At 30.5% G+C, this 54,652-nt stretch carries 50 protein-coding genes (1 of these 50 running past the window's edge); 25 read left to right on the top strand and 25 right to left on the bottom strand.

Annotation, left to right across the window (positions count from 1 at the left end; translation table 11 throughout):
- Positions 1-3,307: hypothetical protein (locus ACKTSW_RS01025; RefSeq protein ID WP_408023415.1), on the bottom strand; the 3,307-nt coding region annotated here is incomplete at its 3' end.
- 182 nt (positions 3,308-3,489) lie between these two features.
- Entirely contained in the window at positions 3,490-4,206 is a 717-nt protein-coding gene (locus tag ACKTSW_RS01020) for an RDD family protein (RefSeq protein ID WP_408023414.1), read from the bottom strand.
- Positions 4,207-4,324: 118 nt separating this feature from the next.
- Between ACKTSW_RS01020 and ACKTSW_RS01015 the strand changes: the two genes are divergently transcribed.
- The 6 genes from ACKTSW_RS01015 to ACKTSW_RS00990 are packed head-to-tail and all read left to right on the top strand — an operon-like array spanning position 4,325 to position 10,447.
- Positions 4,325-5,290, top strand: a complete 966-nt coding sequence (locus ACKTSW_RS01015) for a stage II sporulation protein M (protein ID WP_408023413.1) — start codon at positions 4,325-4,327, stop codon at positions 5,288-5,290.
- The gene (locus tag ACKTSW_RS01010; RefSeq protein WP_408023412.1) at positions 5,283-6,134 is read left to right on the top strand and encodes a hypothetical protein; all 852 of its coding nucleotides are present in this window, start codon (positions 5,283-5,285) and stop codon (positions 6,132-6,134) included. Before ACKTSW_RS01015 ends, ACKTSW_RS01010 begins: the two co-directional genes overlap by 8 nt.
- Before the next feature lie 4 nt (positions 6,135-6,138).
- A complete protein-coding gene (locus tag ACKTSW_RS01005) occupies positions 6,139-6,873 on the top strand; it encodes a DUF4129 domain-containing protein (protein WP_408023411.1) in 735 nt (244 codons plus the stop codon).
- 1 nt (position 6,874) lies between these two features.
- The gene (locus tag ACKTSW_RS01000) at positions 6,875-8,107 is read left to right on the top strand and encodes a DUF4350 domain-containing protein (protein ID WP_408023410.1); all 1,233 of its coding nucleotides are present in this window, start codon (positions 6,875-6,877) and stop codon (positions 8,105-8,107) included.
- 1 nt (position 8,108) lies between these two features.
- Entirely contained in the window at positions 8,109-9,113 is a 1,005-nt protein-coding gene (locus tag ACKTSW_RS00995; protein ID WP_408023409.1) for an AAA family ATPase, read from the top strand.
- Between the two features lie 2 nt (positions 9,114-9,115).
- A complete protein-coding gene (locus tag ACKTSW_RS00990) occupies positions 9,116-10,447 on the top strand; it encodes a DUF58 domain-containing protein (RefSeq protein ID WP_408023417.1) in 1,332 nt (443 codons plus the stop codon).
- A 49-nt stretch (positions 10,448-10,496) separates the two neighbouring features.
- On the opposite strand, the gene ACKTSW_RS00985 is transcribed toward ACKTSW_RS00990, so the two are convergent.
- The 3 genes from ACKTSW_RS00985 to ACKTSW_RS00975 are packed head-to-tail and all read right to left on the bottom strand — an operon-like array spanning position 10,497 to position 11,462.
- Positions 10,497-10,823: a CCC motif membrane protein gene (locus ACKTSW_RS00985; RefSeq protein ID WP_408023408.1), complete on the bottom strand. Its 327-nt coding sequence runs from the start codon at positions 10,821-10,823 to the stop codon at positions 10,497-10,499.
- Between the two features lie 15 nt (positions 10,824-10,838).
- Entirely contained in the window at positions 10,839-11,132 is a 294-nt protein-coding gene (locus ACKTSW_RS00980; RefSeq protein WP_408023407.1) for a DUF2752 domain-containing protein, read from the bottom strand.
- Positions 11,133-11,138: 6 nt separating this feature from the next.
- Positions 11,139-11,462, bottom strand: coding sequence for a YbaB/EbfC family nucleoid-associated protein (locus tag ACKTSW_RS00975; RefSeq protein WP_408023406.1), 324 nt, complete (start codon positions 11,460-11,462; stop codon positions 11,139-11,141).
- Between the two features lie 138 nt (positions 11,463-11,600).
- Between ACKTSW_RS00975 and ACKTSW_RS00970 the strand changes: the two genes are divergently transcribed.
- Together ACKTSW_RS00970 and ACKTSW_RS00965 are read left to right on the top strand one after the other, a co-directional pair.
- Complete coding sequence (locus tag ACKTSW_RS00970) at positions 11,601-13,697, top strand: S9 family peptidase (RefSeq protein WP_408023405.1); 2,097 nt, start codon at positions 11,601-11,603, stop codon at positions 13,695-13,697.
- A 114-nt stretch (positions 13,698-13,811) separates the two neighbouring features.
- The gene (locus tag ACKTSW_RS00965; protein WP_408023404.1) at positions 13,812-14,807 is read left to right on the top strand and encodes a PLP-dependent cysteine synthase family protein; all 996 of its coding nucleotides are present in this window, start codon (positions 13,812-13,814) and stop codon (positions 14,805-14,807) included.
- A 30-nt stretch (positions 14,808-14,837) separates the two neighbouring features.
- Here the strand turns inward: ACKTSW_RS00965 and ACKTSW_RS00960 are convergent, their stop codons facing one another.
- From ACKTSW_RS00960 to ACKTSW_RS00940, 5 genes are all read right to left on the bottom strand, one after another.
- Positions 14,838-15,935, bottom strand: coding sequence for a radical SAM protein (locus ACKTSW_RS00960; RefSeq protein ID WP_408023403.1), 1,098 nt, complete (start codon positions 15,933-15,935; stop codon positions 14,838-14,840).
- A 9-nt stretch (positions 15,936-15,944) separates the two neighbouring features.
- Entirely contained in the window at positions 15,945-16,373 is a 429-nt protein-coding gene (locus ACKTSW_RS00955) for a hypothetical protein (protein ID WP_408023402.1), read from the bottom strand.
- Positions 16,374-16,531: 158 nt separating this feature from the next.
- Positions 16,532-17,770: an exo-beta-N-acetylmuramidase NamZ family protein gene (locus ACKTSW_RS00950; RefSeq protein WP_408023401.1), complete on the bottom strand. Its 1,239-nt coding sequence runs from the start codon at positions 17,768-17,770 to the stop codon at positions 16,532-16,534.
- Between the two features lie 249 nt (positions 17,771-18,019).
- Positions 18,020-19,126 (bottom strand): helix-turn-helix domain-containing protein, encoded by a 1,107-nt coding sequence (locus tag ACKTSW_RS00945; RefSeq protein ID WP_408023400.1) that lies wholly within the window; start codon positions 19,124-19,126, stop codon positions 18,020-18,022.
- A complete protein-coding gene (locus ACKTSW_RS00940; RefSeq protein WP_408023399.1) occupies positions 19,127-19,711 on the bottom strand; it encodes a GNAT family N-acetyltransferase in 585 nt (194 codons plus the stop codon). It abuts the gene before it with no gap.
- 139 nt (positions 19,712-19,850) lie between these two features.
- Between ACKTSW_RS00940 and ACKTSW_RS00935 the strand changes: the two genes are divergently transcribed.
- Both ACKTSW_RS00935 and ACKTSW_RS00930 read left to right on the top strand, forming a co-directional pair.
- Positions 19,851-21,086, top strand: coding sequence for an ABC transporter permease (locus ACKTSW_RS00935; RefSeq protein WP_408023398.1), 1,236 nt, complete (start codon positions 19,851-19,853; stop codon positions 21,084-21,086).
- A gap of 22 nt (positions 21,087-21,108) precedes the next feature.
- On the top strand, positions 21,109-22,467 hold the full coding sequence (locus tag ACKTSW_RS00930; protein ID WP_408023397.1) for a pyridoxal-phosphate dependent enzyme: 1,359 nt from the start codon (positions 21,109-21,111) through the stop codon (positions 22,465-22,467).
- Positions 22,468-22,742: 275 nt separating this feature from the next.
- On the opposite strand, the gene lipA is transcribed toward ACKTSW_RS00930, so the two are convergent.
- From lipA to ACKTSW_RS00905, 5 genes are all read right to left on the bottom strand, one after another.
- The gene (lipA, locus tag ACKTSW_RS00925; RefSeq protein WP_408023396.1) at positions 22,743-23,612 is read right to left on the bottom strand and encodes a lipoyl synthase; all 870 of its coding nucleotides are present in this window, start codon (positions 23,610-23,612) and stop codon (positions 22,743-22,745) included.
- Positions 23,613-23,650: 38 nt separating this feature from the next.
- Positions 23,651-24,871, bottom strand: a complete 1,221-nt coding sequence (locus tag ACKTSW_RS00920; RefSeq protein WP_408023395.1) for an Nramp family divalent metal transporter — start codon at positions 24,869-24,871, stop codon at positions 23,651-23,653.
- Positions 24,872-24,977: 106 nt separating this feature from the next.
- The gene (locus ACKTSW_RS00915) at positions 24,978-25,541 is read right to left on the bottom strand and encodes an RNA polymerase sigma factor (RefSeq protein ID WP_408023394.1); all 564 of its coding nucleotides are present in this window, start codon (positions 25,539-25,541) and stop codon (positions 24,978-24,980) included.
- Complete coding sequence (locus tag ACKTSW_RS00910) at positions 25,532-26,638, bottom strand: glycosyltransferase (protein ID WP_408023393.1); 1,107 nt, start codon at positions 26,636-26,638, stop codon at positions 25,532-25,534. The genes ACKTSW_RS00915 and ACKTSW_RS00910 overlap by 10 nt, the downstream gene beginning before the upstream one ends.
- Positions 26,639-26,673: 35 nt before the next feature.
- Positions 26,674-26,877, bottom strand: coding sequence for a hypothetical protein (locus ACKTSW_RS00905; protein ID WP_028892532.1), 204 nt, complete (start codon positions 26,875-26,877; stop codon positions 26,674-26,676).
- Positions 26,878-27,013: 136 nt separating this feature from the next.
- Between ACKTSW_RS00905 and aqpZ the strand changes: the two genes are divergently transcribed.
- Positions 27,014-27,700 (top strand): aquaporin Z, encoded by a 687-nt coding sequence (aqpZ, locus tag ACKTSW_RS00900; RefSeq protein ID WP_408023392.1) that lies wholly within the window; start codon positions 27,014-27,016, stop codon positions 27,698-27,700.
- A 58-nt stretch (positions 27,701-27,758) separates the two neighbouring features.
- Here aqpZ and murB read toward each other — a convergent pair whose 3' ends face one another.
- Both murB and ACKTSW_RS00890 read right to left on the bottom strand, forming a co-directional pair.
- Positions 27,759-28,769, bottom strand: a complete 1,011-nt coding sequence (murB, locus tag ACKTSW_RS00895) for a UDP-N-acetylmuramate dehydrogenase (RefSeq protein ID WP_408023391.1) — start codon at positions 28,767-28,769, stop codon at positions 27,759-27,761.
- Positions 28,770-29,960, bottom strand: a complete 1,191-nt coding sequence (locus ACKTSW_RS00890) for a pyridoxal phosphate-dependent aminotransferase (RefSeq protein ID WP_408023390.1) — start codon at positions 29,958-29,960, stop codon at positions 28,770-28,772.
- A gap of 157 nt (positions 29,961-30,117) precedes the next feature.
- On the opposite strand from ACKTSW_RS00890, the gene ACKTSW_RS00885 reads away from it, so the two are divergent.
- Positions 30,118-31,458: an aspartyl protease family protein gene (locus tag ACKTSW_RS00885; RefSeq protein WP_408023389.1), complete on the top strand. Its 1,341-nt coding sequence runs from the start codon at positions 30,118-30,120 to the stop codon at positions 31,456-31,458.
- 69 nt (positions 31,459-31,527) lie between these two features.
- Here ACKTSW_RS00885 and ACKTSW_RS00880 read toward each other — a convergent pair whose 3' ends face one another.
- The gene (locus ACKTSW_RS00880) at positions 31,528-31,893 is read right to left on the bottom strand and encodes a DUF1573 domain-containing protein (protein ID WP_408023388.1); all 366 of its coding nucleotides are present in this window, start codon (positions 31,891-31,893) and stop codon (positions 31,528-31,530) included.
- A gap of 190 nt (positions 31,894-32,083) precedes the next feature.
- On the opposite strand from ACKTSW_RS00880, the gene ACKTSW_RS00875 reads away from it, so the two are divergent.
- Complete coding sequence (locus ACKTSW_RS00875) at positions 32,084-34,723, top strand: valine--tRNA ligase (RefSeq protein WP_408023387.1); 2,640 nt, start codon at positions 32,084-32,086, stop codon at positions 34,721-34,723.
- 224 nt (positions 34,724-34,947) lie between these two features.
- Positions 34,948-38,628 carry a transglutaminase domain-containing protein gene (locus tag ACKTSW_RS00870; protein ID WP_408023386.1) on the top strand — a complete coding sequence of 1,227 codons (3,681 nt, stop codon included), beginning with the start codon at positions 34,948-34,950 and terminating at the stop codon, positions 38,626-38,628.
- A 78-nt stretch (positions 38,629-38,706) separates the two neighbouring features.
- Here ACKTSW_RS00870 and ACKTSW_RS00865 read toward each other — a convergent pair whose 3' ends face one another.
- Genes ACKTSW_RS00865 through ACKTSW_RS00850 form a run of 4 tightly spaced genes read right to left on the bottom strand, consistent with a single transcriptional unit; the run spans position 38,707 to position 41,613 of the window.
- Entirely contained in the window at positions 38,707-39,435 is a 729-nt protein-coding gene (locus tag ACKTSW_RS00865) for a head GIN domain-containing protein (protein WP_408023385.1), read from the bottom strand.
- Positions 39,436-39,460: 25 nt separating this feature from the next.
- Positions 39,461-40,531, bottom strand: coding sequence for a hypothetical protein (locus ACKTSW_RS00860; protein WP_408023384.1), 1,071 nt, complete (start codon positions 40,529-40,531; stop codon positions 39,461-39,463).
- Positions 40,518-41,048, bottom strand: coding sequence for a hypothetical protein (locus ACKTSW_RS00855; protein WP_408023383.1), 531 nt, complete (start codon positions 41,046-41,048; stop codon positions 40,518-40,520). Before ACKTSW_RS00855 ends, ACKTSW_RS00860 begins: the two co-directional genes overlap by 14 nt.
- Positions 41,038-41,613 carry an RNA polymerase sigma factor gene (locus ACKTSW_RS00850; protein ID WP_408023382.1) on the bottom strand — a complete coding sequence of 192 codons (576 nt, stop codon included), beginning with the start codon at positions 41,611-41,613 and terminating at the stop codon, positions 41,038-41,040. The genes ACKTSW_RS00855 and ACKTSW_RS00850 overlap by 11 nt, the downstream gene beginning before the upstream one ends.
- A 192-nt stretch (positions 41,614-41,805) precedes the next feature.
- On the opposite strand from ACKTSW_RS00850, the gene ACKTSW_RS00845 reads away from it, so the two are divergent.
- The 9 genes from ACKTSW_RS00845 to ACKTSW_RS00805 all read left to right on the top strand — a co-directional run bounded on the left by ACKTSW_RS00845 (position 41,806) and on the right by ACKTSW_RS00805 (position 50,676).
- Positions 41,806-42,663, top strand: coding sequence for a hydroxymethylglutaryl-CoA lyase (locus tag ACKTSW_RS00845; RefSeq protein WP_408023381.1), 858 nt, complete (start codon positions 41,806-41,808; stop codon positions 42,661-42,663).
- Positions 42,664-42,669: 6 nt separating this feature from the next.
- Positions 42,670-43,500, top strand: coding sequence for a hypothetical protein (locus tag ACKTSW_RS00840; protein WP_408023380.1), 831 nt, complete (start codon positions 42,670-42,672; stop codon positions 43,498-43,500).
- Between the two features lie 36 nt (positions 43,501-43,536).
- Positions 43,537-45,087: a bifunctional metallophosphatase/5'-nucleotidase gene (locus ACKTSW_RS00835; RefSeq protein WP_408023379.1), complete on the top strand. Its 1,551-nt coding sequence runs from the start codon at positions 43,537-43,539 to the stop codon at positions 45,085-45,087.
- 143 nt (positions 45,088-45,230) lie between these two features.
- Positions 45,231-46,433, top strand: coding sequence for a hypothetical protein (locus ACKTSW_RS00830; protein ID WP_408023378.1), 1,203 nt, complete (start codon positions 45,231-45,233; stop codon positions 46,431-46,433).
- Positions 46,434-46,533: 100 nt separating this feature from the next.
- The gene (locus ACKTSW_RS00825; RefSeq protein ID WP_408023377.1) at positions 46,534-47,070 is read left to right on the top strand and encodes an FMN-binding protein; all 537 of its coding nucleotides are present in this window, start codon (positions 46,534-46,536) and stop codon (positions 47,068-47,070) included.
- On the top strand, positions 47,071-47,562 hold the full coding sequence (locus ACKTSW_RS00820; protein WP_408023376.1) for a hypothetical protein: 492 nt from the start codon (positions 47,071-47,073) through the stop codon (positions 47,560-47,562).
- A gap of 165 nt (positions 47,563-47,727) precedes the next feature.
- Complete coding sequence (locus ACKTSW_RS00815) at positions 47,728-48,225, top strand: hypothetical protein (protein ID WP_408023375.1); 498 nt, start codon at positions 47,728-47,730, stop codon at positions 48,223-48,225.
- A 2-nt stretch (positions 48,226-48,227) separates the two neighbouring features.
- On the top strand, positions 48,228-49,928 hold the full coding sequence (locus ACKTSW_RS00810; RefSeq protein WP_408023374.1) for a tetratricopeptide repeat-containing sensor histidine kinase: 1,701 nt from the start codon (positions 48,228-48,230) through the stop codon (positions 49,926-49,928).
- 4 nt (positions 49,929-49,932) lie between these two features.
- Entirely contained in the window at positions 49,933-50,676 is a 744-nt protein-coding gene (locus ACKTSW_RS00805) for a LytR/AlgR family response regulator transcription factor (protein ID WP_408023373.1), read from the top strand.
- A 3-nt stretch (positions 50,677-50,679) separates the two neighbouring features.
- Here the strand turns inward: ACKTSW_RS00805 and ACKTSW_RS00800 are convergent, their stop codons facing one another.
- From ACKTSW_RS00800 to ACKTSW_RS00790, 3 genes are all read right to left on the bottom strand, one after another.
- On the bottom strand, positions 50,680-50,949 hold the full coding sequence (locus ACKTSW_RS00800; RefSeq protein ID WP_408023372.1) for a hypothetical protein: 270 nt from the start codon (positions 50,947-50,949) through the stop codon (positions 50,680-50,682).
- Positions 50,950-50,954: 5 nt separating this feature from the next.
- A complete protein-coding gene (locus ACKTSW_RS00795; protein WP_408023371.1) occupies positions 50,955-51,542 on the bottom strand; it encodes a hypothetical protein in 588 nt (195 codons plus the stop codon).
- A 118-nt stretch (positions 51,543-51,660) separates the two neighbouring features.
- Positions 51,661-52,419 (bottom strand): hypothetical protein, encoded by a 759-nt coding sequence (locus ACKTSW_RS00790; RefSeq protein ID WP_408023370.1) that lies wholly within the window; start codon positions 52,417-52,419, stop codon positions 51,661-51,663.
- 246 nt (positions 52,420-52,665) lie between these two features.
- Between ACKTSW_RS00790 and guaB the strand changes: the two genes are divergently transcribed.
- Both guaB and ACKTSW_RS00780 read left to right on the top strand, forming a co-directional pair.
- Positions 52,666-54,141, top strand: coding sequence for an IMP dehydrogenase (gene guaB / locus ACKTSW_RS00785; RefSeq protein WP_408023369.1), 1,476 nt, complete (start codon positions 52,666-52,668; stop codon positions 54,139-54,141).
- Between the two features lie 249 nt (positions 54,142-54,390).
- Positions 54,391-54,652: the beginning of a TonB-dependent receptor gene (locus ACKTSW_RS00780; RefSeq protein ID WP_408023368.1), read on the top strand. Its footprint extends 2,114 nt past the window's final position; 262 of the gene's 2,376 nt are visible here — the first part of the coding sequence; it begins with the start codon at positions 54,391-54,393; the stop codon falls past the right edge of the window.

The raw sequence follows: 54,652 nt of genomic DNA, 5'->3' as shown, positions 1-54,652 counted from the left end.
TGTTTTCTGAAGCTGCGTCTGTATCGCTATTTGAAGCAGATATGGCAGCATTAATCAATCCTTGAATGTTTGTTAATTCAGTATCGGTATAACCTTCAATTTTAGCTATAGGTTGAGTTTGTTGATAGCCCCATACGTAATAGATTTTCGTTCCGTCTTTTTTACTTACTTCTGTAGGGTTTCCTTTATCATTATAACTATGGTATATAATGCGGTCTTCTAAATTTTGTGAGCCTTTTGCTGTTTGAATTATCTCGGGTAAGTACAAGTTATTGAAATTGTTGTAATTTATACGTTGAGTTGAATGCAAAACATTATCCTTAAAAGTTTCTACTTGAACAGGAGTAGCAATTCTATTTTGTAGTTTTAATTGGTCTATAGCTGCTTTTTCAGTAGTCGTTAAATTGTCATGGCCTAAAGAGCTCGCAGTAGTTACATCAGGAGCATAATAGTTTTTAGTTTTTAAAACTTGTCCTTTACTGTTAGTAACCTCTGTAGAGGCTAGCTGATAATGTTTAGCGTAGTTATAAAAGTAATTGGTAGTAGTTGCCAAATTTCCTGAGTCAAAATAATTAGTTTCAGTTTTACTAACTAAATCTACTACACCACCTGTTAAATGAAAAGTTTTATATTCTGTGTGTTCATTATCCCAACCTTGCGGTGTCTCATCTTGGGATATATAAAGGTGTATAAGGGGTAATCGATACAAATAATTATCTGTATAATACATTTTGTCAGTATCTTGCATGTCTTCATTTATATCAAGACGTTTTGTTCGAGGAGCAAATATTGTAGGATAACCTTGTGAGAGATTTTGACTTCCGTATTTATATATATTAGAAATAGATCTAACTTTGGTATAAACTCCTTCAATGTTTTTATAATATATTGTCCCTGTGGAAAGCCCTCTTAACCATTCAAAATCAACAGGTAAATGGTATGGAAATGACATGTAAGATTCTGAAGTTTCGTAATCTTCATAGGTGAGATCAATACCACTATCTTTAAAGTTAGTAAAAAAATATTCTATCTTACCCGAGTTATTATTTTTACCACCAAAATATTCAATAACAGAACCATAACCAATACTATTACCTTGATATGTACTTAAAGGGCTGCCAGGAATTGAGCCATGAGGTTCTAATATAGTTATTGCTTGTATTTGATGATCATTAGATGTATAAGTATTTAACTGTCTAATTGAATTAAAAGCAGATAATGATAAAATCGAACCAGAATCTGTTCCATTTGAAAACTTATACTCATACTCTTTAAAGAATGTTAAATTTTGATTATTATCATAATATTCAATTTTTTTTATCCTTTTTCCAGCTGCATATAGTAAATTATTATCGTCTAATAACTCAACCCAAGACATACTTACAACAAATATATTTGTAGGTATTTCTCCTTCTGGAGGAGGTAATGGAGACCAAGACGAATCTAATGGGTCAAAAATAATCCTATATTCTCCTGGCTCTACTTGAAACTCTGTTGTACCTGCATAAATATAATTATAGCTAGGAGCTCCGTTCAAACCCTCTAATGTTATATTGAATCTACAATCATTTTGAATAGGATTCCCACATGCCCAATTTTGATCAGTTTCATCTCCTGTTCCGTAATAACTAGTTGGTAGACTAACATTAAACTTAACTTTTCCATCGACTTCTTTGACTAAAAAAGGTTCACTAACATACTTATCTCCGTTATATAAATTCTGTTCAAGAAAGGAAATTCCTTTTGATAGAGTAGGAGTTTTAGGATTAATATCAGGTAAATCTACAATATCCATTTCAGTCCCTTTTATTCCTTTATTATGTTCATAGGTAAACTTAGCACTACCTCCTGTAGGATATTTAATTTTGGTTAATATTCCAGCCATAGAAGCTATAGTATCTACCGTTCTATCTACTGTAGTATTTGTATATGGATATTTTTCCAAGACACCCTGTGGGTTTATGTAATAATAATAGTTTAATAATGATAAATATTCCCCGTTTTGAGCTCTATTATAATACCCCCAATAGTCTTGTGCATTTGAAAATCTGTTTGGAAGTGTTTTACTATAATATTTGAAAGATGTAGCAGGCTTTAAATTATTATTTTTCCCAATTTCTATTATTGAGTCTAAAAACATTCTTTTTGAAGCACTTGCGTCCAAATTTTTTAATGTGTAGTTAGTATATTGTCTAGTATTCGCTTCTGTATTCTCAAAACTTTGGTAAAAATTAAAACCTTTTATAAAACTTTCTTTTTCATCTTCTACGATTATTTGTTTTAAAGCATAACCTAAATTTAAATCTTCTCTTCTAATATCAGATTTTATAAACTTAATTTTACCTTTCTTATGAGTGATTGAGTCTAACTGAAATTGATAACTCCATACTTTTGATGCATAACTTATTCTAGTACTCTGTAAATTATTATCATAAGACCTTCTTATGTAATTAGTGCTCTCTTTTGTATAATGAAAACTAACAACATCACCATTTGGACCTTCTACATCCATTAAATGCCAGGTGTTAAAGTTTGGAGAGGAGGGAGAAGATTGTCTACTATAGCCTTCAATTTCATTAATGATGTATGTATTGCTTGTATCATCATAATTTCTCGCATTTCTTTGTCCATCTTTAGAAACTCCGAAATAATAGGTAAAGCCTTCTTTATCTTTAGCTACGAAACCTAATATCTTGTTACTAACATATGGTGGAGTATTAGTATCTCCATATATTACCTCAGTATCTATATCATCAAACTTTTGATTTAAAACCTTTTTAGTTTTATAATCTATAATAAAGTTATTAGAGAAACCTCCTGCTTGCAACATAAATTTATCAGGCTCTCTGTCATGTTGAATCACTTTATCTAAAGTAACCTCGTAGTTTCTTCTGGTTTCTTCATTATTAAAAAAGGTACCATTAGACAATGAAGAAGATAGCATATTACCAGATGAAAGCATTCCTATCTGATTAAGACCACCATCATCTGGTAAGTGTCTAACCTGTCTACTTACTTGGCCACCAGCACTTAATGCCCAGCCAATACCTGCCCTCGAAGCTAATTCTTCTACTCTAACACCTCTAGCATGGTAATTTATTGTTACAGGAAATACCTTACTATCTACTTCAAAAGAGGCTATAGGAAAGTTTATATTAGGAAGCCCTGTATAATGACTAATAGGAACTTCTGTGAATTTAGCTAACGATGAAGCTTCAGGCGAAGGCGGTATAACTGTAGGTAATTCTTGCGCATAGCCCCATACACAAAATAGCACCATAACGATGCTTAACATATTTTTTTTCATAAAGTGAGTGATAATTGAGTTAGCAATTTGTTTTTAATTTTCGATAACAAAAGTATACTTTTTTAGTAACCTGAAAAATAAATAGTTTAAAAAACTAAAAAAACCTAAATTAGACATATTAGATATAACTGTTTAAAGGGGGTAATTTAAACAACGAAAAGAGTTCAAAAAATGTTTTTTGTTTACTGCCTAGCGTAGTAATGATAATCTTTAATTACAGTATCTATAAATAGAGCAGGTTTTTGCTCGGTGGTAATTTTTGTTAACTCAATAACTTTTGTATGTAGTTTTAAAATTACTTTATGATTTCTTTTCTTTATAGCATCTCTATATACACTTGTGATGGTATGAATGTCGTTATCAGTTAACAAAGTAACTTGTGAATAGGTAGGAGTATAGTTGTCAACTACATCACTAACAATGGTATCTTTTAAAGTAATTCTTTTCTTTTCAGATATAACAGTAGTTCCTGCAGCAATATCTCCTAAACGTTGCCCTTTTCCGTTCAATAAAATGGTAAGAACTGCTACAGAGCCACTAGCCAAGGTAAAATCTACAAAACGTAACAGCCACCTAATTAAATAGCTGCCAAAAGTAGGTTTAGAACCATCTAATTTAACCACCCTTATTTGGTTGAAGTATTTGCCAGGAGTTTGCCCATTCATTAAAATCTCAAAAAGTAAGCTGTAGAAGAATACAGGAAGCCCTAATAAAACAAAGAGGCTCATATATTCCATACTCATGGGAATATCTAACATACCTATTATAATAGCAATGATAATGTAGTACCCAATAATAAATAAAGCATCAATTAAATAGGAACCGATACGAGTGGTAACATGAGCTACATTTTGACTAATAGCAATGTTTTGGGCTGTTTCTATTTGAAAATTATCCATTAACTAGTTTTTCAATTTTTTTATGGTTATTTCTTTAACTTTTTTTAGTTTAGCGAAGATAAAAATATTCTATGATTAAAGAAACTTCTCAACAAACATGCTTTAATTTTTTAAATACATGAGGGAAGCTGCTTTTGTAAATAAAAATAAAGAAAAGTGGCAGCTTTTTGAAGATGCACTGTATAATAAAAAAGTTATTTCACCAGATAAACTATCTGATTTATATGTGGAGTTAACTGATGATTTGAGTTACGCCAAAACGTTTTATCCTAACGGAAATACGGTGATATACTTAAACTCGATAGCATCGGCAGCACATCAAAAAATTTATAAAACTAAAAAAGAAAGTAAAAATAGGTTTGTTAGTTTTTTTAAAACGGAATTTCCTTTGATGTTTTATAGCTACCAAAAACAGCTACTTATAGCGTTTTTAGTATTTGCTTTTTTTTCTATTTGTGGTGCTTTTTCAGCCGCAACAGATATTGATTTTGTCCGCCTTATTTTAGGAGACGGTTATGTAAACATGACTTTAGAGAACATTGAAAATGATGACCCAATGGCTGTTTATAAAAAAGCAAATGAAGTAGATATGTTTATCGGAATTACTGTAAATAATATAAAAGTAGCCATGTATGCCTTCGTTTTAGGTATACTATTTTCGGTAGGTACTTTATACATTATGATGCAAAACGGAATAATGTTAGGTTCGTTTCTGTATTTCTTTTATGATAAAGGGTTGTTTTGGGAATCGTCAAGAACTATTTGGATTCATGGAACCATAGAAATATCAGTAATTGTTATTGCAGGCTGTGCAGGTTTGGTATTAGGTAACGGATTATTATTTCCTAAAACCTACTCACGATTAGAATCGTTTAAAAGAAGCATGAAAGATGGATTAAAAATAATGGTAAGCACCATTCCTTTTTTTATAGTTGCAGGATTTTTAGAAGGCTTTGTAACCCGCCATACAGAAATGCCTGATTGGTTAGCAATTTTAATTATTGCTATTTCATTAACACTAATTATATTTTATTACGTCATATATCCAATTAAAGTTTATAAAAATCAACAAATCCATGAATAAAGAATATATAGAATTTAAAAGAGAAAGAGATTTAGGAAGTATTATTTCAGATGCTTTTAAATTTATAAGATTAGAAGGAAAACAGTTCTTTTTAACCATTTTAAAAGTAGCAGCAATACCTATTGTTGTAGCTGTAGCCTCTATGATTTATTATATGATGTCAATGTCTTCATTAATTAGCCAAGAAACAAGTGCAGTTGTTAGAATGATGGGGTCAATGTTTATTATGATGATAGCTTATTTAGTAGCCTTTGTCTTTATTAATTTGGCAGGAATGTATTACATTAAGTCTTATATTGATAATAAAGGAATAGTCAATCAAGAAGAGATCAAAGAGAATACCAAGAATAAGTTTTGGTCTTTTGTAGGCTTTGGAATATTAGCTTACTTAATTTTAATAGCAAGTGTGTTACTATGTTTTTTTCCTGTGTTTTATACTATGACAGCTGTTTCACTAGGGGCTTCTATTTTAGTCTTTGAAAACGAAGGAGGAGCTTCAGCTATAGGAAGATGTTTTAACTTTATTTCAGGGCATTTTTGGGAAACTTTCGGAGTAATTATAGTGGTTGGTTTGTTAGTAGGAGTTTTAGGCTCTGTATTTCAAATTCCAGCAGTAATTTACCAATTTGCCAAAATGGGAATTAGTATGGGGAACGATGACCCTACAATGATGATGAATATTTATAGCGACCCTATTTATTTGTTGTTATATGTGCTTTCTTTGGTAGGAAACTTTTTGTTCTACTCCATTACACTTATTACTAATGTGTTTTTATATTTCGATATTAACGAGCAAAAAAACCAAACAGGAACCATTGAAAAAATAGATAGTTTAGGACAGTAATCTTTTGAAACAGTTTCTTTTTTACATAGCGTTTTTTATTTATTCAGTTACTCTTTTTTCTCAGGAAGAAAAAAAAGAGGTGCAGTATGATGATACTGTTATTAAACAAAAAAAGTTTGATGCTCAAAAAATAACAACGTACAAACAAAAAGATGAATTTATATACATCGTAGAAAAAAGAGAACCTACTATTTTAGAAAAAATATGGGACTGGTTAAAACGAATCGTCATAAAAATACTCTCTTATATTTTTGATGATATTACCCCAGCAGTAGGGTTTTTACGTGTTGTTTTAAAAGTGTTACCATATGTAATTGCAGGGCTAGTATTGTATTTTATTATTAAATTCTTTTTAAAAGTGAATGCACGTAATATTATTGATGGTAAGAAGGCTAAACCTATTGTACACTTATCGGAAGAAGAAGAGTTGATAAAAGATAAAGACTTACCAAAGTTAATTCAAGAAGCAATTTCAGTAAGAAATTATCAATTAGCAGTACGTTATTATTACTTGTTGTTGTTGAAAAATCTGTCAGATAAAGAGTTTATTTCTTGGCAACAAGAAAAAACAAATGAAGATTATATAAAAGAGTTATCGTCTAAAAAGCAATTATACAACGATTTTAAAAAGCTGACTTATCTCTACGATTATGTATGGTATGGTGAGTTTTCAATCGACAAAGAAAAGTTTTTACAAGCAGAAAATAACTTTAAAAACACCTTGGCTAAAATATATTAATTTGGATAAGAAACTTAAAATATATATTGGTTTATTGGTACTTATAGTACTTGGTGTTTTTTATGTTGAGTCTGTAACGCCTAAAGAAATCAATTGGTATCCAAGTTATGCTGCGAAACATAAAATTCCTTACGGAACTTATGTGCTGCATGAAGAAATGCCGAGTTTATTTCCAAAAAGTGAAGTAAAAGATGTGTATCAAAATCCGTATGTATACTTAAAAGACGATAAAACTAACGGAACCTATTTTTTTCTTGATAATAAAGTGAATTTTGACAAAGATGAATTGAATGAGCTTTTAGAATTTGCAGATAGAGGAAACGATGTTTTCATCGCTACGAATGGTGTACATATAGATACGTTAAAAATTGAAACGAGAAGTTTGTCGACATCAGCTTTTGAAGAAAAAGCCTATCAAAAAATGAGTAATCCTATTTTTGGGGGTAAAGAATATCATTTTGACAGAGATTTTTCAAAACTGTATTTTTCTGAAGTTGATACGCTTAATACAACAATTTTAGGTGAGTTGGTAATACGAAATGAAAACGATTCCATCATCAGTAAAAAGCCGAACTTTATCAAAGTAAAACATGGAGAAGGTAATTTTTATTTGCATACTTTCCCGCAGGCATTTACGAATTATAACATGCTATTAGATAATAATTATGAGTACGTAGCTAATGTACTATCATATCTAAATAACCAGCATGAAAATGAAGTAGGGACTGGTTCTAACAGTAGTAGTATTTTATGGGATACTTATTATAAGACAGGAAAAAGCAAAATTACTTCTCCTATGCATTATATTTTATCAACCCAATCGTTAAAGTGGGCATATTATATAGGGTTGATAGGTGTATTGTTCTTTATTATTTTTAAAGGAAAACGTAATCAACGGTTAATTCCTGTTATTACACCGTTAAAAAATCAAACACTGGCTTTTACACGTACCATAGCCAATATGTATTATGAGAAATCAGAACATAAAAATATAGCTGAACATAAAATCAACTATTTTTTAGAGTATATCAGAATCAAATACCGATTATCAACTTTAAAAATAGATGAACGTTTTTATAAAAACCTTGCTAATAGAAGTGGTAATTCAGAAGAAAAAGTAGTTGCTTTATTTAAAAAGATACAGCAAATACAATCAAAATCAAGTATAACCGAAGAAGATTTAGTAGCCTTAAATAAGGTTATTGAAGATTTTAAAGCATATAAAAAAGAATAGGATGCATACAGAAAACAATCCAATAGAAAATACGAATGAGTTATTTTCAAGCAGAGTAGACTTGTCAAAATTAAAGAAAGCTGTTATTAAAATAAAAGAGCAGTTAGGAAAAGTAATAGTTGGTCAAGAAGAGTTTATGGAATTACTATTAGTTTCTCTGTTAGCAGATGGTCATGTGTTGATTGAAGGGGTACCAGGAGTTGCTAAAACGGTAACAGCAAAATTATTGGCAAAAACTATTGCAACCGATTTTAGTCGAATTCAATTTACGCCAGATTTAATGCCATCGGATGTATTAGGAACTTCGGTATTAAATATGAAAACATCAGACTTTGAATTTAAAAAAGGCCCCATTTTTTCAAATATTGTGTTGATTGATGAAATTAACAGAGCACCTGCTAAAACACAAGCAGCCTTGTTTGAAGTGATGGAAGAAAAACAAATTACAATGGATGGAACTCAATACACGATGAATCCGCCATTTATGGTATTAGCAACGCAAAACCCAATAGAGCAGGAGGGAACTTACGCCTTACCAGAAGCACAGTTAGACCGTTTTTTATTCAAAATAAATGTTGGGTATCCAAATTTAGACGAAGAAATACAAATCATCACTGCTCATAACGAGCGTAAAGGAGCCTCACCGCAATCACAGGTAGAAGCAGTATTAACCGAATCAGAATTGTTAGAGTATAGAAACAAAGTTTTTGAAGTATTGGTAGAAGAAAAGATTATCAAATACATAGCACAACTTATTTCTAATACACGTAACAACGCACATTTGTATTTAGGAGGATCACCAAGAGCAAGTATTGCAGTATTAATGGCTTCTAAAGCTTTTGCAGCGATTAACGGACGTGATTTTGTAATTCCTGAAGATGTAAAGAAGAGTATTTACCCAGTATTACGCCATAGAATTATGTTAACTCCTGAACGTGAAATGGAAGGAATGACAGCCGATAAGGTAATTGAAATGATTGTACAATCTGTTGAAGTTCCAAGATAGTGATTCAATTCTTTAAATCATTATACGTACACAATCGCTTTTTTATTTACATAAGCGCAATTTCGGCATTATTTTTACTGTCGTTTTGGATTCCTGCACTTTATGCAGTAACATGGATGTTAGTATGGCTATTTGTGATAGCGATGTGTATTGATGTACTTATCTTATACCGATTTAAAAATGGATTTTTAGCTAGAAGAATTGTATCAGAAAAATTATCAAATTCAGATGATAATGAAGTAGCAATTACGCTTGAAAATAAGTATCCGTTTCAAATCTTTATTTCCTTGATAGATGAGTTGCCTAAACAGTTTCAAAAAAGAGATTTTCAATACACCTCTTCATTGCAATCAGGAGAAAAAACAACACATACCTATACTGTTAGACCTGTTGAAAGGGGGGAGTATACTTTTGGAAAAGTAAACGTATTTGTGTCTTCTTTTTTACAACTATTTTCTAAACGATATACATTTTCAGCAGAGCAAAGTGTAAAAGTATATCCGTCGTACATACAGATGAAAAAGTATGAATTTATGGCAATGCACAATAACTTAACAGAATTTGGCATGAAGAAAATTCGACGTATTGGACACACAATGGAGTTTGAGCAGATTAAAAATTACATTCCTGGTGATGATGTACGCACCATAAACTGGAAAGCTACAGCTAAAAGAGCAGAGTTGATGGTGAATCAATACCAAGATGAAAAATCACAACCTATCTATTCAATTATTGATTTAGGGCGTGTGATGAAAATGCCTTTTGAGGGATTAAAGTTATTAGACTATGCAATTAACTCAACCTTAGCTTTTTCAAACATAGCCTTATTAAAAAATGACAAAGCAGGTATGCTTACATTTTCTAAAAAAGTAGAAAAAATAGTCGCAGCAAGTAATAAGAAAACGAATTTATCGGTTATTAATGAAGAATTATACAACATTACTACCAATTTTTCAGATGCTAATTTTGCATTACTATATGCAAACATTAAGAGAAAAATAAATCAACGAAGCTTATTGATTTTATACACAAATTTTGAACATATTTCGGCTTTAAAACGACAATTGCCATATTTAAAAGCAATTACTAAAAAGCATTTATTGGTAACTGTTTTCTTTGAAAATACGGAATTAGATACCTTAATAATTGAAAATTCAGAAGACTTGCAAAGTGTATATCATAAAACTATTGCAGAAAAATATGCGTACGAAAAACGTTTGATGATAAAAGAGCTAGAAAAAAACGCAGTACATGCTATTTTAACTAAGCCACAACATTTATCAGTAAATGTTATAAATAAATACTTAGAGTTTAAAGCAAAAGGAATGATATAAAAAAAGCGACCATTTGGTCACTTTTTTATGTTATATACTAGTTATGCAATTATTGCATGTTTTCTAACTGTTCTCTTAATAACTCAGGGTTTTGTATTGCTTCCCAACCAAAGAATAAAATCATTCCTATCATAGTAATTATATATAATGAACTTAAAATAATACCTATAATAGCCAAAATTTTACCAGTTTTAACATTGTTAATTCCTTCATATTCATCTGGATTTTCATTGTGTAAAGCTGTAGCTTTTTTTGCTAAAACTAAAGCAACAATACCAAGAATTAATCCAATAAAACCATAACAACAACATCCTAAAATTGAAATGATTCCTAATACTAAAACGCCTGTAGAATTTGGTAGTTTTTGTTTTTCCATAGTTTTTACTAAAATTTAAATTAATTGATTCATTTTTATAACATAACTAGTTACAATAATAATTATGTTAATAACAGCTAATATACTGATTATTTTTTGTGCGTATTTTACTTTATAGAAGAAGTTAATACCAACAACAAAAGCTAAAAGTAGTAACGTATATATCGCAGGATACATTTTAAAAGCAGCTATAAACTCTCCTTGAAAAATTAAACTTAAAGCACGTTGAATACCGCAACCTAAACAATCAATTCCAAAGAGTTGTTTGTTTAAGCAGGGTAGCATATAATCTTCTAATTGTAAAAGCATAACTTGTTATTTGAACATATCCATTCCAGGAATGTTTGGCATTCCGCTTTTAGCGGCAACAGCCAACTCTTGCTCATTTATTTCACCAGCACGTTTTAATGCTTTGTTTAAAGCTAAAATTAAATAGTCTTCTAACTCTTCTTTGTCTTCTAACAAAGATTCATCTACTGTAATTGCTTTTACTTCACGATTAGCAGTCACCGTAACTTTCACATTATCACCAGCAACAGCTTCATCAATTAAAACAGTATCTAACCTTTTTTTAGTTTCTTCTACTTTTTGTTGGGCTTCTTGTAGTTTACCCATCATTCCAGAAATATCTCCGAACATTATTGTACAGTTTTTATGATTTACTTGATAACAAAAATAGTACTTTCACAGGAAATATAAGCCAACTTCAAAAATGAAAAAATAATGCTACCAGCTTTGGTTTTTAGTCTTATTTTTGCTTCTTGCAAAAAACAAGAAATGAATAAAGATAGCAAAGCTCCAGTTGCTGAAAAGCAACCGATTAAGTTAGAGAAACATGGAGATGTTCGTATTGATGATTACTTTTGGATGCGTTTAAGTGATGCTCAAAAAAATGCAAAAGTAAAAGATGAACAAACTCAAAAAGTGTACGATTACCTAAATGCTGAAAATACCTATTACGATGAAATGACCAAAGAAACAAAACAGTTTCAAGAGGAGTTGTTTCAAGAAATGAAGGGGCGTATAAAAGAGGATGATGAATCTGTACCGTACAAAAAGAATGGATATTTTTACATTACTCGTTATGAAAAAGGACAACAATATCCAATTTATAGCCGCAAAAAAGAAACTTTAGAGGCTAAAGAACAAATCATGTTCAATGTAAATAAAGAAGCTAAAGGATATGATTATTTTCAGTTAGGAGGATTAGCGGTATCAACAGATAATAAATTAGTTGCTTTTGCAACAGATACAGTAAGTCGTCGCCAGTATTTCATTAGAATTAAAAATTTAGAAACTGGTAAGATTTATAAAGATATTATCGAAAATACTACAGGAGGATCGGTTTGGGCAAATGATAATAAAACATTGTTTTATGCTAAAAAAGACCCTGTAACCTTACGTTCTTCAAAAATTTACAAACATACTTTAGGTTCTGACGCATCTTTAGATGAATTAGTATATGAAGAAAAAGATGATACGTTTGGAGCATTTGTTACTAAATCAAAATCTAAAAAATATATTATAATTGGTTCGTATAGCACCGTTTCTACAGAATATCATGTGTTAGAAGCAGATAATCCTGATGGAGAGTTACGTATTATTCAACCACGTGAGCGCGATTTAGAATATGAAGTAGCACACTACGGAGATCATTTTTACATTAAAACAAATAAGGACGGAGCAACCAACTTTAAGTTGATGAAAACTCCAGAAAGTAAACCAGGAAAAGAAAACTGGGTAGATGTTATTCCACATAGAGAAGATACCTTATTTGAAGATTTTTCAATTTTTAAAGACTATTTAGTTTTAGAAGAAAGAAATGAAGGATTAAATAAAATCCGTATTAAACGATGGGATGGAACTGAAGATTACTATTTGCCTTTTGAAGAAGAAACCTATTCAGCAGGAGTATATGGAAATCCAGAATTTGATACAGAGGTAATCCGTTATTCATATAATTCAATGACAACTCCAAGTTCAGTTATTGATTTCAATATGAAAGATAGATCAAAAGAAATCAAAAAAGAACAAGAAGTTCTAGGAGGAAAGTTTGATAAAAATAATTACGTAAGTAAGCGTATTTGGGTACCTGCACGAGATGGTAAAAAAGTAGCGTTATCAATTGTATACCATAAAGATACGAAGCTTGATAAAAACACACCAATATTACAATATGCATATGGTTCTTACGGGTATACAATAAACGACGGGTTTTCAACAACACGTTTAAGCTTGTTAGATCGCGGATTTGTATATGCGCTAGCACATATTAGAGGAAGTCAATACTTAGGACGTGAGTGGTACGAAGAGGGTAAAATGTTGTATAAGAAAAATACGTTTACCGATTTTATTGATTGTTCTAAATATTTAATTGATAACGGGTATACATCACCTGAGCATTTATATGCAATGGGAGGTTCTGCTGGAGGGTTATTAATGGGAGCTATTGTAAACATAAACCCTGAATTATATAACGGAATAATTGCAGCAGTACCATTTGTAGATGTAATTTCTACGATGTTAGATGATAGTATTCCATTAACCACAGGTGAATATGACGAATGGGGTAACCCTAACGATAAGGAATACTATGATTATATTAAATCGTATTCTCCATACGATCAAGTAGCAGCAAAAGCATACCCCAATATGTTAGTTATTACTGGTTTACACGATAGTCAAGTTCAGTATTGGGAACCAGCAAAATGGATTGCGAAACTTCGTGAATTAAAGACTGATAACAATATGTTGTTCTTACATACAAATATGGAAGCAGGCCATGGAGGAGCCTCTGGAAGGTTTGATGCTTTAAAAGAAACTGCTGAAGAATATACGTTCTTTTTAATGTTAGAGGATAAGTTAAAAAAATAATTATATTTTTGTGCTCGATTGAGTGTAAGTGTCATTGCGAAAGCAACGAACAATCTCAACAGATTTTTCGTGTTCGTATTTCGTAATGACACTTTTTCTTATTTACAAACTATAATGAAAAGACATCAAGGTATCACCAATTCAATAATAGATTTAGTAGGTCAAACCCCCATGATTCAACTCCATCGAATTACCCAAAACTTACCGGGTACCTACTATGCAAAAGTTGAAGCTTTTAATCCGGGGCATTCTGCTAAAGATCGAATTGCATTACATATCATAGAAACAGCAGAAGAAAAAGGAATTGTAAAAGAAGGAGATATTATTGTTGAAACTACTTCTGGTAATACAGGTTTTTCATTAGCAATGATAAGTATTGTAAAAGGATACCGTTGTATTTTAGCAGTGAGTGATAAGTCTTCGCAAGACAAAATAGACATGCTAAAATCGATGGGAGCAGAGGTACACGTATGTCCTGCAAATGTTACACCAGATGACCCTCGTTCGTATTACGAAGTAGCTAAAAGATTACATAGAGAAAATCCAGGTTCTATTTATATCAATCAGTATTTTAATGAGCTAAATATTGAAGCGCATTACAAGAGTACGGGACCAGAAATTTGGGAACAAACTGATGGAAAAGTAACACATGTAGTTGCAGCAAGCGGAACAGGAGGAACGATTTCTGGAACTGCAAGATACTTAAAAGAACAAAATCCTGATATTAAAATTTTAGGAGTCGATGCGATGGGATCTGTAATTAAGAAGTATCACGAAACTGGTGAGTTTGATGCCAATGAAATAAGTCCATATAAAATAGAAGGTTTAGGTAAAAATTTAATTCCAACCTCTACCGATTTCGACGTGGTAGATGTGTACGAGAAAGTATCCGACAAAGAAGCTGCCTTAAAAGCAAGAGAATTGGTGAAAACAGAAGGTATTTTCGCAGGCTACACTTCAGGAGCAGCATTACAGGCTACACAACAATATGCAGATAACGGATTTTTTGATGAAAATAGTGTAGTAGTCGTAATTCTACCAGATCATGGTTCTCGTTATATGAATAAGATTTATTCTAATAATTGGATGAAAGAGCAAGGCTTTTTGTAGGATGGATATGGTAGATACAATACAATCCTGCTACTGAGGCATTGCTGAGGTAATTTCTGAAATTACTTTTTCCTCCATATGAGCAATCAAAGACAGTTGTCCGCAACATTTTTGACTTTTGTTAACTATTTTTTTCGCTATGTATCTATCGTGAGGGCAACCTCCGTTACAAATAGCTATCTTCGGACATTCATCTAATAGTTTTAAGTTCGTTTCTTCTTCAGAGATTAAAGATTTTAATTTACTCGACTGTTGAATTTCATAGAAACTATTGGTTGTAATGTTACCTAACTGGTAGTCAGAATCTCCTAAATACTTGTCACAATGAAAAACAGTTCCATCGGGTTCTATATGAAAGTAACTTCCTAAGCAGTGACCAGCAAGTGTACATGCTGTAGCAGTTCCACCTAAGATTACTTTTAATAAACTATCAATTTCTCTGATTTGAATTGAAGAGTCATCCCTTTCGAGCCATAAATCAAAAATCTTTTTCATAAATTCTGTTGAATCATTAGATTTACAGTACTCTTCAGAATACACTTCTCCCGAATTTTTATTGTTGGCAGGTTTTACGGGAATAAAAGAGAATGCTTTTACTCCTAATTCGTCTACTAAAAAATTAAAAATTTTAAGAGCTCCCGATTTTAAGATATGCTCGTTTAATACAATTAAAACACCAAAAGGGATATCATTTTTTTGAAGTAATCTAATCGAATTTACAACGTCAGTATAACTTCCTTTGTTATTACTGTATTTTCTATTTAAATTATGACTTTCTTCTACGCCATCTAAACTTATTCCTATAGTAAACTGATACTTCTTAAAAAAATCACACCAATCTTGATTAATTAACGTTCCATTGGTTTGTATAGAGTTCGAATACGATTGCCCTTCTTTTTTTGATTTTTCCTGAAGTAATAGTGCTTTTTGATAATATTCTACGGGCATTAAAAGTGGTTCTCCACCATGCCACATAAAAGAAATATTTTTATGTCTGGATTCAAACGCCTTAGAAATTAAAGTGGCAAGAGTTCGAAACGACATTTTATCGCTTCTCGATCTCCAATCATGGCAATAAGAACAACGTAAATTACATTTCCTAGTTGATTTAATAATCAATCCTAACATTAAAAATAATTAAAGATTAATACCTAATTCTCTTGCGAAATTTAATTCATCTTGGTCTAAAATTGTTTCTAATCTGTGTCTAACTTCTGGATCGTTAAAAACATCTTCATCAAACGGATTGACAAGATGATTAGAATCCCTTTCCCATGATTTTTTCCAAACAAGTAAGTTAACCCAACTTTTATCCCAACCATGAGCCACAGTTCCATTGCTGTTTAGCAAAATAGAAGGGGTTCCAATTAGTTCAGGAGGTAGGGTGTCACCCTCTTCCAGTCTTATGGTATTCGTAGCTTCCCCGTTGGCAGGTTCCATTCCTAATTTTTGGGCAAGAACCTCATTCATTGCTTTTTTTAATACATTTTTTTCTGTTTCAGAAATAACTTGAAGAGGATCTTTCTTTCCTGAAGCAAGAATTAGTTTTTGAATTTCTTCGTTCATGTTAGATGATTTTAGTACACTAATTTAGTGTATAAATATTTTTTGTAAGCAGAAAACTTGCTATTACAGAGATAACTTGTTTTTTACGACTTATACTCTACGATAGCCAAGTTATTGAAAATTAGGGTTAAAATCAATAAAAATTTAGTTAAATAATACTATGGGTAAATCAAGTATTGTTCACGTACTTTTTTAAAATTTTCTAAACCTAGTTGCCAACTCGCTTTGATTTCTTTTTCAGAAAGACCTTCTTCAATTTGTTGTCGCAGCTTTTTTGTACCTGCCAATTTGGTAAAAAAAGTATTGAAAAAGTCTTTTTTAGGAGATTGTTGATATGCTTTTACTAGCCAACTAAGGTTTAGGCTAACTAAGCTTTCAGAAGCGCTTAAGTCTTCTCCAAAGCATATTTTTTCTTTGTGTTTAGGGTGTTTTGCTCCTTCGTTGGGTTGTGGTGTAAAACTAAAGTCAGATTTTTCTAAAAAAGGTGAACCATAAATTTGAAATTGTTTATTGGTGCCTCTTCCAGCAGATACATTGGTTCCTTCAAAAAAACATAAACTCGGGTATAAGTTTATTGAAATGTCGTTCGGTAAATTAGGCGATGGTTTTATTGGTAAACTATATGTTGATTGATGTGTATAATTTTCTAAAAGAATTACGGTTAAATCACACTGAATACCATTGGCTAACCATTTTTCTCCGTTAATCATTTGTCCGTATTCTCCAATCGTCATTCCGTAAACTACAGGAACAGGGTGCATACCTACAAAACTTTTGTGTTCAGGTTCTAAAACAGGTCCGTCAATATAGTGACCATTAGGATTAGGTCTGTCAAGTAAAATCACTTGGATTCCAAGTTCAGCACAAGCCTCCATTACATAATGTAGCGTAGAAATATAAGTATAAAAGCGAGCCCCCACATCTTGAATGTCAAAAACTACCACATCAATTCCTTTGAGTTGTTCTGGTGAAGGTTTTTTGTTTTTTCCGTACAAGGAGATGATTGGAATCCCTGTTTTTACATCTTTTCCATCAGCTATCGCTTCACCAGCATCAGCTTTTCCACGAAAACCATGCTCAGGAGCAAATACTTTTTGCACGTTAATTCTATCGTAATTATGTAAATAATCTACTAAGTGATGTTGTACTATTTCAGCCCCCATAATGTTAGGTGCAACTTCAGCTCGTTGTAATACTTTTAAAACAGAAGTTTGATTTGCAACTATGGCAATATTTTTATTCTTTAAAAGAGGAAGGTATTGGTCAATTCTATCAGCGCCCGTTTTAATGGTTTGTGCTTGTTCTTTCTCTACTGTTTTTTTTGTCGATTTCTGTTGCTGTGCACAAGAACCTATAAAAAAAGAGAATACTAAAAAAGCACTTAATAAATATCTCATAAATTATAAATTATAAGGTATAAATTTAGCGCTTTTATTTTCATAACAATTAGCTTTAAAAACTTTCTATTTTCCAAGCTGAAAATTTGTAGTTCTAAAGTAAAGATTCAACTTAACCTTTCCCTTTCTTGAATTACAATGCAATTATATTCTAAAGAGTTATAAAACTGAAAAAATAAACACGTAAAAGTACACGTTATAATACGTATTTTTATACGTATATGTGTTATTTTGGTGTTTTTAATATGGTTATGTTTGTGTGTGAGACATTTTAAATAGTTCTATAAACTCAGTTTTATTTTTCACTTCAGTTTTTTTGAAAATATTAGATGCATGTTTGGAAATTGTTTTTTCAGTAACAGACATCTTATTTGCGATGTCTTTATATTTCGTATAATTTAAAATAAGAGTTGCTACTTCAATTTCTCTATTTGAAAATTGATAGTTTTTAAATTGTTGAAGAATTTTATATTCTATTTTATGTAAAACTTCATCATCATCAAGATGATTTAAAACTTTATAGAGTTTACTTTTTAATAATTGAAGATTGTTTTCTGAGAAATATTTTTCAACTAATTCATCATAAGTTTTATTAGGGTTCGTTAGAATTAAGTATATAATTTCTTTCTCTTTATCATTTATATGTATTTTGTCTTTAGCAGAAGAATTCATTTGTTTTTTTATACGAGCATTAATGTCTGTTAGGTAACGAATTTTTAAGATATAAGATATCGATACAGAAATGAAACCTAAATTAAAAACAGTGTGTTCTATAGGTTGATTATCTCCAAAAATAATGATTGTTAAGGGGAAAGATATTAAACTTAACATAGCAAAAGCTCCGCAAAATATTCGTGCTTTATAATACCAGTTTTGTTCTTTACTAAAATCGTTGTATAAATAATAATTAATATTTGATAGTGCAGCAAAGCATATAAGTATCGGGATAATTAAAAATAGATTGCGAGAGATGTTTAAATTGTAGGTTATAATGTATGGAATTATAAAAAGAAATAAAAAATCTAAACCTAAAATTGCTAAAACAGTATTTGCACTTAAAAATTTGACAGGTTTAATTTTAAAATCTTTATAAAGATAATATAGAAAGTAAACAGCACAACTAATGCCTACTGTATAAGCAATAATATCTTGAGCTATTCTATTGAAGTGTAGGTTTTCGTCTGGAATTATACCAGAGGTTATGTTATATGCTAAAAATGAGATTACAACAAAAATGTATCTAACTCTATCTTTTTCTTTCGGGTTTCTTAACCAATTAAAAAATGAAAGGAAGGATATTGTGATTTGTAATAAAATGAAAAAGAATGTTATAGGGTGTATTTGCGTTCCGAACATTTAAAAATCTTTTCTTAAAAAATATAAAGGGTAGTTGAATTCGTGAGTTTTTTTGAAAATTGTAAAACCGAATCGTTTATATAGCTTCAAATTCGATTCTGAAGTGGTTTCAATAATACAAGGTAATGTGTTGTGTTTATGATATTCAAATACTTCTTTAATTAGTCTTGGTCCTATGCCTTTTCCTTGCATTTCTTGTGAAACTCCTAATACTAATGGATGAATATGTGGTTCGTTAATATGATACTTTTTTAGCTGTTGTTCACGTCTTAAAACTTTTAGGATTTTATTGAAACCGATTGTTTTTATAGCTAGTTGTATGTCCCAACAAATGGTTTTATAGGTGTTTTTTTTGTTATGAGGGTATACAATAAGTAAACATGCATTTTCATTATCAGAAATATATACTTCTCCAAAAGAATAGGCTATGTTGAACATATATTCAGCCAAAAATAAAAGACGCTTACTTCTGTTTTTATCTTGCTTTACTACAAAGTTAATAGAGTTAGCAGTTGTGATATTTACGAATGAACTATGTAGGACTTTAGTAACTAGGTTTTTATCTTTTTGAGTAGCTATTCTCATTAATAACAATTTTAATGAACTCAAAGGTACAGATTTCTATTTTTTAAGAATAATAAAAGTTAAAGAATTAAAACCTAGGTATTCTTCTCTTTCTTTACATAAGAATTAGTTACTTTTGGTTTTGTAAAAAAGAAAACATTTGAACTTCGAACTATTCATAGCAAAACGAATCATTGCTGGAAAACAGTATAAAAGCAGTATTTCATCACCTATCATAACCATTGCTACCATTGCTATTGCTCTTGGGGTGGCTATTATGTTGATTGCGGTATCAATTACCTCTGGATTTCAGAATAAGGTGCGCGATAAAATGACAGGTTTTAAAGGGCATATTCAAATTGTAAATTACGATAATAACAATTCAGATGTTTCTACAGTTCCGATTGATATTAATCAAGAGTTTTATCCAGAATTTAAAAACATTGACGGAATAAAAAAAGTACAACCGTTTGCTAATGTTGGAGGAATAATTAGAACTCCTACTGATTTTGAAGGAATCATTTTCAAAGGAGTTACTGCCGATTATGATGTTACTTTTTTTAATGAGTGTTTGGTAGAAGGTCGTCTACCAGATTTTACACAAGATAGAAATCGAGAAATTCTCATTTCTGAATCCATCGCAAATCGATTACATTTTAAACTAAACGATACAATTCAAACATGGTTTGGAGCTCAAAATAGCAAGTTAAAGTTCAAATCTAGAAAGCCAATTATTGTGGGAATATACAATACAGGTTTTGAACAGTTTGATAAGATTATGTTGTTGGGAGATTTAAGAGAAGTGCAGAAAATTAATCGTTGGAAAGATAATGAGATAGGAGGTTTTGAAGTATTGATTGATGATTATGACAAGCTTAAAGAAAAGGGAGATGAAGTGTATACAAGTATTGGAGCAACCTTAAATAGTATTACAATTGTAAGTAATTACCCAGCTATTTTTGAGTGGTTAAAACTATTAGATAATAATGTGTGGTTTATTATCGGGATCATGGTATTAGTTGCAGGAATAAATATGGTAACAGCATTGTTAGTGCTTATTTTAGAGCGTGTACAAATGGTTGGAATTTTAAAAGCATTGGGAAGTGTAAATTGGAGTATTCGAAAAATATTTTTATACAATGCTTCTTACTTAATTTTTAAAGGATTGTTCTGGGGAAATCTTATCGGACTTAGTATTCTTTTAACCCAAAAATATACGAAGTTAATAAGTCTAGATCCTGAAACTTATTATGTGTCAACAATGCCTGTAGATATTAATTTCTTGGCAATTTTATTGTTAAACATGGGTACGTTAGCATTATGTTTTTTAATGTTGATTGTTCCTTCATATATTATCACAAAAATCCGCCCTTCAAAATCCATTCGATTTGCTTAGTTTTGCATAACATTAATAAGATATGAAGTACGCAAAAAATATATTAGAAACTATTGGTAACACACCTTTAGTTAAATTAAACTCAGTAACAAAAGAAGTAAATGCTTTAGTATTAGCTAAAGTAGAAACGTTTAATCCAGGAAACTCTGTGAAAGACCGTATGGCGTTGAAAATGATTGAAGATGCCGAAGCAGATGGTCGTTTAAAGCCAGGAGGTACCATTATTGAAGGTACTTCAGGAAATACAGGAATGGGATTAGCATTAGCAGCTATTGTAAAAGGGTACAAGTGTATTTTTGTAATTTCAGACAAACAATCTAAAGAGAAAATGGATATCCTACGTGCAGTAGGAGCAGAGGTAGTTGTTTGTCCTACGAATGTAGAACCAGATGATCCTCGTTCGTATTATTCTGTTTCTAAACGTTTAGGTAAAGAAACGCCTAACTCTTGGTATGTAAATCAATACGACAATCCGTCAAACGCACAAGCACATTACGAGCAAACAGGACCTGAAATTTGGGAGCAAACCGATGGTAAAATTACACATTTTGTTGTTGGAGTAGGAACAGGAGGAACGGTTTCAGGTACCGCTAAGTTTTTAAAAGAAAAAAATCCAAATATTAAAATTTGGGGAGTAGATACGTATGGGTCTGTATTTAAAAAATATCATGAAACTGGTATTTTTGATGAAAATGAAATTTACCCATATATAACAGAAGGAATTGGAGAAGATATTTTACCGAAAAATGTAGACTTTTCTTTAATTGATGGATTTACGAAAGTAACCGACAAAGATGCTGCAGTTTATACGCGTAAAATAGCGAAGGAAGAAGGTATTTTTGTTGGAAACTCAGCAGGATCAGCAATCAAAGGGTTGTTACAGTTAAAAGATAAGTTTAAACCAGATGATGTAGTAGTAGTGTTATTTCACGATCATGGAAGTCGTTATGTAGGAAAAATGTTTAATGACGATTGGATGCGTGATAGAGGTTTCTTAGAAGAAGAAATTACTACAGCAGAAGATTTAATTAAAGATCATATAAATAAACCATTAGTAACTGTTCAAACAGAAGAATTAGTATCGCATGCTATTGAAAGAATGCGTGCGTTTAAGATATCACAAATACCTGTAAGAGATGTAAAAGGGTTTATTGGATCGGTAGATGAATCGGTACTATTACATAGTTATTTAGAAGATAAGAATATTGCAGAAAAACCTATTAAAGAGGTAATGGGTAAAGCATACCCTACAGTTAAAAAATCAGCTTCTATTGATGAGGTGTCGAAGTTAATTAACAAAGAAAATCAAGCAGTGTTAGTTGATTTAGAAAACGGAAAACATCATATCATTACTAAATATGATATTATTAGAGCTATTTAAGTAGTTTCATCATAAACATAAAACAGAAAGCCCGCTCAATTGAGCGGGCTTCTTTGTTAATCAACTAATTCAAATAATTTACACAATGAAAACAATATTACTTGCTTACGGTATTGTTGTTTCCAATATCTGTGCCAAAATTACGAATTAACCTAATATCTTGTATATTGGTATTTGATAATTCACAATTTTTTAACTTTAAAAAGCGGTTAAGTTAAAAAATACACAATAAATATGTGTTTCGTTAATAAAATTTTAGTAAAAAAGTTAAAATTTTAACTAGCATGCTTATGTGCTTTATATGAAGATCGTACTAATGCACCACTTTCTACATACATAAAGCCCATTTCTAATCCTAATGTTTCGTATTTTTTGAATTGTTCTGGTGTAATAAACTCTTTAACAGGTAAATGTTTTTTACTAGGCTGTAAGTATTGACCAATAGTTATCACATCTAATCCAACACCACGTAAATCTTTCATGGTTTTTATAACTTCGTCTTCAGTTTCTCCTAAACCAAGCATAATTCCCGATTTGGTTCTCATTCCATTGTCTTTTAAATATTTTAAAACACCTAAACTACGATCGTATTTCGCTTGAATACGAACTTCACGAGTTAAACGACGTACAGTTTCCATATTGTGAGAAACTACTTCTGGAGCTACTTCAATAATACGGTCTATTAATTTTTCGTTTCCTTGAAAGTCAGGAATTAGAGTTTCTAAAGTAGTATTTGGATTAGCCCTACGGATAGCTTGTACCGTTTCAGACCAAATAATAGAGCCTCCATCTTTTAGGTCATCACGATCAACCGAAGTAATTACCGCGTGTTTAATATTCATTAATTTGATAGAGCGAGCTACTTTTTCAGGTTCATCCCATTCAACAGTATTTGGACGCCCTGTTTTAACACCACAAAATCCGCAAGAGCGTGTACAGGTATTACCTAAAATCATAAAGGTAGCTGTACCTTCTCCCCAACATTCTCCCATATTAGGACAGCTTCCGCTGGTACAAATGGTGTTCAATTTATATTTATCAACAAGCCCTCTTAGTTCTGTGTATTTTTTCCCTACAGGTAATTTTACACGTAACCATTTTGGTTTTTTTGTTCTTTCTGGTGTTGCTACTGTTTCGTTTGCCATTCCATAAAAATTGAATTGCAAATTTACGAAGAAAAGATTTATAAACTAAGTAAAAACCAAATACTAAACCCGAATAAAAAAATGATTCCTATTAGGCTTAAAATACGTAAACCTAGTCCTGGTCGGTATTTTTTTGGTGTATGTTTTCCTGTAATTAAAATGTAATTTAAAATAGCATAAAAAGGGGCTGTTAAAAAAGACAAAACGGTTGCAATTCGTACAAGAAAAATCATATCACTTAAAAAATAGTTTAGAATAACAGTAGTTCCTAGCGTTAATAAAAGTAACCAAAACCAATATCCAAGTTTTATTTTTTTAGGGAATAACAATTGATAAGATTTTTTCATTGCTCTTGGAGAAGCATCTAAAGTAGTGATAGTAGTACTAAACATAGTTGTAAAGGCTGCAACTCCAATAAATACAGAAGAAAATTCTCCTAAATTTTTAGTATACAAATTAATTAATTGAGAAGCAAAAATAGTTCCTTTGCTAGAAAATGATTCTCCAGATTGATACATGACCAATCCACCCAACATAATAAAACAAACTCCTAAAAATAAAGCTCCGATATAACCAATATTAAAATCGAAAATAGCCTGCTTAGGTTTAATTTTTTCAAAAGTAGCCTTATCTTTTTCTACAGACCATAAAGAGTGCCAAATAGAAATGTCTAAAGGAGCAGGCATCCATCCTAAAAAGGCTATTAAAAAGGTTACTTGCGCAGTTCCGCTCGGTACTATTTGTTGAAAGTTAAAACCTTTATCCGTTTTAAACAAGGCAATACTAACAGCAATGATGGTACTTATGGTTAATATAACAATAATATATTTCATTAAGTTATCTAAAAGTTTATACTTTCCTATCCCTAAAAAGATAATACTTACAAGCATAATAATTATAGACCAACTAACCGAGTTAAGAGGAAGTCCAAAAAGGTTAGATGCCAAACTAGCCGTAACGATAGTTACTGCTGCTTGTATGGTAAACATGGTAGCAAAATTTAAGATAAAGTAGCTAGCCAAAACTCCTTTACCTAGTTTTTTATAACCATCGAGTAGAGTTTCACCTGTGGCAGTAGCATACCTTGGCCCAAATTGAAAAAAAGGATATTTAATAATATGTACTAGTAAAAGTGCCCAAAGTAAACCAAAACCAAAATCGGCACCTGCTCTAGTAGATTGTACCAAATGAGAAACACCAATAGCAGCGCCAGCAAATAATATTCCGGGACCTAATAGGCCTAAGATAGATTTTTTCATTGAGGAGGGTGGGGTTTAGTAAGCTAAAAAATATGTTTAAACTTTTTTGAGTTGTAAAAAAATAGTTTTAAAATCATAAAAACCTGAACTTTAAAGGTTTTGCAATTTATGATTTCTTTATTATTTCAGCTAATAATTTTTTAGCACGTAGTAACTTAACCTTAACATTGTTCATAGGCTCTTCTATTTGTTCAGAAATTTCCTTATAACTTAGCTCTTGGAAATAACGAAGATTGATGACTTCTTGGTACTTAGGTTTTAACTTTTTAATGTCTTTTAAAAGTTTTGCTAAGTTTTGTTCGGTAATAATTTTATCTTCAGGTGAAGGAGCATTATCAACGACGGAATACACCTCTTTTTCTTGTTCTTCAGTAGTTTGTGTGTAAATAGTAGATTTTTTCTTTCGAAGAGAGTCGATGTAAACATTTTTCGAAATGGCAATTAACCAAGTTTTAAACTGATATTCTTCATCAAAAGTTTTAATTCGATCAAAAGCTTTTGAAAAAGTTTGAATGGTAATATCTTCAGCATCATTATCGTTTTGAGTTTGTTTTAACTGAAACGCATATACACTACTCCAAAAAGTATCTAATAAATAATTGAAGGATATTTGATTTCCTTTTTTTGCTTGTTGAATGTGATGTAGTATTTTCTCTTGATTTATTTCCAATGCGTAGGTTTCGAAATTTGATTTGATATAAAGATACTAATTTGCAGTAATACTAAACAAATATCAAGAAATGGTAATAATAGAATAATATTTTTTTCATGTAACTTGGAGGCTGATTTGCCAAGAACAACGTACTGAATAAGAAAATAACTAATTATAAAAGGTAGGGATAACTTCCAGTTAAGAATAGTTGTATAAATTGCTAAAAGATAAAAAAGAAGCTTTGTAAGAGTAAAAAGTCTGAGAAAAAACCGAGGTTTTAATTTGTATAAAGAAAAAAGAATTGACGTTTGTTTTTGTGAATAAAACCATTCTTTAAAAGAAAGGTGTTTGTTTGAAACTACAAAGCTGTCTAGTTTAATTGAGTAAGTAGTATTATTAGTTGTTGCGGCATCTTTTAAAAATAAATCTGCTTCTCCAATAAATGTATTTAGATGATTAATGTAACCATTTACTTTAAAAAACACACTCTTAGTGTAGGCAAAGTTGTGGTTGGTAGCATTATACGGATTCCTGAATTTCACAAAAGATAATGATTGAATAGTTCTAAGTAGATGATTAAAACGGATGAGCAAGTTACTAAACGAGTTTTTCTTACGCTTTAGTTTTTGATAGCCAATTACGATAGTGTTTTCTTGTGAAAAATTACTAGCTATTTCATGAATCCAATTTTTTGATAAAGCTTTACTATTTATTTCTGTAAATAAGAGATGCTCATGAGTAGCAGCTTTTACGCCTAAAGTTAAGGCGTACTTTTTATTCCCCCAAAAAGCTTCAGTATTTTCTACATTAACTACTTTGATGTTGGAATGTTTTTTCTGCAACGTTTCTATTATATCAAGAGAGTTGTCTGAAGAGGCATTATTAACTAAAACAATTTCAAAAGAAGAATATTTTTGTTTTGTTAAGTTTTGAATAGAATCAATTAAGACATCAGCATTATTCTTTACATAAACTATAACTGATACAGGGATATTTACATCGGTATTTATTTTTATTTTATTTTGACCATAAGCAAAAGTTAAAAAGAATAAATAATACAGTACCTGAATAGCTGTAACTACTACAAAAGTGTAGAACAGAATTGTAAAAATCATAAAGAAAGTAAATGGTTAGTTGAGTATTGCTTAGCTTAATTATGTTGTGGTTCGCTACATGTATCGAACTGATCTGGGGTTTTACCACAAAACCCACAAGCTTCACCACTCTCATTTAACATTGGGTTTTGACTAGCACAAGTACCAGCAAACTCTCCGTCTTTTTTTGCCCAAATTTTAATGGCAATTCCAGCAAATGCTAACGCTAATAATCCTATGGTAACAAAAATTAATTTCATGATATATTGTTTTGTACTTGCAAAGGTACAAACTTCCTATTTTTTCTATATGAAATTAAGTGAGATTTATAAGATTGTGACTTTTGTGTGTTTGAGGGTCTTAATTATATATCAATATAATTTTAAAAACATGAATATGAAAAAATATTTTGCTGAGTTCTTCGGAACATTTTGGTTAGTTTTTGGAGGTTGTGGTAGTGCTGTTTTTGCAGCAGGATTTCCTGAGTTAGGTATTGGTTTTACAGGTGTTGCATTGGCATTTGGTTTAACAGTATTAACTATGGCGTATGCTGTTGGGCATATTTCTGGAGGCCATTTTAACCCTGCTGTTACTATAGGTTTATGGGCAGGAGGAAATCATACAGCAAAGGAGGTGTTTCCATATATCATTTCTCAATTAGTTGGTGCTTTGTTGGCAGCTTCTTTTTTATATTTAATAGTAACAGATAAAGACAGCTTCGAATCACTTGGAGGTTTTGCAGCAAACGGTTATGGAGAGTTATCTCCAGGAGGTTATAACTTAACAGCAGCTTTTATAACAGAGTTCTTATTAACTATGTTTTTCCTTCTAATTATTTTAGGAAGTATTCATAGAAATGTGCCAAAAGGTTTTGCACCTATTGCTATTGGTTTGGGTTTAACTCTTATTCATTTAATAAGTATTCCCATTACAAATACTTCTGTAAATCCAGCTCGTTCTTTGAGTCAAGCATTGTTTGCTGGCGAAGGTTATTTATCACAAGTGTGGTTGTTTTTGATTGCACCGATTGCAGGAGCAGTGGCAGGAGGTTTCATTTATAAAACTTTGTTTGATAAAGAATAATAATTAATTACATAAAATAAAATAAAAGGAGCGCTAATTTATACTAGCGCTCCTTTTTTTATTGAATGATATTAACTTCTATTTCAAGGTTAATATTAAATATGTCTTTAATAGTCTGTTGAATTTTTTGCGCTAATTTGTAAATTTCTTTCCCTTTAGCATTACCATAATTCACTAAAACTAAGGCTTGTTTTTCGTGTACTCCATAGTCACCAAAACGCTTTCCTTTAAATCCGCTTTGTTCAATTAACCAACCAGCAGGAACTTTAATTTCAGTGTCTGAAATCACATATGAGGGAATGTTAGGGTATTTTTTTTGAAGTATTTCAAATTTTTTTTTAGAAATCACTGGATTTTTAAAGAAACTTCCGCTATTACCAATTTCTTTTGGATCGGGTAATTTTGACTTGCGAATAGTAATAACGGCATCAGAAATATCTTTAATGGTAGGAGTTGTAATTCCTTTTGAAGATAATTCAGATTCTATTGTTCCGTAAGAAATATTAAGTTTATGACTATTTTTTGTCAATTGAAAACTAACAGAAGTTAATATGTATTTTCCTTTAGCATTATTTTTAAAAATAGAACTTCTATATCCAAATTTGCATTCTTCCGCAGTAAAAGAAATTAACTTTCCTGTTTCAATTTCAACAGCTTCTACTTTTGTTATAGTGTCTTTTACTTCAACTCCATATGCTCCAATATTTTGGATAGGGCATGTGCCTACGTTTCCAGGGATAAGCGATAAGTTTTCTAATCCTCCATAGTTTAGAGAAACACACCATAATACAAACTCATGCCAATTTTCACCAGCATTCACAGTTATGTGAACATCATTAAGGTTTTCTTGATTTATCGAAATTCCTTTAATATCAATATGAACGACTAAAGATTCAATATCTTTAGTAAGTAACATATTACTACCACCAGAAATTAAAAAGATGTCTTTTTCTTCTTTTACAAGTTGTTGTAATTCATATACTGAAGTAATAGAAACAAAACGTTTGGCATTTACATTAATACCAAACGTATTGTATTCTTTTAAAGATATGTTTTTTTGAATATTCAATTAGCTATTGTATTGTTCTAAAGCAGTTTTTAGTATTTTAACCGAACGTTTTAAATCAACTTTATTTAAAACATAGGCAATACGAACTTGATTTTTTCCTTCACCTTCGGTAGAATAAAATCCACTTGCAGGAGCCACCATAACAGTTTCGTTGTTATCGTTAAATTTTTCTAAAATCCACTGTGCAAAATCATCGGTATCATTTACTGGTAATTCAGCTACACAGTAAAAAGCTCCTTTAGGGTTTGCAACTTTTACTCCATTAATTTTCTGCAATTCAGTAATTAATGTATTTCTACGATCTTCATATTCTTCAATAACTTCATCAAAATAACTTTGAGGTGTATCTAAAGCCGCTTCACTGGCTAACAAAGCATAGGTTGGCGGACTTAAACGTGCTTGCGCAAATTTAATAGCAGTATTGATAAATTCTTCATTTTTAGAAACAATACAACCAATTCTTGCACCACACATACTATAGCGTTTAGAAACAGAATCAATCATAATAGCATTTTGTTCTAAACCTTCTAAAGTCATTATTGAATTATGTTTTTCACCATCATATGTAAATTCACGATATACTTCATCAGCAATTAAAAATAAATCATGTTTTAATACAATTTGTTTCAATTTTTCAATTTCTTCCTTGCTATACAAATATCCAGTTGGATTTCCAGGGTTACAGATTAAAATTGCTTTGGTTTTAGGAGTAATTAATTTCTCAAAATCTTCAATTGCAGGTAAGGCAAAATTGTTTTCAATTTTAGAAATAACAGGCACTACTTTTACTCCCGAAGCAGTAGAAAACCCATTATAATTAGCATAAAAAGGTTCAGGGATAATAATTTCATCTCCTGGGTCTGTGATACTTCCAATACTAAATAACAAAGCTTCTGAACCTCCGGTAGTTGCAATAATATTATTTGCGGTTACATGAATGTCGTTTTTAGCATAGTAGTTAGCTAATTTTATTCTGTACTTTTCAGAACCTTCAGACCTAGCGTATGATAAAACTTCAAAAGTATTGTTTTTTACAGCATCTAAAGCAACTTTTGGTGTTTTAATATCTGGCTGACCAATATTTAAGTGATAAACTTTTGTTCCGTTTTTTTTTGCTGCCTCTGCATAAGGAACCAATTTACGAATTGGTGATTGAGGCATAGCATTCCCTTTACTAGAAATAGATGGCATGTTGTATTTAATTAGTTGTTTGATTGGCAAATTTGCGAAATATTTTTGATAAAATCAGGTTGTTTCTAAGGAAAAAAACGGTTAAAAAAATCATAAAAAAGAGAAATTATGAAATGAAGATTGTATATTTAAGACTAAACCATAAAACTATTTTACTTTGAATAAATTATTACTATACTTTTTCATGCTATTTTTTAGTGTGTCTGTTTTTTCGCAACGAAAATTTCAATTTTTTGGAAAAAACACAGATAAACAGTCAATAAGATTTCGTTTAATAAATAATTTAATTGTTATTCCGTTAGAAATTAATGGGCATCAATTATCATTTATTTTAGATACCGGGGTAAACAAAACAATTTTATTTAACCTGACGTCAAATGATAGTATTGGATTAAATAATGTGAAAAAAGTATTTATTAGGGGGTTAGGAAGCGGAGAGCCTGTTGAAGCATTGTTTTCGAGAGGAAATAATTTCAGAATAAAAAATATAGTAAGTTATAACCAAGGATTGTACGTTATTTTAAAAGATGCTTTTGATATTTCAGCAAAAATGGGAACGACAATTCATGGTATTATAGGGTATGATTTATTAAAAGATGTTATTGTTAGAATTAATTATGTTAATAAGAGAATAGATTTTTATAATCCAAAAACATATAAGAAACCTGTATGTAAAAAGTGTGAAAGCTTTCCTTTACAGTTTTATAGGAATAAGCCTTATATAAATACAAAAGTGCAAGTAGATACAGTAGGAAACAATATGTTGCCAGTAAAATTATTAATAGATACTGGAGGAAGTGATGCTGTGTGGCTTTTTGAAGGAACAAAAGATGAGTTAAAAACGCCCAAAAAATTTTTTAAAGATATAATTGGGGAAGGGTTTAGTGGAACTATTTATGGAAACCGTAGTAGGATTCCAAAAGTAGTAATAGGAAAGTTTAAAATAGAAGAACCAACCGCATCATTTTTAGATTCATCATCTACATTTAATGCAAGACAGTTTAAAGAGAGAAATGGTAGTATTGGAGGAGCTATTTTGAAACGTTTTAAAGTTTGGATAGATTACCCTAATAGTAGGGTGATACTCAAAAAAAATGCTTCTTTAAAACAAGGTTTTTATTATAATATGAGTGGGTTGCATGTAGTGTATGATGGGCAAGAATTAATAAAAGAAAAAGCTTTAACAAAATATGTAGATACTTATAACTCAAGTGATCAAACACCTAAAAAAAATGTCATTTCATTTGTAAATAGTTACTTTTATCGTTTTAAGCCCAAATATAAAATAGATAAAATTGTAGTGAATTCACCTGCATTTAAAGTAGGGCTTTTAGAGGGAGATGTTATAAAAAAAATAAATGGCAAGGCAGCACATGAGTTTCATTTAAATGAGATTATAGATATGTTTCATACCAAACCAGGAAAGAAAATAAAGATAGAAGTAGAAAGGGCAAGTGTTAAGTTGAAGTTTGTATTTAAATTAGAAAAAAGGTTATAAAAAAAACTCAACCAATCTGGTTGAGTTTTTTTATAAAGTAGTTTTTTAACTATCGGCTTACTGTGTTTTTTAACTTTTTACGATAAAACCTTTAATTTTAACCATTTTTCTTTTTTTCTTTGCGTTAGAAATAATGGTAATAGCCTTAGAAAAACCTCCTGGTCTCTTAGTATCGTAAGAAACTTCAATTTGTCCTTTCTCACCTGGCATAATTGGCTTTTCTGGTTTTGTAGGAACTGTACAACCACAAGTTGATTTTATATCTTCTATGATTAATGGAGCATCTCCTACGTTAGTGAATTCAAATACACGCTTCCCTTCAGACCCAAGAACTACTTTTCCATAGTCAATAGTCTCAGTTTCAAATTTAAATTCTTGAGCGCTTACTGTTAAAGTAATAAAACAAACAGCTACAAATGATAAAATTGTTTTCATAATGTTAAAATTAATTTTTTTAAGGGTATTAACCGTTACAAATTTAGTATTATTTATTTAAGTTATAAAAAAAACAACTTCTAATTTTCTGTACCTCACAGATAGTTGTATTTTTGCTAATTGAATTTCAAAAACAATGCCAAAGGTTAAAAAATGTTAAATTATTTAACCATAAAGATACATATAATATATGAATATTCCATCAAAATATAATTCTAGAGAAGTAGAGGGAAAGTGGTATGACTACTGGATGCAACATAATTATTTTCATTCAGAAGTAGATGAGCGTGAACCATATACTATTGTTATTCCACCACCAAATGTAACAGGAGTATTACATATGGGGCATATGTTAAACAATACTATTCAAGATGTATTAATACGTAGAGCTCGTTTACAAGGAAAAAATGCATGTTGGGTTCCAGGTACTGATCATGCTTCAATTGCTACTGAAGCAAAAGTAGTAGCGAAGTTAAAAGAACAAGGAATTAATAAAAATGATTTAACTCGTGAAGAGTTTCTCGCTCATGCTTGGGAATGGAAGAATGAATACGGAGGAATTATTCTAGATCAGTTGAAAAAACTAGGAGCTTCCTGTGATTGGGATCGTACTGCGTTTACGATGGATCCTATGTTGTCAGAATCGGTAATTAAAGTATTTGTAGACTTATATAATAAAGGACTAATTTATCGTGGATACCGTATGGTAAATTGGGATCCAGAAGCAAAAACGACACTTTCTGATGAAGAAGTAATTTATGAAGAGCGTCAAGGGAATTTATACTATTTACAGTACGATATTGTAGGTTCTGATGAAAAAGTAACCATTGCAACTACACGTCCTGAAACTATTTTAGGAGATACAGCTATTTGTATCAATCCGAATGATGAACGTTTCACTCATTTAAAAGGAAAGAAAGCAATTGTACCTTTATGTAATAGAGAAATTCCAATTATTGAAGATGAGTATGTAGATGTTGAATTTGGTACAGGTTGTTTAAAAGTAACACCTGCTCATGATGAAAATGATAAAGTTTTAGGAGATAAGCATAAGTTGGAAATAATTGATATTTTTAATGAAGATGCAAGCTTAAACTCCTTCGGATTACATTATGAAGGGAAAGATCGTTTTGTGGTTCGTAAAGAAATCACCAAAGAATTAGAAGAGAAAGGATTTTTAGTGAAAACAGAAGTTCATACGAATAAAGTAGGAACTTCAGAGAGAACCAAGGCAGTAATAGAACCAAGATTATCAGACCAATGGTTTTTGAAAATGGAAGAACTAGTAAAACCAGCTATTGATGCTGTTTTAGGAGAAAATAGAGAGGTGAAGTTATTTCCAAGAAAGTTTGAAAATACGTATCGTCACTGGATGGAAAACATTCGTGATTGGAATATTTCTCGTCAGTTGTGGTGGGGACAACAAATCCCTGCATTCTATTTTGGAGATGGTAAAGAAGACTTTGTAGTAGCTGAAAATATAGATGATGCAGTAAAATTAGCAAAAGAAAAAACAGGGAATATCTCATTAACTGCTTCAGACTTAAAACAAGACCCAGATGCATTAGATACATGGTTTTCTTCTTGGTTATGGCCGATGTCTGTTTTTGATGGAATCCGTAATCCAGAAAATGAAGAAATTAAGTACTATTATCCAACAAACGATTTAGTTACAGGGCCAGATATTTTATTCTTTTGGGTGGCACGTATGATTATTGCTGGATATGAATACAAAGATCAACGTCCGTTTGAAAACGTATACCTAACAGGATTAGTACGTGACAAGCAACGTAGAAAAATGAGCAAATCGTTAGGAAACTCACCAGATGCTTTAAAATTAATTGAAGATTTTGGTGCAGATGGAGTTCGAGTAGGACTATTATTAAGTGCTGCAGCAGGAAACGATTTATTATTTGACGAAGATTTATGTCAACAAGGAAAAGGATTTGCTAATAAAATTTGGAATACCTTCCGTTTAATTAAAGGATGGGAAGTAGATGAAAATTTAGCACAACCTGAAACAGCTAAAATAGGTTTAGCTTGGTACGAAGCGAAGTTTAATAAAGTATTACTTGAAATAGAAGACCACTTTAGTAAATACCGATTATCGGATGCGTTGATGGCTATTTACAAATTAATTACTGATGACTTTTCGTCTTGGTTATTAGAAATTGTAAAACCAGGATACCAACAGCCGATAGATGCTAAAACATATAAAGCTGTAATAGAAGTGTTAGAAAATAACTTGAAAGTATTACACCCTTTCATGCCTTTCTTAACAGAAGAAATATGGCAGCACATCACCGAAAGAACTCCAGAAGAAGCATTGATTATTGCAAAATACCCAACTGTAGGGAAAACAAACAAAGAATTGATAGCTAATTTTGAGTTTGCAACAGAGGTGGTTTCAGGAATTAGAACGATTAGAAAAGACAAAAATATTTCGTTTAAAGATGCTGTTGAATTAGCTGTGGTAAATAACGAAAACTATACTAAAGATTTTGATGCGGTAATTCAAAAGTTAACTAATGCTTCCGAAGTTACTTATGTATCAGACAAAGTAGAAGGAGCTGCTTCATTCCGCGTGAAGTCAAACGAATATTTTGTCCCAATTTCATTAGATACGATTGATGTTGAGGCAGAACTAACAAAACTAAATGTAGAACTAAAACGTGCAGAAGGTTTTTTAACGGGGGTTCAAAAGAAGTTGTCTAACGAGCGATTTGTGAGCAACGCACCAGAGCAGGTAATTGCTTTAGAGCGTAAAAAAGAATCGGATACCTTAGCTAAAATTGAAACGATTAAAGCTAGTTTAGCTTCGTTACAATAGAAAAAAAGTGTGTTGTCCTAAAATAAAAAATCCGCTGTAAACTTACAGCGGATTTTTTTATTTATTTTTAGGTTATTCTATTCTATTTTTTTAGGTTTGAAACTATTTAAAAAATGCTATAATTATATACTATGACTTATTACTTTATTTACTCAAGAATAAGAAGCCTTTGTTCTTGTTTATTTTTTTTATTTTTTTCACTTACCGTTACTGCTCAAAAAAATGTGAAAGTATGGGATGCTCTTTTAGATAATAACAGAAAAGAGGCTCTTAATTTGGTTAACCAATTAGATGCTGAGAAAGACATTGAGATTTTGATGTTAAAAAAATTAGTGGAAAGTGAAAACGGAATGATGCAGTCTGACTCTAATTTTTTAAATGAAGTAACGACTTATAAAAATTATGAAAATTACATGTTTTCTAATTGGACTATGACTTATTTCTTTAGTGATTATTTAGAAACAGGTTTTAGTTCTGAAACATTTAATTTACCGCACTTAATAGATGCTTCAAAAATACAAAACTCTACAGTTAAGAATGGACTTTATTATTTGCAAGCAATATCTAAAAGACATCAAAAAAAGTGGAAAGAATATTATTCCTTAATGAATAAGGTTAATGCTATTAATGATTGGGAATATTGTGGTGTTTTTGAAAACTTAAACTCTAGTGGTATAGATATGCCATACCCACCAGAAGAAGAGGTATCAAATAAAGTTGTTTTTGATGCTCAAAGCAATGGAGATACTCAATGGTATAAATCACCTAATGAAATTAGTCCATATAATTTTTTTACTAACCATTCTGAATATGGTTCTGGTGTTCATTATGCTCAAACATTTATTAACTCTCCAAAAAGTCAAAGAGTAAAGTTAAAGCTAGGTAAAGGAGGTTTAATAAGGCTATGGTTAAATGATGTATTAATTCTAGAAGGAGACGATAAATATATTACAGAATTAGATGCGTATACTTATGAGGTAAATTTACAAAAAGGTGTTAATAGAGTTTTAGTTAAATTAGCTACAGAAGGGAGCACTCCTTATTTTATATTACGATTAGAGGATTTAAACGAGAAACCTCTTAAGAATTATAATATATCTTTTAAAAATAGAAAATATACAAAAGGTAGTCTAGAAAAAGTTAATGCTATACTAAAACCTCATAGTATTGAAACTTATTTTAAAGAAAAAATAAAAGATTTAAAAAATGATATTAATTTAACAAGGTTTTGTTTGTTTCTTACCTATTATAGAAATGGTAAAACAGAAAAAGCAATACATCTTTTAGAGGAATGGTCTAAGGAGCATCCTAAGAGTTCTTTAATTAAATCATGCTTAATAAAATGTTATGATGCTAAAGGAGATCAAAGTACCCTTAAAAAGTTGCAAAACAATATTAAAAGAGAAGACCCGAATTATTATCTATCCTCTATTTTAGAATATGAAAACTTTGACGAATTAATGAGGTTGGATATTAAAAATTATGAAGAGAAACTAAAAAAAATAGGAAACTCTGTAGATTACCCATTTATAAAAACAGTATCGGAGTTTATGATCTTGCTACGTCGTGAGAACAGACAGGAAATGAGAAATAAGTTAGATAGTTTGTTGAATGATAGTACGTTACCAACTTCTATGAAACCTGTTTTTGCAGAGTTTTACTCAAAACTATTTAATGACGATAATGCAACAATAAGTATACTTGAAAAGTACAACGAATCTGAATTAAATTCAGAAGTGGTAAAATATTTAGCATATTATTACAAAAAACATAATAGAATTGAGGATCTTGTTAAGATATACACAGAGGTTATAAATAGGTTTAAAGATGATAATAATTTTATATATGATTTAGTACAGGTATTGCATGATACTGACCAGTTTAAGGAGTCTTTGCCTTTTGTAGAAAAAGCACTTATAAATTATCCAAATTCATTTTTGTTTTTTAAGTTGAAAGGAGATATACATACTCAAATAGGAGAGAATGATAAAGCTATAAGTTTATATAAAAAAGCGTTAACTAGAAGTCCGTCTAATAAGAAGCTTAGAGGTAGAATTAATGATTTGGAAAATAAAAAAAGAGCTTTAAGTGAGTTTGCTTTAAAAGAGCCTTATAATTTTATTAAAGAAGGCAGAGGAAAAGGTACAGTTAATAATTACGGAGTTAATATTTTATTAGATCAGTCAAATGTATTGAGTTATAAAAGAGGCGGGGGTGAACTTCAAGAAACGTTTATTTATGAGGTAACTTCTAAGAATGGGGTTGAAATATTTAAAGAATATAATCTTGGTTTATCAGGAGACTATCAAATTAAAAAAGCAGAAATAATAAAACCAAATGGAGAATCAGTACCAGCAGATCGCAAGGGATCTAACTTAGTTTTTACAGGATTAGAAGTTGAAGATGTTATTTATATCGATTATGAAAAAACGTATTCAACTTATGGAAGGTTTTATAAGGATTATATATTAAGTCATAGTTTTAATGGCTACCATCCTGTGGTAAGAAGTGTCTATAGGTTTTTAACTTTAGATAAAGAAGTAAATCATCTAGTAAAAAATGGAAGAGTAGAGTATAATAAGTATAAAAAAGGAGAATACTATATTCATGAATGGAAGTTAGAAAATGCGCCAAGTATTCCTGTTTCAGAAGATTATATGCCAGCTTTTAACGATGTTGTGACAAGATTAAGTATAAGTTCCATTAGCTCATGGAATGATATAGCGATATGGTATTCAGATATAGTAAGAAAACAATTAAGAGTAGATAAGAGAGTTGAAGAAACATTTAAAGAAATATTTCCAGAAGGTTATGATCAATTGTCTGAAAATGAAAGAGCAAAAAAAATCTATTATTACATTACAGATAATTTAAATTATAGCCATGTAAGTTTCAGGCAAGGAGGTTATGTTCCTCAAAAACCGTCTAAAACAATAAAAACTAAATTAGGTGATTGCAAAGATTTTTCATCATTATTTTTAGTTTTGGCTAAAAAGGCAAAATTAGATGTAAATATGGTGTTGATATTAACATCAGATTATGCGAAAAATCAATTACTTCTTCCTAGTACAGATTTCAACCATTGTATTGTAAAAGTAAAAATAGATGGCAAAGATCAGTTTTTAGAACTTACAGACAAAACCCTTCCTTATAAGTCTTTACCAATGTCTCTTCGTGAAGCTACAGCCTTAGAAATACCTTACGATAATTCTAAAATAAATATTTATGAGTTGTTTAAGCTTAATAATGTCTCTAGAGAAAAGACTACTTTTAAAAGTGTAACAGAACTAGAGTTGAATAAAAAAGAATCTGATATAGAATTAATTACAGAAGTATCAGGACATTTAGCTTCTTATTATATTGATATACTGACGAATAAAAAAGGAAAATTGTTAGAAGATGAAATACTTGACGAAATTTCTAACAGAAGTACTAATCCAGTTAAGCTTATTAATATAGAAAGTATAAATTACAATAAAGAAAAAGGAGATGTAACGTATAAAACTAAGTTGACAAGCGATATAAAGATTAATAAAGTAGGAAGTTTACTTACTTTCAAAATACCATATTACTTAAACCCCTATAATAATTCAGTAATCCAATTAGATAAACGCTTATATCCTATTGATTATAGGAAATATGAAAACACAGACGATTATATAGAGAAAATAGTAATAAGTTTAAAAGATAATCAAGAGTTTGTAGATGTACCAGAGGATGTTAATTATTCTTTTATGAATCATACATTTTCTATTTCATATAAATTAACAAAAAAAAATGAACTAGAAGTAGGTATAGTGGCGCATGTAACTACCGACTTGATAAAACCAGAAGATTATTCAAAGTTTAAGGATTATGTGACAAAAATTTTAGATACTAGAGATGTTTTAGTATCTTACAAATAAGCTATTTAATGGGGCTTTAAATGTGAAAAATCCGCTGTAAACTTACAGCGGATTTTTTTATAATTGTTTTCTGGAGTTTTAGTTTTTGTCTATCACATCACCTGATCCTACAGAGTTGCTGTCAATGTGTGAAGGTTTTCCTTTATAGTATACACTACCAGATCCCACAACAGAAGCCTTAATTTTACCACTTACAGAGGTTTGTACGTCTCCTGATCCAGCAATGCTAGCCTTTAATGAGCTGGTATTTAAATCGTAAGCTTTTACATTTCCAGATCCAGCAATAGAACATTTAAGATTGTCTGTTTTGCCTTTTAATTTAATATTCCCAGAGCCTCCAATTGATGCTTTTACAGTGTTAGCATTTACGCTAGCCATAATATTTCCTGATCCTCCCAAAGCAAAAGAAACTTCATCAGCCTTTATATATTTTTTTACAATAACATTTCCAGATCCTCCTAAAGCAACCGATTCAATTTTTTCAAAAGGAACAGTAATTATTAACTTTTTTGTAGTTTTAATATTGGTATTTTCTTTAAAGTTAATATTTAACTTTCCTTTTTTAACCTCTGTTTCAATGTATTTTAAAATGTTTTCTTCTCCTTCAATGGTTAATTTACCTTCGGTTCCGTCTACTAAATAGACATCAAAAGAACCTCCAACGCTTACTTTGTCAAACGATTTAATAGTGCGTGTTTGTGTAATGACATTTCCATTTCCTTTAACTTTTTTAGAACTCCACCAGCTTTGTGCTTGAGTTTGAAAGCTAAAAGAAAGTGTTAATAATAAGACTGCTAATTTTTTCATTTTAGTATAATTTGTAAGTTATTAGTTAATTATTTAATTTCAAAGAAACACCACCGTATCTAGATTTTATAGTAATAGTAGAGTTAGAGTTGTTTTTACCAAAAGTACCTTCGTAATGTTTTTTAGATGATTTATTAATGCTTTTAAACATATTTATATGGTTTTCAGGATACCCAAATCCAGCATAATCTAAATCAACAGTAAAGTTAAAGTTGTTATCGCTATAGGTACCAAGTTTAATACCAGCATAGCTTCCGTCAATAACAATGTTTTCAAAACCTTTTTCAATATTTCTAACTCTAACACCGCCATAATCGGTATTAATCTTTAAGTTTTTTCTTAAGGTTCCTATTTTTATACTTGCATAATCAGAACTACCATTAATGTTTGAGGCATCATCTACAGAAATACTTCCATAATCACTATTAAAGTCAACATTATTTGCTGTACCTATTTTCATGGTAGAATAATCGGCATTTACTTTTAAGTTTTCTGATTTTAGAATGGCTAACTTAGAGTAATCAACACTTAAGTTTCCTGATTTTATAAAGTTAATTTCAGAAGTACCACAATAATCTAAATTAATGTTATTAGTTTCATTTAATAATTGATCAATTTGTACTTTACCATAATTACAATTAATATTAGATTTACCTTCTAGTTTATCTAGCTCAATGTTTCCGTATTTATTATTTAAATCGGCATTATTGGTAATTGGCATCTTAACAAAGTAGTTAATCTTATAGCTTGTGTTATTGTTGCCCCACCAAGACCAACTTGACTTTGTTTTTTCAATAATGGTTCTGGCTTCTACTAAACTAGGAGTAGATTCAAATTGAACATCAATTGCTTTTAACCTACGTTCAACATTAGATAAGTCATTACCCTTAACTGTTATTTTGATGTTAATCTCTATTCTGTTTTCGTTCCAAGTGGTTACATTAACATTACCATATTTGTTGTTAATATATAAGGTTGCATTTTTGTTAACAGAAAAAGTTTTACGTATGTTTTTGCTTTTTTCGTGTTTTTTATCATTAGCTACTAAAAGTGTAGGAATGAATAGCAGTAGGAAAAGTAGTTTATATAATTTCATCTTCTAATATTTCTAATTTAGCAGGGTTTTGTTGTAACTCTAATCGTAAAAGAAGTTTTTCTAATACATCTAACCGTTGTTGATAATTTTGTATCATCTCTCTGATAATTTGATGTTTGTTTTCTCTTTTAGATAGTTCTTTTAAGAGAGTTTTGTATTGGTCTTCTAACTCTTCAATTTCATTTAAAGAATCTTCAATAACCATTTCAGTATCTAAACTTCTATATTGTTCAACTTCTTTTAACTCTTGGTTTATAGTTGTAACAAAAAAGTTTTGAGCTTCTGCCATTTTAGGCGAAATATCGGCTAAGTCGTAGGTGTTTTTTTGTTGGTAACTACCAAGGTAAAACCCTAAAACTAATACTATTGAAGCTGCGATACTCATCCAAAAATAAGATGGTTTTTTAGCTTGTTTTGGCGACTCTAGTTTTCGTTGAAATCGATTTAAATGTCCTTGATGAGGTTCAAAAACATCAAAATCATTTTCTTTAAAAAACTGATGTAGTTTATCCTCCATATACTTGTGTTTTATTAGTATTAGCTGTTAATACTTGTTTTAACTTCTTTTTTGCTCTAGATACTGTTGTTCGCACATTTTCATTGGTGTAATTTAATATCTGAGCGATTTCTTCATAATCATAACCTTCAATAAGGTTTAAGGTCAATACAATTCTGTAATTATCCTTTAAGCTTTGTAAACAGTTTATAACTCTTTTAACCTCTAAAGAACTATAATCTATCTCAATATCTTCTACTTCATGGCTAGGAATCACATCCATTCGTACTTCATCATATCGAGTAACTTTTTTTAATTGGGTTAAACTCTTATTAATTACAATTCTTTTTAACCACGCACCAAAAGTAACTTCACCTTTAAAAGTATCTAATTTCGTAAAAGCGGTTAAAAACGCTTCTTGAATTAAATCTTCTGCTTCGAACTCGTCTTTTAAAATACGATATGATGTATTATACATAGCTTTGTAATAGCTCTGATATACCTGCATTTGTGCAGAATTATCGTTTTTTCTACAACGTTCGATTAGTTGGTTGATATGTGTTTGTTGCGACTCCAATGAAATCATTCTATACTAGAGACAATTTAACTTTTAAATTGTGACAGTTTATAAGAATAAAAATAAATAATTTTCAGATTTCTATTTCTGTTGTTTAGTATTTTATTGATAATTAATTGATTGAGTGTTGTTTTGTGAAAGCCAAATTGGGACAGGTAAAGCTAGGTAAAAAAACGAATCAAAATATGTATATTTGACACAATGGTTAGCAGTGTTAAAATTATTGAATGTCCAAGGGATGCAATGCAAGGAATTAAAAGTCACTTTATTCCCACAGAGACAAAGGCAAAATATATCAATTCACTGTTGAAAGTGGGGTTTGATACAATTGATTTTGGAAGTTTTGTGTCACCAAAGGCAATTCCCCAAATGAAAGATACAGCTGAAGTTTTATCAAAATTAGATTTATCTACAACTAAAAGTAAACTATTAGCAATTGTAGCGAATGTGCGAGGTGCAAATGATGCTTCCCAATTTGAAGAAATAGATTACTTAGGGTATCCTTTTTCAATATCAGAAAATTTTCAAATGCGTAATACGCACAAAACAATAGAACAGTCAATAGATACATTGAAAGAGGTTTTAGCTATTGCCAATAGAAGTAATAAAGAGGTAGTTGCTTACTTGTCAATGGGGTTTGGAAACCCTTATGGAGATCCTTGGAGTGTTGAGGTAGTAGGAGAATGGACAGAAAAACTTTCGGGCTTTGGAGTTAAAATCTTATCTTTGTCAGATACGATTGGGAGCTCAACACCAGAAGATATAGATTACTTATTTTCAAACTTAATACCTAGTTACCCTCAAATAGAATTCGGAGCTCATTTACATACAACACCAGCCAAATGGCACGAAAAAATTGATAGTGCTTTTAAAGCAGGTTGCCGACGTTTTGATGGAGCTATTAAAGGATATGGAGGTTGCCCAATGGCAAAAGATGAATTAACAGGCAATATGCCTACTGAAAAATTATTGTCTTATTTTACAACAAATAAAGTAGAAACAAATATAAAACCAATGAGCTTTGAAAGTGCATATAATAAAGCACTTGAAGTTTTTTAAAAGATTATGAAACTAAATATTATTTTTCTTTTTTTCTTTTTTTTAGCTTTTTCAGCTTTTTCTCAATCTATCGATAGAGAAAGAATAGGGATGTGGAATGTGAAAGAAGGAAGAGTAATTGAAAATCAGTCTGTAAGTGATGATTTAGCAGCTTATTACTGGAGTGAGTTTAATAGGATTTTTCCAAAAGAGCTCACTCAGGAATATATAAAACGTATCGTTTTAATGACAGATGGGGTAGATGAAAAAACAGGGGCTTTAGTTGCATTGAGTTCCAAAAATGATAAATGGCAATTAGAAATTGATATTAGGGATGTTAATTTTGAAACTAAAGATAAAAGAAGGCTTCATGAGTCTGTTTATACATTAGTACATGAGTTTGGACATTTATTAACTTTAAATAGAACTCAAATAAGACCTACCAATAAAAGAGAGCAAAAAGAAGGTGAGCTATATTTAACATTGGAAGGAGAAGCTTACAAAAATAGCTACATTAATAGATTTGTCAATTTGTTTTGGAAAGGAGCACTGTTAAATCGTTGGGATGTTATTCAACGAAAATATTGCTACACAGAAGCAAATTATTATACAGAGGAAAACTGTGTTGAAAAACTGTATGATTTATATTTAAATAATCGTACAGAGTTCCTCACAGACTATGCTGCCGAAAGTCCAGAAGAAGATATTGTTGAAAGTTGGACCGCTTTTGTGCTAAGACCGAGAATTAAAAAACCTAGAACCACAGCACACAAAAAAATAAACTTCTTTTATCAATTTCCAGAATTGGTAGAATATCGAAAAATGATTAGAAATAATACTCGTCAATATCTTCATTAGAATTTGTAAATTTGGTTTCGTTTAAAGAGAAATCAAATGAAACAGTTTAGGGTATTACTACTATTATTAGTAGCTTCTTTTTTAATTAATTGCAGTTCTCAAAGGAACAGAATCACTACACAAAAAACAAAACATCAGTCTAAAAAAGAAGCTGGTAAAACTTATTTTAACATAATTCAATTAAACGATGTATATGAGATAGCTCCAATTCAAGGAGGTATGTATGGAGGAATGGCTAGAGTTGAAACGGTGCATCAAAACCTATTAAAAGAAAACAAGAACACTATGTTAGTCTTGGCAGGGGATTTTTTATCTCCTTCTTTATTAGGAACAATGAAGTACAATGGGAGTAGAGTGAGAGGGAAACAAATGGTAGAAGTTATGAATGCTATGAATTTTGATGTAGTAGCATTTGGGAATCATGAATTTGATGTAAGTTATACAAACCTTCAAGAACGTTTAAATGAAAGTAATTTTGATTGGATTTCAGCAAATGTGCTTCATAATGTTGATAATACACATTCTTATTTCTCTAAAGTTATTAATGGTAAAAAAGAAGCTTTAAAGGAATATTATATTAAAGAATTTAAAAACTTTGATGGAACTAAATTAAAGGTTGGGTTTATAAGTGTTTGTATTCCGTCAAACCCAAGAAACTATGTATACTACGGAAATATGTACAAAGAAATGCAACGTTCTTATAACGAAATAAAAAACCAAGTTGATGTAGTTATAGGTTTAACTCATGCTTCTCTTATACAAGACAAAAAGATAGCAAAGCTATTACCAAACGTACCATTAATAATGGGAGGGCATGAGCATACAAATAGTTACGATAAAGTAGGTGAGGTGGTAATTACAAAGGCTGATGCTAATGCCAAAACAGTTTATATTCATAGGTTTGAGTATAGCCCAAAAACAAAAGAAGTACATTTTAAATCTGAATTAAAAGAGATTAATAATACTATTCCTTTTAATGAGAAAGTAAAAGCCATTGTTAAAAAATGGCAGTTAGTTTTAGAAGATAAAATTGAAGAAGTAGTACCTAACCCTTACGAGGTAATATACAAAGCAAAAGAACCGTTAGATGCAAGAGAAAGTACGATTAGAAGTATACAAACTAATATGGGGGAAATCATAGCAAAATCTATGAGTTTAGCATATGATAATAAAGTTGATTGTGCTTTAGTAAATGGAGGCTCTGTAAGAATAGACGACGTGTTAAGAGGAAATATTAATGCAGTAGATATTTTTAGAGTGCTACCATATGGAGGTGAGGTCTTAAAAGTAGAGATTAAAGGAAGTCTGCTAAAAAAAGTACTCAATTTTGGGGTAGATGCTTCAGGAACGGGTGCTTATTTACAAAGATTTAATGCTAACAAAGTGAACGGGAAGTGGATGCTTAAAAATGGTAAACTTGAAGAAGATAAAACGTACACAGTTGCTTTTTCAGATTACTTATTAAGAGGACTCGATATTCCAATGCTCTCAGATAAAATGTCAGAGGTTATTAACGTTTATAAACCTAAAAAGGAAGAAATAGCATACGATATACGAAAAGCTGTAGTTTATTATTTGAAAAAATAGTTCTATAAAATCTTGAATAATAATCAGTTTTAAGGTAGATAAAATATTATTTAAAATAAGTCTTAATAAAATTTGTTAGATTAATTATCTCTATTACTTTTGCGGTCGTAAAACAAAAATAGTTTAAAATCAATCTAAATAAAATGAAAAAAATATTTTTAGGTTTATTAGCAGGAGTATCTTTATGCGCATCGGCGCAAACAGCTCCAAAAGATAGTATTCCAACAAACCCACAAAGCCAACAAAATGCTGCACAGCGTTTATTATCTTCTAATTTAAGTCAAAAAGGATTAACAGTAGGAGGTTATGGTGAAGTACACTTAAACAGAGCTACAGGTAAAGAAACTAATTTAGATGTTCATAGAGTAGTAATGTTATTTGGTTACAAATTCAACGAAAGAACACAGTTTATTACAGAAATTGAATTTGAGCATGTAAAAGAAGTTTACATTGAGCAAGCATTCTTACAGTATGGTTTAACAGATAACTTAAATGTTAGAGCAGGTTTAATGTTAGTACCAATGGGTATAGTAAATGAATATCACGAACCAACTACATTCAACGGAGTTGAAAGACCGAGTATGGATAAAGCAATTGTACCAACAACATGGAGAGAAATTGGTTTAGGAATATCTGGTAAATGGGACGAAGCTTCTTTACGTTACCAAGCTTATATGTTTAACGGATTTAACTCAGGAACTTTCGATGATGCTACAGGAGAATATACTGGGATGTTAGGAGGATCTAATGGTTTAAGAGGAGGTCGTCAAAAAGGAGCTGAATCTAAAATGAACAATATTAATTTCTCAGGTAAATTAGATTATTACGGGTTACCAGGATTACGTTTAGGATTATCAGGATACTTTGGTAGAACACAATCTGATAGAGCTGTAGAAGATATTAACGGAGCTGATGTAGGAATTGCAATGCTTGGTTTAGATGCTCGTTATGCATACCAACGTTTTACAGCACGTGGTCAATTTATACACGCTAGTTTATCAGATACTGAAGAATATAATGCATTATATGATTTAGATAACTCTAAAGATGCATTAGGAAGTGAGTTACAAGGATGGTATTTAGAAGCTGCTTATAACTTATTATCTTTAGACAAAAAGCAACAATTATACGCTTTTGCTCGTTATGAAGATTTTAATACACATGCATCTGTAGAAGGAGGAATTAATAAAAACCTTGCTTATGATCGTGATGAGTGGACGTTTGGTTTAACTTATAAAGTTGCGCCAGGAGCTGCATTTAAAGCAGACTACCAATTAAAAAACAATGCAGTAACAGGAAATTCAACAACAAAACAACTAAACTTAGGTTTTGGAGTTTGGTTCTAAGAGAACCAAAAGTTTAAAAAAATATAAAGCCGAACCAAATTCTAGTAATTTGATTCGGCTTTTGTTTTTTTATTTAGACTAATTCTAATATTTTTGCAACATGAGAAAACAAATACTATTTCCTTTCGTACTATTAATAACTTCTTTTAGCTTGTTATCATTTGTTATTCCAAAAAATATTCAAAAAAAAGTAGCTAAAGAAATTAGCAAAACTTTTGATGTAGAGAATTTTGACTTACAAAAAGTAGAAATATCAGATGAAGTTAATGCCCAACTTGTACGTAAAATAAAAGGAGAAAAATTGTTTAAAATAAATGCTAATGAAAAACTTATTGGTTATGCATTTATTGATAAAGCACCTAGTAAAACAGACGAATTTGACTATTTAATTTTATTAGATTCAAATTTAATTATCGCTAAAACTAAGGTGTTAATTTATCGTGAAGATTATGGTGGGGAAATAGGTAGCAAACGTTGGTTAAAGCAATTCAAAGGTAAAACATCAAAAGATAAGCTAAAGTATCAAAAAGATATTATGGCAATTTCTGGAGCAACAATATCTGCTTCATCAATGACTATTGCTGTAAATACATTCCTTCAAAATTTAGTAATTCTTCATCAAAATAAGGTATTATAAATGCAGATTCACGGAGTTATTCATCAGTTTCCTAAAGAAATAAAACATTTAATATTCGTTTTTGTAGTTACGTTAAGTATAGGGTACTTTGGAGGTCTTTCTTTTGTAAAAGATACGGCCAATGCTAGCTCAAAAGGAATACAAGAACGCTACTTAGGAAATGAAGACGATGAAGAGGCTACTAAAATGATGTTTAAAAAATCTTCTGGAGAAATTAAAACATTAGTACACAATCATATTTTATCACTTTCAGTAATTTTCTTTTTATTGGCAATTATTTTGTCTACAACAAGTATTTCTATGAAACTGAAACTGTTTTTAATGATAGAACCTTTTATTTCAGTTGTATGTACCTTTGGAGGTATTTATGTAATGTGGACAGGTATTACTTGGATGAAATATGTAATAATGGCTTCAGGTTTTTTAATGACAGCTGTGTATGCTACTTCAATAATTGTTATTATTCAGCAATTGTATTTTAAAAAACAATAAATAATATAACTTTCTTATTAGTTTACTTTTCTTTCTGTATTCTTCGTTTACAAGAAAGGTAATAGGATACATAAAACCTCACTTAAAAATTATTTTAAGTGGGTTTTCTAAATAGTATTTTTATTGTAAATTTAGCCAATAACCAAATTTAAAAAAACATAAAAGATGGGAAACCCAGTAAACGTTAACGGAGTAACATTAACATTAAAAGATTTTAAAAAGTTAAATATGAATATTAATGCTGGCGAGATAGCTAGCGGACCGTTAACTAATATTTCTTCAAACGAGAATAGTGGAGCATCAGATTATACGGTTACAACGGTAGCTTATATTCCATCAAACAAGCTAAATCCAGTAACAAACCAAAATGGTTTACAACTTCAAAAAGACGAAATTTATTTAAATTATTATGGTGTTAAACAGGTAAAAGTTTTAGATAAAAATGGAAGCACTGTTACTTATTTGTGTAGAGATTTTAGAGTAGAGTTTAATTGTGATGAAGAAGCTAGTCAGTACGATTTATATTATGTACAGTTTACCTATGTATTAGAAGCAGGTACGGAGCCGGTAGATATGATTTTTGTACGTGATGATAACGAAGATCCAGAAACGGATAGAGGTACTGTAACAGGGCCTGTAGTTGAAGATGGAGATGGAAATTAACAATGAAAAAAATTATTCTATTTTTATTAATTAGTTGCAATGTTATATATTCTCAAGATTTAGAGTTTTTAAAAGAAAGAGCAGAAATTATATGTAAAGAAAAGGAAAATAGTAAGTTTTGTAAAGTCTTTTCTTTTTATAAAAATAGTGAGTTTGATTCATGTTATGTGCATATTAATGAGTCTCTTTTAAAGGTATCAACGATAGAGGAGCGTGACATTTTAAATTATATTCAAGGTGTTTCAGCGGTTAGAAAAAAGCTTTTAAAGAAGGCTTTGAATAGTATTTCTTTGGTGTCAGAAAGTGGTGATTTTAAAGCTTTAAAAGAGCTTAATTTAGGAAGTATACACTTAAGGTTAAAGGATTATGATAAAGCTTTAGCTCATTATAAAAATTGGGAGAATTTAAACGTAAAAACAACAGATAAGTTTGCTAAAAAGGTTTATCATAATATAGGTATAGTTTATATTCATAAAAAATCGTATTCAAAAGCAAAAGAATATTTCGAAAAAGAGCTTTCTCTTATAAAAGAAAAGGATACATTGTCTTTAATAAGAGCTAAGATGGATTTAGCAAATGTATATTACAATCAGTATTTAGATAGTGATGCTATTCCATTGTTTGAAGAAGCTTATAGTTTGGCTAAGTCCTATCCTAATCTAGAGTTTAAACAGTTAACTTCTCAAAACATGGCGGTTGTAGAGAAGAATAGAAAGAACTACCAAAAAAGTGTAGAGTATTATATGGAGTATGGTCGTTGGAAAGACTCTATTTGGAATCGTGATAAAATTTGGGAGCTTACAGAAAAAGATAAGCAATTAGCCGTAGCCCAAAAGCAACAAGAAATTGTAGTACAAGAAGAACAGTTAAAGCGTCAAGCAGTAGTACAAAAGAGTTTGGTAATTGGCGCTTCTGGCTTATTAGTTTTTCTAGGACTTTTAGGCTATTTTTATAGAGAGTTAAGAAGTAAAAATAAGTTTATTACCCAACAAAAAGAGGAGTTAAACGTAGCTAACAAAACGAAAGACTATTTATTTTCTGTAGTATCTCACGATTTACGTTCGCCAATTAATACAATTAAGAGACAACATGAAAAGCTAAAACGACAGTTAAAAAACAAAGAATACGATGCGGTAAGTGAAACTACCAATAACGCTATTGCATTAACTGAAAGCACGAGTCATTTATTAAATAATGTATTGCATTGGTCGTTAGAACAAAACAACCAATTATCATTTAAAGCAGAAGAATATCCTTTAAAACCGTTGGTAGAACAAGCTGTTTATAACTTTGAAGAAATTGCAGAAGCTAAGAATATAGTACTAACAACAATGTTAGAGGCAACTATTTTGGTAAAAGCAGACAAGGAGTCCTTAAAAATAGTATTGAGAAATTTGTTAGATAATGCACTAAAGTATACAGGAGAAAACGGTACAATAGCAATAAAAACCTATAACGACTCTGAAGAATTTAGTACAATTGAAATTAAAGACACAGGTTTTGGAATTTCAGAAGAAAAACTAGCAAAAATAAAAGGATTAGAAGATTTAAGTATTGACAAAATTAACAGATCAGAAGGTGTAGGCTTAGGTATGCTACTATGTCAAACACTAATTAAAAAGAATAACGGAAAACTACTCATAGATAGTAAGTTGGAAGTGGGGACAACTATACGAATTTTGTTACCCAACGCAAGCGCATAAAATTATGAAGAAATTACAATTACTATTGCTAGAAGATTCAGAAGAAGAAGCTTTAGAACTTTCTTCTTTTTTAGAAGATAATGATTACGAAGTATCATTAGCAAAAAATGCAGTAGAAGCAGAAAAGCTAATCAGAAATCGCTTTTTTGATGTTATTATTTTAGACATCATGATAAATGGAAGACCAGACGGAATTTCGTTAGCTCACCGCTTGAATAAAGAAGGAATTAATATCCCTTTTTTATTCTTAACAAGTATGCAGGGGAGAGAAGTTTTTGACGAAGCAAAGCTAACCAACCCATTGGTGTATTTATTAAAGCCATATAATAAATTAGAGTTGTTATTCTCTTTAGAATTAGCAATAGAATCGTGTTATCAACAAAACAACAGTATTAGTTTAGCATCAGAAAATGCCGTATTAAGTCCAGCTTTTTTATTTATTAAGAAGAAAAGGAGTGTTGTTAAAGTAGATGTGTCTTCTATTAACTACATAGAGGTAAAAGAAAAATACTGTAGTTTAATTTGTGATTCTGGAAACTACCTTATAAAGTTATCGTTAACCAAGCTAAAAGACATGTTATCTAATCCAGACTTTAGACAAGTGCATAGAAATTACTTAGTTAACATTAAAAAAATAAATGAAATTTATTTTGAAGATAACCTTATTGTTTTAGATAATGGAGAAAAAATACTCTTTAGTGAACGCTATAAAAATGCGTTTATAAAAGACAACACCATTTTTAGATAGTTGTTATACTATTTTAGAAACTAAAGTTATTACAAAGCCAAAGCCATTTTCGATATTAGAAATAGCTTTGGCTTTTTCATTGTTACTAATAGTAGCATCATCAATTAATTTTAGTGTTTTTATAGCATTAGTATTGGTGATTTTACTTTCCTTAATAAAAGCATCTACTTCACTAAGTTTTAAATTAGTTAAACTAGCCAATTGTTTGTTAAACTCGGCATCAGTTTGTGAAGCAGCTTCTTTAGCTATATTGTTCCAATCTATAGAATTCATAATCGTTATTTTTCAGTAATTACTTTTTCAATGGTTATCAATTTATTTAGAGCATTTCCAGTTTTATCAATACTTTGATTAATGGTGTTTTCAACTTTCTGTATATTAATTTTATCCCCTGTAAGTTGATCTATTGCATACAAAGCGTCACTTTCTTTAGTTTTTATTTTCACCGCAGAATTAATTAAGTTTTGAAGCGAAGTAGTAGCTTTACTATAATCACTATAATTAGAGTTTAGCTGGTTCAAAATATCTTGTCTTTGTGAATTTAACACACTTTGAAGAGAGTCTTTTTTGCGATTAATAACAGGAACAATACTACTAAGAATATTAGGTAACTCTTTTTTGTAATCTAAAGAATCAGGTAATAAACCCTCAAACTTTTTTAGTAGTGTAGGGGTGTACTTATTTTCAATAAATAAATTGATTTTTTCTTTTCGCTCATCAAAAAGTTTGTTGACTAAAGATACATTTAGCTGATGCATATTATCAGCTTCTTTAATAACTTCTTTAGTAAGTGTTACAGTAGAGCTTGGAATACTGGCACAAGAAAGTAGAAAGCAACTAAGAATAGCTAAGTAAAAATACTTCATGAGTATAAAATTTAAATTAAAAAGAGGTTGCTACTATAATTGAGCTAAGTTTGGTTAGTATGCTTTATGCTATATTGATAATTACTTGGTGTAACAACCTCTTTATTTTAATTATAAGTTATTTTGCATTGGTTTTTGGCACGATAAAAATAGATTTTATTCTATCTATAATTCCTTCTAGAATACTAAAAATAGCTTCTGAAGAAAACCCTCCAATTAAAGCCAAAGCCCCCTTGTTAAAAAGATTAATATTTCCAGGTTCTGTGGAGTAAAATGAAATAATTTCTGACATAATAAGCCCAGCAATAATACCAAGAATAATTTGTGCTACATATGAAATAGACTCTTCTGAAACCATGGTAGATTCCTTAATAGCATCACTAACTTTTCTTAGCAAATAAAAAACAACACCTAAACCAGAAACTGAAGCTAAAAAAGAAAGATTTAAAAGTAACGATAGCCCCGAGTTATTCATCAAACCTTTATCTAATGAATTATTATTAACATCAGGAGAAATCGCAGTAACAACAAGTAAACCTAAAAAGAAAAGTGCTAAAAAAATAAGATTTCTTATAGTAGGGAGCTTGCTAAAAATAGACTTATGCTTCTCTTCATCACGTAGTTTTTTAGTGTATTCTATCGATTTCGGTGTAGCAGGAGCAATATTTTTCACTAAGATATTATGTGCATTAATTAAATCGTTTAAATCCTTACTTTCAATTAAGGAGTTAACTTCTGTATTAATAATAATGCCATTGTAAATAGCATACGACAACATATTATTAATTTCTGTTATTAGCTCTTTAGATAATTTAGGATAAACTCCATTTGTATGAGTAACCGTTTCCCTAGTTTTTTCAAAAGTGTTTTTTTCCATTAATTACCAGTATTTATGAATAGTAAAGAGTTAAAATATGACAGTAAAACTAAAAATAATTTAAAAAAGAAGCAAGTAAGAAGTCTTAAGCGTACAAAACTTAATTATTAACGTTCTGTTTAAAAGGCTAAAATAAACTAATAAACGCAAATAATGGTTTACTTAACTTAAATTTAAAGATGTATTTTATATTATTTGTAGTATATTTGCATGCAATTAATTAACAACACACTAAATTGATTGCATATGCAAGCTCATCAATCTAAAATACTAGGTGAAGGATTAACGTATGATGACGTTTTATTAGTTCCTGCTTATTCAGAAGTACTTCCTAGAGAAGTTTCAATCCAAACAAAATTTACAAGAAACATAACAATCAATGTTCCAATAGTATCTGCCGCTATGGATACTGTTACTGAATCTGCTATGGCTATTGCTATTGCCAGAGAAGGAGGAATAGGAGTGTTACATAAAAACATGACGATTGCCGAACAAGCTAAAGAAGTTCGTAAGGTAAAACGTGCAGAAAGTGGTATGATAATCGACCCGATTACTTTATCGTTAAGCGCTATTGTTTTAGATGCTAAACAAGCAATGCATGAGCATAAAATTGGAGGAATTCCAATTGTTGATGAAGCAGGAAAGTTAGTAGGAATAGTAACCAATCGTGATTTACGTTTTGAAAAAAACAACGAGCGCCCTATCGTTGAGGTAATGACTTCTAAAAACTTAGTAACAGTAGCAGAAGGAACTTCTTTAAAAGACGCCGAAGTTATCTTACAAGAAAATAAGATTGAAAAGTTACCAGTTGTTAATGATAATGATAAGTTAGTAGGTTTAATCACTTTTAGAGATATTACCAAATTAACACAAAAACCAACAGCAAATAAAGATACGTATGGACGGTTACGTGTGGCTGCAGCATTAGGTGTAACACACGATGCGGTTGATAGAGCAGCAGCTTTAGTAAAAGCAGGAGTAGATGCAGTAATTATTGATACAGCTCATGGGCATACACAAGGAGTAGTTTCTGTATTAAAAGAAGTAAAAGCAAAATTTCCAGAATTAGATGTAGTTGTAGGGAACATTGCAACTCCTGAAGCAGCAAAGTATTTAGTAGAAGCAGGAGCAGATGCTGTAAAAGTAGGAATAGGACCAGGGTCTATTTGTACAACACGTGTAGTTGCTGGAGTAGGCTTTCCACAATTTTCAGCAGTGTTAGAAGTAGCAGCTGCTATTAAAGGAAGTGGAGTTCCAGTAATTGCTGATGGTGGTATTCGTTATACAGGAGATATTCCTAAAGCTGTTGCAGCAGGAGCAGACAGTGTAATGTTGGGGTCACTATTAGCTGGTACCAAAGAATCTCCAGGAGAAACTATTATTTATGAAGGAAGAAAATTTAAATCGTACCGTGGAATGGGATCTGTTGAAGCAATGAAACAAGGCTCAAAAGATCGTTACTTCCAAGATGTAGAAGACGATATTAAAAAATTAGTTCCAGAAGGAATTGTAGGACGTGTTGCATATAAAGGTGAATTACAAGAAAGCATCCACCAGTTTGTTGGAGGTTTACGTGCAGGAATGGGATACTGTGGAGCAAAAGACATTGAAACCCTAAAAAACACAGGAAAATTTGTTCGTATTACAGCCAGTGGAATTAACGAAAGTCATCCACACGATGTAGCGATTACTAAAGAAGCACCAAACTATAGTAGACGATAAAATATAAGGTTATTATTACCTTAATGTAGGTAGTAAACTATTAAAGACAAAAGCTGTTAATTTAACTATTAACAGCTTTTTAAATTATATTTTAAAAAGTGAAGAGAAAATTGTTTTTTGAATTAAAAAATCTTTCTTTTACCATCCAATTAAAATTGTTTGAATAGAGAGAAAAATATAGTACTATTTTTTTTATTGTTACCCCTTTTTATCTATAGTCAAAATTTAGATAGAATAGGCAAGGTATCATTGTTTAAATTAACAGGAGGTGTTGGGGTAAATACAATATATTATAATGGAAATTCTAATAGAGAACCTTTTACCTATTTTTTGTCAGGAAATGTTAATCTAAATATTAGTGATGTTTATAATATTCCAGTTTCTTTTTCATATTCAAACAGCAAATTTCAAGCAAATACACCATTTACTTTTAATAGGTTAAGTATTCACCCAAGCTATAAATGGGTAACAGCACACATTGGCGATATAAATATGAGTTTTTCTCCTTATA

It is taken from the genome of Tenacibaculum sediminilitoris (genome assembly GCF_964513795.1).
Classification (GTDB): Bacteria; Bacteroidota; Bacteroidia; order Flavobacteriales; family Flavobacteriaceae; genus Polaribacter; species Polaribacter sediminilitoris.
The sequence above is the reverse complement of the archived record's forward strand: the minus strand, read 5'-3'. Positions and strand labels throughout refer to the sequence as shown.

Bases quoted from the DNA above. Each gene is read 5' to 3' on its own strand.
- ACKTSW_RS01020 (WP_408023414.1), bottom strand. From the start codon at position 4,206: ATGGATAATTTTCAAATAGAAACAGCCCAAAACATTGCTATTAGTCAA.
- ACKTSW_RS01015 (WP_408023413.1), top strand. From the start codon at position 4,325: ATGAGGGAAGCTGCTTTTGTAAATAAAAATAAAGAAAAGTGGCAGCTT.
- ACKTSW_RS01010 (WP_408023412.1), top strand. From the start codon at position 5,283: ATGAATAAAGAATATATAGAATTTAAAAGAGAAAGAGATTTAGGAAGT.
- ACKTSW_RS00995 (WP_408023409.1), top strand. From the start codon at position 8,109: ATGCATACAGAAAACAATCCAATAGAAAATACGAATGAGTTATTTTCA.
- ACKTSW_RS00985 (WP_408023408.1), bottom strand. From the start codon at position 10,823: ATGGAAAAACAAAAACTACCAAATTCTACAGGCGTTTTAGTATTAGGA.
- ACKTSW_RS00980 (WP_408023407.1), bottom strand. From the start codon at position 11,132: ATGCTTTTACAATTAGAAGATTATATGCTACCCTGCTTAAACAAACAA.
- ACKTSW_RS00975 (WP_408023406.1), bottom strand. From the start codon at position 11,462: ATGTTCGGAGATATTTCTGGAATGATGGGTAAACTACAAGAAGCCCAA.
- ACKTSW_RS00970 (WP_408023405.1), top strand. From the start codon at position 11,601: ATGAATAAAGATAGCAAAGCTCCAGTTGCTGAAAAGCAACCGATTAAG.
- ACKTSW_RS00965 (WP_408023404.1), top strand. From the start codon at position 13,812: ATGAAAAGACATCAAGGTATCACCAATTCAATAATAGATTTAGTAGGT.
- ACKTSW_RS00960 (WP_408023403.1), bottom strand. From the start codon at position 15,935: ATGTTAGGATTGATTATTAAATCAACTAGGAAATGTAATTTACGTTGT.
- ACKTSW_RS00955 (WP_408023402.1), bottom strand. From the start codon at position 16,373: ATGAACGAAGAAATTCAAAAACTAATTCTTGCTTCAGGAAAGAAAGAT.
- ACKTSW_RS00950 (WP_408023401.1), bottom strand. From the start codon at position 17,770: ATGAGATATTTATTAAGTGCTTTTTTAGTATTCTCTTTTTTTATAGGT.
- ACKTSW_RS00945 (WP_408023400.1), bottom strand. From the start codon at position 19,126: ATGTTCGGAACGCAAATACACCCTATAACATTCTTTTTCATTTTATTA.
- ACKTSW_RS00940 (WP_408023399.1), bottom strand. From the start codon at position 19,711: ATGAGAATAGCTACTCAAAAAGATAAAAACCTAGTTACTAAAGTCCTA.
- ACKTSW_RS00930 (WP_408023397.1), top strand. From the start codon at position 21,109: ATGAAGTACGCAAAAAATATATTAGAAACTATTGGTAACACACCTTTA.
- lipA (WP_408023396.1), bottom strand. From the start codon at position 23,612: ATGGCAAACGAAACAGTAGCAACACCAGAAAGAACAAAAAAACCAAAA.
- ACKTSW_RS00920 (WP_408023395.1), bottom strand. From the start codon at position 24,871: ATGAAAAAATCTATCTTAGGCCTATTAGGTCCCGGAATATTATTTGCT.
- ACKTSW_RS00910 (WP_408023393.1), bottom strand. From the start codon at position 26,638: ATGATTTTTACAATTCTGTTCTACACTTTTGTAGTAGTTACAGCTATT.
- ACKTSW_RS00905 (WP_028892532.1), bottom strand. From the start codon at position 26,877: ATGAAATTAATTTTTGTTACCATAGGATTATTAGCGTTAGCATTTGCT.
- aqpZ (WP_408023392.1), top strand. From the start codon at position 27,014: ATGAAAAAATATTTTGCTGAGTTCTTCGGAACATTTTGGTTAGTTTTT.
- ACKTSW_RS00890 (WP_408023390.1), bottom strand. From the start codon at position 29,960: ATGCCATCTATTTCTAGTAAAGGGAATGCTATGCCTCAATCACCAATT.
- ACKTSW_RS00880 (WP_408023388.1), bottom strand. From the start codon at position 31,893: ATGAAAACAATTTTATCATTTGTAGCTGTTTGTTTTATTACTTTAACA.
- ACKTSW_RS00875 (WP_408023387.1), top strand. From the start codon at position 32,084: ATGAATATTCCATCAAAATATAATTCTAGAGAAGTAGAGGGAAAGTGG.
- ACKTSW_RS00865 (WP_408023385.1), bottom strand. From the start codon at position 39,435: ATGAAAAAATTAGCAGTCTTATTATTAACACTTTCTTTTAGCTTTCAA.
- ACKTSW_RS00860 (WP_408023384.1), bottom strand. From the start codon at position 40,531: ATGAAATTATATAAACTACTTTTCCTACTGCTATTCATTCCTACACTT.
- ACKTSW_RS00855 (WP_408023383.1), bottom strand. From the start codon at position 41,048: ATGGAGGATAAACTACATCAGTTTTTTAAAGAAAATGATTTTGATGTT.
- ACKTSW_RS00850 (WP_408023382.1), bottom strand. From the start codon at position 41,613: ATGATTTCATTGGAGTCGCAACAAACACATATCAACCAACTAATCGAA.
- ACKTSW_RS00845 (WP_408023381.1), top strand. From the start codon at position 41,806: ATGGTTAGCAGTGTTAAAATTATTGAATGTCCAAGGGATGCAATGCAA.
- ACKTSW_RS00840 (WP_408023380.1), top strand. From the start codon at position 42,670: ATGAAACTAAATATTATTTTTCTTTTTTTCTTTTTTTTAGCTTTTTCA.
- ACKTSW_RS00835 (WP_408023379.1), top strand. From the start codon at position 43,537: ATGAAACAGTTTAGGGTATTACTACTATTATTAGTAGCTTCTTTTTTA.
- ACKTSW_RS00830 (WP_408023378.1), top strand. From the start codon at position 45,231: ATGAAAAAAATATTTTTAGGTTTATTAGCAGGAGTATCTTTATGCGCA.
- ACKTSW_RS00825 (WP_408023377.1), top strand. From the start codon at position 46,534: ATGAGAAAACAAATACTATTTCCTTTCGTACTATTAATAACTTCTTTT.
- ACKTSW_RS00820 (WP_408023376.1), top strand. From the start codon at position 47,071: ATGCAGATTCACGGAGTTATTCATCAGTTTCCTAAAGAAATAAAACAT.
- ACKTSW_RS00815 (WP_408023375.1), top strand. From the start codon at position 47,728: ATGGGAAACCCAGTAAACGTTAACGGAGTAACATTAACATTAAAAGAT.
- ACKTSW_RS00810 (WP_408023374.1), top strand. From the start codon at position 48,228: ATGAAAAAAATTATTCTATTTTTATTAATTAGTTGCAATGTTATATAT.
- ACKTSW_RS00805 (WP_408023373.1), top strand. From the start codon at position 49,933: ATGAAGAAATTACAATTACTATTGCTAGAAGATTCAGAAGAAGAAGCT.
- ACKTSW_RS00800 (WP_408023372.1), bottom strand. From the start codon at position 50,949: ATGAATTCTATAGATTGGAACAATATAGCTAAAGAAGCTGCTTCACAA.
- ACKTSW_RS00795 (WP_408023371.1), bottom strand. From the start codon at position 51,542: ATGAAGTATTTTTACTTAGCTATTCTTAGTTGCTTTCTACTTTCTTGT.
- ACKTSW_RS00790 (WP_408023370.1), bottom strand. From the start codon at position 52,419: ATGGAAAAAAACACTTTTGAAAAAACTAGGGAAACGGTTACTCATACA.
- guaB (WP_408023369.1), top strand. From the start codon at position 52,666: ATGCAAGCTCATCAATCTAAAATACTAGGTGAAGGATTAACGTATGAT.